50 protein-coding genes, 1 tRNA gene and 1 pseudogene (2 of these 52 only partly in view) are annotated in these 56,995 nt (G+C 70.4%); 33 read left to right on the forward strand and 19 right to left on the reverse strand.

Annotated elements, in window-relative coordinates; all coding sequences use genetic code 11:
- On the forward strand, positions 1 to 1,208 hold the 3' portion of the coding sequence (locus tag DWB68_RS05425; protein WP_119424130.1) for an MFS transporter. It extends 97 nt beyond the left edge of the window; 1,208 of the gene's 1,305 nt are visible here — the last part of the coding sequence; its start codon lies off the left edge, out of view; it ends in the stop codon at positions 1,206 to 1,208.
- Here the strand turns inward: DWB68_RS05425 and DWB68_RS05430 are convergent.
- The 3 genes from DWB68_RS05430 to DWB68_RS05440 form a co-directional block, all read right to left on the reverse strand.
- Positions 1,177 to 2,508, reverse strand: a complete 1,332-nt coding sequence (locus DWB68_RS05430) for an acyltransferase family protein (RefSeq protein ID WP_158588216.1) — start codon at positions 2,506 to 2,508, stop codon at positions 1,177 to 1,179. The two genes, DWB68_RS05425 and DWB68_RS05430, sit on opposite strands and share 32 nt — an antisense overlap.
- A gap of 115 nt (positions 2,509 to 2,623) precedes the next feature.
- Positions 2,624 to 2,700, reverse strand: a tRNA-Pro gene (locus tag DWB68_RS05435).
- Between the two features lie 60 nt (positions 2,701 to 2,760).
- Positions 2,761 to 3,780: a LacI family DNA-binding transcriptional regulator gene (locus DWB68_RS05440; RefSeq protein WP_199700387.1), complete on the reverse strand. Its 1,020-nt coding sequence runs from the start codon at positions 3,778 to 3,780 to the stop codon at positions 2,761 to 2,763.
- Between the two features lie 220 nt (positions 3,781 to 4,000).
- On the opposite strand from DWB68_RS05440, the gene DWB68_RS05445 reads away from it, so the two are divergent.
- The 9 genes and pseudogenes from DWB68_RS05445 to DWB68_RS05470 all read left to right on the forward strand — a co-directional run bounded on the left by DWB68_RS05445 (position 4,001) and on the right by DWB68_RS05470 (position 11,552).
- Positions 4,001 to 5,353, forward strand: a complete 1,353-nt coding sequence (locus tag DWB68_RS05445; protein WP_119424133.1) for an ABC transporter substrate-binding protein — start codon at positions 4,001 to 4,003, stop codon at positions 5,351 to 5,353.
- Positions 5,354 to 5,430: 77 nt separating this feature from the next.
- Positions 5,431 to 6,348, forward strand: coding sequence for a carbohydrate ABC transporter permease (locus tag DWB68_RS05450; RefSeq protein WP_119424134.1), 918 nt, complete (start codon positions 5,431 to 5,433; stop codon positions 6,346 to 6,348).
- On the forward strand, positions 6,345 to 7,271 hold the full coding sequence (locus DWB68_RS16385; RefSeq protein ID WP_233548632.1) for a carbohydrate ABC transporter permease: 927 nt from the start codon (positions 6,345 to 6,347) through the stop codon (positions 7,269 to 7,271). Before DWB68_RS05450 ends, DWB68_RS16385 begins: the two co-directional genes overlap by 4 nt.
- Positions 7,268 to 8,389, forward strand: coding sequence for a glycoside hydrolase family 35 protein (locus DWB68_RS05455; protein ID WP_199700388.1), 1,122 nt, complete (start codon positions 7,268 to 7,270; stop codon positions 8,387 to 8,389). The genes DWB68_RS16385 and DWB68_RS05455 overlap by 4 nt, the downstream gene beginning before the upstream one ends.
- Positions 8,379 to 8,594, forward strand: a complete 216-nt coding sequence (locus tag DWB68_RS16390; RefSeq protein ID WP_199700389.1) for a hypothetical protein — start codon at positions 8,379 to 8,381, stop codon at positions 8,592 to 8,594. The genes DWB68_RS05455 and DWB68_RS16390 overlap by 11 nt, the downstream gene beginning before the upstream one ends.
- 8 nt (positions 8,595 to 8,602) lie before the next feature.
- Positions 8,603 to 8,734 (forward strand): annotated as a pseudogene (locus tag DWB68_RS17275) (GHMP family kinase ATP-binding protein); the annotation flags it as partial.
- A 12-nt stretch (positions 8,735 to 8,746) separates the two neighbouring features.
- Complete coding sequence (locus DWB68_RS05460) at positions 8,747 to 9,409, forward strand: galactokinase (RefSeq protein ID WP_199700390.1); 663 nt, start codon at positions 8,747 to 8,749, stop codon at positions 9,407 to 9,409.
- A gap of 108 nt (positions 9,410 to 9,517) precedes the next feature.
- Positions 9,518 to 10,195: a GntR family transcriptional regulator gene (locus DWB68_RS05465; RefSeq protein ID WP_119424136.1), complete on the forward strand. Its 678-nt coding sequence runs from the start codon at positions 9,518 to 9,520 to the stop codon at positions 10,193 to 10,195.
- A 127-nt stretch (positions 10,196 to 10,322) separates the two neighbouring features.
- Positions 10,323 to 11,552 (forward strand): MFS transporter, encoded by a 1,230-nt coding sequence (locus DWB68_RS05470; RefSeq protein ID WP_119424137.1) that lies wholly within the window; start codon positions 10,323 to 10,325, stop codon positions 11,550 to 11,552.
- Here DWB68_RS05470 and DWB68_RS05475 read toward each other — a convergent pair.
- Positions 11,549 to 12,526, reverse strand: coding sequence for an intradiol ring-cleavage dioxygenase (locus DWB68_RS05475; RefSeq protein WP_119424138.1), 978 nt, complete (start codon positions 12,524 to 12,526; stop codon positions 11,549 to 11,551). The genes DWB68_RS05470 and DWB68_RS05475 overlap by 4 nt on opposite strands.
- Positions 12,527 to 12,713: 187 nt before the next feature.
- Between DWB68_RS05475 and DWB68_RS05480 the strand changes: the two genes are divergently transcribed.
- Entirely contained in the window at positions 12,714 to 13,442 is a 729-nt protein-coding gene (locus tag DWB68_RS05480; RefSeq protein WP_119424139.1) for a hypothetical protein, read from the forward strand.
- A 105-nt stretch (positions 13,443 to 13,547) separates the two neighbouring features.
- Here DWB68_RS05480 and argG read toward each other — a convergent pair whose 3' ends face one another.
- Both argG and DWB68_RS16155 read right to left on the reverse strand, forming a co-directional pair.
- Positions 13,548 to 14,969 (reverse strand): argininosuccinate synthase, encoded by a 1,422-nt coding sequence (argG, locus tag DWB68_RS05485; protein WP_119424140.1) that lies wholly within the window; start codon positions 14,967 to 14,969, stop codon positions 13,548 to 13,550.
- A gap of 94 nt (positions 14,970 to 15,063) precedes the next feature.
- Positions 15,064 to 16,128, reverse strand: coding sequence for a hypothetical protein (locus DWB68_RS16155; protein ID WP_158588217.1), 1,065 nt, complete (start codon positions 16,126 to 16,128; stop codon positions 15,064 to 15,066).
- 203 nt (positions 16,129 to 16,331) lie between these two features.
- Between DWB68_RS16155 and DWB68_RS05495 the strand changes: the two genes are divergently transcribed.
- Positions 16,332 to 17,108, forward strand: coding sequence for a hypothetical protein (locus DWB68_RS05495; RefSeq protein ID WP_119424141.1), 777 nt, complete (start codon positions 16,332 to 16,334; stop codon positions 17,106 to 17,108).
- A gap of 14 nt (positions 17,109 to 17,122) precedes the next feature.
- Here the strand turns inward: DWB68_RS05495 and DWB68_RS05500 are convergent, their stop codons facing one another.
- Positions 17,123 to 17,992, reverse strand: a complete 870-nt coding sequence (locus DWB68_RS05500) for a DUF1206 domain-containing protein (protein ID WP_119424142.1) — start codon at positions 17,990 to 17,992, stop codon at positions 17,123 to 17,125.
- Between the two features lie 94 nt (positions 17,993 to 18,086).
- Between DWB68_RS05500 and DWB68_RS05505 the strand changes: the two genes are divergently transcribed.
- Positions 18,087 to 18,686, forward strand: a complete 600-nt coding sequence (locus DWB68_RS05505) for a hypothetical protein (protein ID WP_147391595.1) — start codon at positions 18,087 to 18,089, stop codon at positions 18,684 to 18,686.
- An 85-nt stretch (positions 18,687 to 18,771) separates the two neighbouring features.
- Here the strand turns inward: DWB68_RS05505 and der are convergent, their stop codons facing one another.
- The 8 genes from der to DWB68_RS05545 all read right to left on the reverse strand — a co-directional run bounded on the left by der (position 18,772) and on the right by DWB68_RS05545 (position 27,436).
- Positions 18,772 to 20,301, reverse strand: a complete 1,530-nt coding sequence (gene der / locus DWB68_RS05510) for a ribosome biogenesis GTPase Der (RefSeq protein ID WP_119424144.1) — start codon at positions 20,299 to 20,301, stop codon at positions 18,772 to 18,774.
- A 79-nt stretch (positions 20,302 to 20,380) separates the two neighbouring features.
- Complete coding sequence (cmk, locus tag DWB68_RS05515) at positions 20,381 to 21,073, reverse strand: (d)CMP kinase (protein WP_119424145.1); 693 nt, start codon at positions 21,071 to 21,073, stop codon at positions 20,381 to 20,383.
- Positions 21,074 to 22,195: a prephenate dehydrogenase gene (locus DWB68_RS05520; RefSeq protein ID WP_119424146.1), complete on the reverse strand. Its 1,122-nt coding sequence runs from the start codon at positions 22,193 to 22,195 to the stop codon at positions 21,074 to 21,076.
- On the reverse strand, positions 22,192 to 23,364 hold the full coding sequence (locus tag DWB68_RS05525; RefSeq protein ID WP_119424147.1) for a pseudouridine synthase: 1,173 nt from the start codon (positions 23,362 to 23,364) through the stop codon (positions 22,192 to 22,194). Before DWB68_RS05525 ends, DWB68_RS05520 begins: the two co-directional genes overlap by 4 nt.
- Positions 23,365 to 23,429: 65 nt before the next feature.
- A complete protein-coding gene (gene scpB / locus DWB68_RS05530) occupies positions 23,430 to 24,008 on the reverse strand; it encodes an SMC-Scp complex subunit ScpB (RefSeq protein ID WP_119424148.1) in 579 nt (192 codons plus the stop codon).
- Entirely contained in the window at positions 24,005 to 25,078 is a 1,074-nt protein-coding gene (locus DWB68_RS05535; protein ID WP_119424149.1) for a segregation and condensation protein A, read from the reverse strand. Before DWB68_RS05535 ends, scpB begins: the two co-directional genes overlap by 4 nt.
- A 7-nt stretch (positions 25,079 to 25,085) precedes the next feature.
- Entirely contained in the window at positions 25,086 to 25,931 is an 846-nt protein-coding gene (locus DWB68_RS05540) for a ParA family protein (RefSeq protein ID WP_119424183.1), read from the reverse strand.
- A gap of 206 nt (positions 25,932 to 26,137) precedes the next feature.
- Positions 26,138 to 27,436: a cation:dicarboxylate symporter family transporter gene (locus DWB68_RS05545; protein ID WP_119424150.1), complete on the reverse strand. Its 1,299-nt coding sequence runs from the start codon at positions 27,434 to 27,436 to the stop codon at positions 26,138 to 26,140.
- A gap of 280 nt (positions 27,437 to 27,716) precedes the next feature.
- On the opposite strand from DWB68_RS05545, the gene DWB68_RS05550 reads away from it, so the two are divergent.
- Positions 27,717 to 29,483, forward strand: coding sequence for a sensor histidine kinase (locus DWB68_RS05550; protein ID WP_158588218.1), 1,767 nt, complete (start codon positions 27,717 to 27,719; stop codon positions 29,481 to 29,483).
- The gene (locus DWB68_RS05555; protein WP_119424152.1) at positions 29,480 to 30,211 is read left to right on the forward strand and encodes a response regulator; all 732 of its coding nucleotides are present in this window, start codon (positions 29,480 to 29,482) and stop codon (positions 30,209 to 30,211) included. Before DWB68_RS05550 ends, DWB68_RS05555 begins: the two co-directional genes overlap by 4 nt.
- Before the next feature lie 4 nt (positions 30,212 to 30,215).
- Here the strand turns inward: DWB68_RS05555 and DWB68_RS05560 are convergent, their stop codons facing one another.
- Positions 30,216 to 32,126, reverse strand: coding sequence for an AMP-binding protein (locus tag DWB68_RS05560; RefSeq protein ID WP_119424153.1), 1,911 nt, complete (start codon positions 32,124 to 32,126; stop codon positions 30,216 to 30,218).
- Positions 32,127 to 32,353: 227 nt separating this feature from the next.
- On the opposite strand from DWB68_RS05560, the gene DWB68_RS05565 reads away from it, so the two are divergent.
- The 15 genes from DWB68_RS05565 (at position 32,354) to DWB68_RS05635 (ending at position 51,537) form a co-directional block, all read left to right on the forward strand.
- Positions 32,354 to 33,043: a GntR family transcriptional regulator gene (locus tag DWB68_RS05565; RefSeq protein ID WP_119424154.1), complete on the forward strand. Its 690-nt coding sequence runs from the start codon at positions 32,354 to 32,356 to the stop codon at positions 33,041 to 33,043.
- 10 nt (positions 33,044 to 33,053) lie between these two features.
- Positions 33,054 to 34,562 (forward strand): MmgE/PrpD family protein, encoded by a 1,509-nt coding sequence (locus DWB68_RS05570; protein ID WP_119424155.1) that lies wholly within the window; start codon positions 33,054 to 33,056, stop codon positions 34,560 to 34,562.
- Positions 34,562 to 35,494: a methylisocitrate lyase gene (gene prpB, locus DWB68_RS05575; RefSeq protein WP_119424156.1), complete on the forward strand. Its 933-nt coding sequence runs from the start codon at positions 34,562 to 34,564 to the stop codon at positions 35,492 to 35,494. Before DWB68_RS05570 ends, prpB begins: the two co-directional genes overlap by 1 nt.
- Positions 35,495 to 35,504: 10 nt before the next feature.
- The gene (locus DWB68_RS05580) at positions 35,505 to 36,638 is read left to right on the forward strand and encodes a bifunctional 2-methylcitrate synthase/citrate synthase (RefSeq protein WP_119424157.1); all 1,134 of its coding nucleotides are present in this window, start codon (positions 35,505 to 35,507) and stop codon (positions 36,636 to 36,638) included.
- A gap of 368 nt (positions 36,639 to 37,006) precedes the next feature.
- Entirely contained in the window at positions 37,007 to 37,912 is a 906-nt protein-coding gene (locus DWB68_RS05585; protein WP_233548633.1) for an ornithine cyclodeaminase family protein, read from the forward strand.
- A gap of 281 nt (positions 37,913 to 38,193) precedes the next feature.
- On the forward strand, positions 38,194 to 39,198 hold the full coding sequence (locus DWB68_RS05590; RefSeq protein ID WP_199700391.1) for a sugar ABC transporter substrate-binding protein: 1,005 nt from the start codon (positions 38,194 to 38,196) through the stop codon (positions 39,196 to 39,198).
- Positions 39,199 to 39,353: 155 nt separating this feature from the next.
- Complete coding sequence (locus DWB68_RS05595; RefSeq protein WP_119424158.1) at positions 39,354 to 40,832, forward strand: sugar ABC transporter ATP-binding protein; 1,479 nt, start codon at positions 39,354 to 39,356, stop codon at positions 40,830 to 40,832.
- 9 nt (positions 40,833 to 40,841) lie between these two features.
- Positions 40,842 to 41,888: an ABC transporter permease gene (locus DWB68_RS05600; RefSeq protein ID WP_233548634.1), complete on the forward strand. Its 1,047-nt coding sequence runs from the start codon at positions 40,842 to 40,844 to the stop codon at positions 41,886 to 41,888.
- A gap of 116 nt (positions 41,889 to 42,004) precedes the next feature.
- Complete coding sequence (locus tag DWB68_RS05605) at positions 42,005 to 43,330, forward strand: hydantoinase/oxoprolinase family protein (protein WP_119424159.1); 1,326 nt, start codon at positions 42,005 to 42,007, stop codon at positions 43,328 to 43,330.
- Complete coding sequence (locus tag DWB68_RS05610) at positions 43,327 to 44,406, forward strand: DUF917 domain-containing protein (protein WP_119424160.1); 1,080 nt, start codon at positions 43,327 to 43,329, stop codon at positions 44,404 to 44,406. Before DWB68_RS05605 ends, DWB68_RS05610 begins: the two co-directional genes overlap by 4 nt.
- Entirely contained in the window at positions 44,403 to 45,884 is a 1,482-nt protein-coding gene (locus tag DWB68_RS05615) for a helix-turn-helix domain-containing protein (protein ID WP_119424161.1), read from the forward strand. Before DWB68_RS05610 ends, DWB68_RS05615 begins: the two co-directional genes overlap by 4 nt.
- Before the next feature lie 162 nt (positions 45,885 to 46,046).
- The gene (locus DWB68_RS05620) at positions 46,047 to 46,358 is read left to right on the forward strand and encodes a hypothetical protein (RefSeq protein ID WP_119424162.1); all 312 of its coding nucleotides are present in this window, start codon (positions 46,047 to 46,049) and stop codon (positions 46,356 to 46,358) included.
- A 49-nt stretch (positions 46,359 to 46,407) separates the two neighbouring features.
- Complete coding sequence (locus tag DWB68_RS05625; RefSeq protein WP_119424163.1) at positions 46,408 to 48,462, forward strand: hydantoinase/oxoprolinase family protein; 2,055 nt, start codon at positions 46,408 to 46,410, stop codon at positions 48,460 to 48,462.
- 1 nt (position 48,463) lies between these two features.
- Entirely contained in the window at positions 48,464 to 50,176 is a 1,713-nt protein-coding gene (locus tag DWB68_RS05630) for a hydantoinase B/oxoprolinase family protein (RefSeq protein ID WP_119424164.1), read from the forward strand.
- A gap of 131 nt (positions 50,177 to 50,307) precedes the next feature.
- Positions 50,308 to 51,537, forward strand: a complete 1,230-nt coding sequence (locus DWB68_RS05635) for a metal-dependent hydrolase family protein (RefSeq protein WP_119424165.1) — start codon at positions 50,308 to 50,310, stop codon at positions 51,535 to 51,537.
- On the opposite strand, the gene DWB68_RS05640 is transcribed toward DWB68_RS05635, so the two are convergent.
- Positions 51,534 to 52,976, reverse strand: a complete 1,443-nt coding sequence (locus tag DWB68_RS05640; RefSeq protein ID WP_158588219.1) for a M17 family metallopeptidase — start codon at positions 52,974 to 52,976, stop codon at positions 51,534 to 51,536. The genes DWB68_RS05635 and DWB68_RS05640 overlap by 4 nt on opposite strands.
- A gap of 180 nt (positions 52,977 to 53,156) precedes the next feature.
- Here DWB68_RS05640 and DWB68_RS15950 point away from each other — a divergent pair, with 180 nt between their 5' ends.
- A complete protein-coding gene (locus tag DWB68_RS15950) occupies positions 53,157 to 53,717 on the forward strand; it encodes a peptidylprolyl isomerase (protein ID WP_147391598.1) in 561 nt (186 codons plus the stop codon).
- On the opposite strand, the gene DWB68_RS05645 is transcribed toward DWB68_RS15950, so the two are convergent.
- Positions 53,714 to 54,643, reverse strand: a complete 930-nt coding sequence (locus DWB68_RS05645) for a hypothetical protein (RefSeq protein ID WP_158588220.1) — start codon at positions 54,641 to 54,643, stop codon at positions 53,714 to 53,716. The two genes, DWB68_RS15950 and DWB68_RS05645, sit on opposite strands and share 4 nt — an antisense overlap.
- A 126-nt stretch (positions 54,644 to 54,769) precedes the next feature.
- A complete protein-coding gene (locus DWB68_RS05650) occupies positions 54,770 to 55,477 on the reverse strand; it encodes a FadR/GntR family transcriptional regulator (RefSeq protein WP_119424168.1) in 708 nt (235 codons plus the stop codon).
- A 205-nt stretch (positions 55,478 to 55,682) separates the two neighbouring features.
- On the opposite strand from DWB68_RS05650, the gene DWB68_RS05655 reads away from it, so the two are divergent.
- On the forward strand, positions 55,683 to 56,309 hold the full coding sequence (locus tag DWB68_RS05655) for a gluconokinase (protein ID WP_325048543.1): 627 nt from the start codon (positions 55,683 to 55,685) through the stop codon (positions 56,307 to 56,309).
- Positions 56,306 to 56,995: the beginning of a GntP family permease gene (locus DWB68_RS05660; RefSeq protein ID WP_119424169.1), read on the forward strand. The gene runs 714 nt beyond the window's last position; only the first 690 of its 1,404 coding nucleotides appear in the window; the start codon lies at positions 56,306 to 56,308; its stop codon lies off the right edge, out of view. The genes DWB68_RS05655 and DWB68_RS05660 overlap by 4 nt, the downstream gene beginning before the upstream one ends.

Raw genomic sequence — 56,995 nt, forward strand, 5'->3', positions numbered from 1 at the left:
GCTGGGGCCCGCTCATCGCCGCCGCGGCTTCCTCGGTCTTTTCCATCGGCGCGCTCGTCGCCGCGCCCCTGGCCGGCCGCCTCGCAGACCGTTTCCACCCCGTCCTCGTGGTGGTCATCCCCCAGCTCTTCGCCGCGCTCTCGGTGGGCTCGCTCGTCTTCGTGGACGACCCCTGGCTCTTCCTGCTCGGCATGCTCGGCTTCGGGCTCGGTCTCTCCGCCGCGGCGCCCGCCAAGCAGGTCCTGGCCCTGCGCTGGTCCAGCGGCGAGGAGCGACGCAAGGTCTTCGCTTACAAGTTCACTGGCGAGGCGCTCGGCATGGCGATCGGATCCTTCGTGGCCGGCCTGCTGGTCGACCTCGAGCGCAAGGACGGCCTCAACCTCGGCTTCCTGACGGCCGCCGCTGGCTTCATCGTCTCCTCCGCGCTCATCGCGCTCGCGGCGAGGGGCGACCGAGCCGGCGTGGGCGCCGGCGGCGACGCCGCGTCGTCGGGCACCGATGGCGACACCGCGCAGGGCCACGGGGATCGCCGCGGGGGCGCCCTGCGCCTCATCTTCGCCGAGCCCGCCATGCGGTGGATCGCGGTCGTGACGATCGCGCTTGCCCTCGGTTTCTATGCCCAGTTCGAGTCCGGCCTCCCCGCCTACGCCCTCACGATCCTGGACGCGGAGGCCTCCACCATCGGCATCGCAGCGGCCGTGAACTGCATCGTGATCGTTGCGTTGCAGGTCATCATGCTCAAGCTCACGGCCAAGCGACCGGCTCCCGTGCTGCTCATGGGGGTGGGCACCATCTGGGTCGCCGCGTGGCTCGTCCTCGCATCCGCCGAGTTTGCCCCCGGCATCGCTTCCGCCCTCTTTGTGGTCAGCTTCGGCGTCTTTGCCGTGGGCGAGACGATCTACGCGCCGGTGCTCAACCCGCTGACCGCCTCGCTCGCGCCGCGCGGCATGGAGGGGCAGACCCTCGGAACCATCGCCGCCCTGCAGACCGCCTTCTCGGCGGCCGGGCCGCTCGTGGCCGGCGTCCTGCTCGGCGCCGGCCTGCCCGAGGCCTTCCTCGGGCTGCACCTCGGCTTCTCGCTGCTCGCCGTGTTTGCGGCCTGGCGCATCCACCGCCTGCTGCGTTCGCGCAAGCTGAGCACCCGCACCGAGGTGCTGCCCGTCGTCCCCGCGCCGGCTAACCCGCCGGAATACGAGCGGGCGGCTTAGCCACCGCGACGCTCGTCCTGGTGCCGCTCAGGAGCAGGCTCGCCACGGTGCACAGCACGGCGGAGCTCGCGAGCGGGACGTCCAGCCCGTAGACCGCGATGCCCACGCTGGGCAGGATGAAGAGCACGACGGCGCAGGGCAGCGCCCAGCGCGCCGTCAGCCTGGCGGGGCCGTGGACATCGGACAGTTCGAGGCGTGCCGTCGCGAGCGAGATGAGCCAGACGCAGGCCAGGACCAGGATCAGCATGAGCGTCCGGGTGGCCCACCAGATGCCGCTACCGGGGTTCGGCATGGGCAGCGGGAGCAGAAGTTGCAGGCCCGTGAGCGCCACGATCACCGGAACATGCCACAGGTAGATAGACATGAGCCGCGAGCCCACCAGGAACACCGTGGCCTGGGCCCAGCGCTTGCTCATGAGCCGCGTGAGGGGCCGGTGCAGCAGGGTCAGGAGCGCCGCCTGCGCCAGGCCGAGGGCCGCGAGCGGCAGGGTGGGAGGCCACTGATTGCTCAGCATGCTCGCCGAGTAGTCCCCGAAGTAGACCATGGCACCCACGCCGGCGTAGCCGAGCACAAGCAGGCCCACGAGCTGCGCCCTCGAGAGGGCCGCAAACCACCCATCCTTCATGGCAAAGCCCAGCTGCTGGCAGAAAAGCCAGACAAAGGCGATGTTCGGCAGCCCGAAGAGCTCGTCGCCGATGCCGTAGCCGTCCGGGTGGACACGCCCCAGGCCGAGCCACCAGATCCCGACGACGAGGCGGATCACGTCCGTCACCAGGGCCGCCGCGAGCAGGCCCCAGAGCGTGAGCCACGGCGCGCGCTCGTGCAGGCGGATCATCCACGGCGCGAGGGCCTGGACGAGCATGAAGGCCCCCAGGAACCAGAGCACCGAGCCGACCGGAATGGCCACGGCCTTGAGCAGGGCCGGATCGACCCCCAGCAGCGTGGCCGTTCCGAGGCCGAGCGCCAGGAAGGTGTACAGCGGCAGCGCTGGGCGCGCGAGCCGACGCAGCCGGGCGCGCACGAAGTCGCCGGCTCCGCCGCCCTTCGCCCGGGTCGAGGCCCAGCCGACACGCGCCGCGAAGCCACCGATGACAAAGAACAGCGGCATGATCTCGGCCACCCACGTGGCCGGACTGATCCAGGCGGTCCCCTCGGCGGGGGCCACAAAGAACGGGGAGCCATCCGCGTTGCGGCCCACACCCACGAGGGCGAGGTGCACGAAGACGACCACCGCAACACAGAAGACCCGGGCGAGATCCAGGGTCAGGTCGCGATGAGCGGGGATCTGTCGTGTGTCCATGGCCACATCGTATTCATCCATCAATTGGATGATTAGAGATCCGCGAGAAATCTTTCTCGGACGGCCCCCTGGGGACGCCAAAAAGGGCCGGATCCGTGATGGATCCGGCCCTTGGTGGTCGGGCTAGCGGGATTTGAACCCACGACCTCTTGACCCCCAGTCAAGCGCGCTACCAACCTGCGCCATAGCCCGGTGAACGTCTTTGGTTTCCCTTGAACGTCCTCCGATAGCTTACCCCATAAAAAGCAATGCTCATGACCACGGGTGGGTACTCGACCTCACCAAGAGCTCTGGAACGATCGATTCCCCGACCGATTCATCCTCCGCCCCCTCCAGCCGCGCGAGCAGATGCCGGACGGCCCGAGCGCCGAGCGCCTCGTACGACTGCGCCACCGTCGTCAGCGGCGGCGTTGCATAGGCGGCGAGGGCGATGTCGCCTACCCCCACCACCGAGACATCCTCCGGGACGCGGCGCCCCCTGGAGTTCAGGGCAGACATCACCCCGAAGGCCATCTCATCGCTCGCGACAAACACGGCGCTCACCTCGGGCATGCGGGCCAAGAGCTCCCCCGCCCTCTCCCCCGAGCGCGGGGACCAATCCCCCTGCAGCACGGGCGGCGCCTCGATGCCGCGCTCGGCGAGCACCTCGAGCCATCCGGCCTCGCGGGCGTCTGCATCCACCCAGCCGCGCTGGCCCGAGACGTGCCACACGCTCGGGTGCCCGAGGTCGAGGAGGTGCTCAGTGGCCAGGCGGCCAATCTTGTGCTGATCCACGGCCACCACCTGCGCCCCATGCTCCAGCGAGCCGTCGAGCGAGACCGTGGGGATGCGGACGGCAAAGGAACCCAGGTCGCCCGTCGAGGACCGGGTCGGGATCGCGAGGATGACGCCATCCACCCCCTGCTCCTCGAGGCGGGCGAAGGCGGAAGCGACGTCTTGCGGATGGGAGGAGGTGGTCGCCGAAATCGTCACTGAATAGCCGGCCTCACGGGCCGCCAATTCCACGCCGTGCCCGATCGCCGCGCTCGAGTAGTTCACCGAGGGAACCTCGATCAGGCCGAGCATCTGTGTTCGGCCCGAGGACAGGGCCCGCGCAGCGCCATTCACGCGGTAGCCGAGGGCCTGCACGGCGGCCTCCACCTTTTTCCTGGTGGCCGGTTGGACGTTCTCGAGACCCCTGAGCACGCGCGACACCGTCTGCGCCGACACGCCCGCCCGCTGCGCCACCTGCGCCATGTTCGGCCCGCGTACGGCCTCACTCACCCTCGGCATCGCCATCCTCCTTCAGCACGGTCGGGGTCCCGGCCCCGGCCCGGCCCCGGCCCCGGCCCCGGCCCCGGCCCCGGCAAGTCTGGCAGATGAACGTCTTCCAAATCCACCTGTTGTTATGGCTAACATTCTGTGTGAGCATGGTCACTATCACTCGGGGGAACGGTGAGCTCGGCGCAAGAGCGTCTCAAGGAAGCCCCGGTAAATCAACAAAGAAGTCACCATGCAGCGCAAGAAAGCCACCGCGGTCTTTGCCGCCGGCGCCGCCATCCTTTCCCTCACGCTTGCCGCGTGTGGCGGGGGTTCTGGCAGCGCTAACACCTCGACCTCGGGCAGCGCGAGCGGCGCGAGCAGCTCCGCCACCGGGGGATACCCGGCCGCCGCGAAGGAGATCACGTTCTGGGGGTGGGCCCCGGGATACGACAAGGCCGTCGAGGCCTTCAACTCCTCGCAGAGCGCCATCAAGGTCAAGTACGAGGAGATCTCCCCCGGCGCCAAGGGCGGCTACGAGAAGATGCTCAACTCGGTCAAGGCCAACCAGGGCACCTGCCTGGCCCAGGTCGGCTACGAGACGCTGACCTCCTTCGCCGCTCAGGGCGCCCTCGAGGACGTCTCCAGCTACGCAAAGTCCTCCGAGTCCGAGTTCGCCCCGGGCGCTTGGAACTCCGTGAAGATCGGCGAGGCCGTCTACGGCGCGCCGGTGGATCAGGGCCCCATGGCGCTCTTCTACAACAAGAAGGTTTTCGAGAAGTACGGCATCGCCGTTCCCACCACCTGGGCCGAGTACCAGGCGGCGGGCAAGACGCTCAAGGAGAAGTCTTCCGGCAAGGTGTCGCTGACCTCGAGCTACCTCAACTACGACTTCGCCGGCTTCACCTGGCAGGCCTCGGCCCCGTGGTTCGGCGTGGAGGGCGACTCCTGGAAGGTCTCCATTTCCTCCGACGCCACCAACAAGGTCTCGGCCTACTGGGACGGCCTCGTCAAGGACGGCGTCATCTCCAAGGCCCCCATGTGGGATCAGTCCTGGTACACGGGCCTCTCCGATGGCACCATCGCGACCCACGTGGGCGCCGTCTGGATCGCCGGCATCCTGAAGGGCGACGCCAAGGGCGGTTCCGGCGACTGGGCCGTTGCTCCCATGCCGCAGTGGAACGCCGGCGACACCGCTGTGGGCAACGTGGGCGGTTCCGCCAGCGCCGTGCTGAAGGGCTGCTCCGATCCGGAGGCCGCCTGGACCTTTGCTCACTGGATGAGCACCGACAAGGACGCGTTCGCCGGCCTGGTCGACTCCGCTGCCCTGTACCCCGCCGCCACGGCGCTGCTGGATCTGCCCGCGCTGGCTAAGGAGGACCCGTACTTCGGAGGCCAGAAGATCTTCGATGTGTTCAAGGACGCGTCCGGCAAGGTCGTGACCGGCTGGACCTGGGGCCCGAACATGCCCGAGACCGTGAAGACGCTCGATGACCAGCTGGGCAAGACCTGGAGCGGAACGCAGACCTTCGAGGAGGCCACCAAGGCCACCCAGGAGAAGACCGTCTCCGACCTCAAGGCGCAGGGCCTCAGCGTCGCTGAGTGACCCACCGAGGGAGGGGCGGCCCCGGCCGCCCCTCCCTCCCCTGTTCGCAGCCCGCACCCCTGGATCCAAGGACACCCATGACCACGCCAACGCTTCGCACCTCGGGAGGCGCCCGCCGTCGGGCCACCCGCTCGGCCTGGCTCTTCCTCCTGCCGTTCGCGCTCCTGTTCCTGCTGATGTACCTGGTCCCCCTCGGCTTTGCCGTGGTCCAGAGCCTCTTCAAGCTGCAGCGCTCAGGCCTGGGTCTGAGCGCTCCGACCCTGACCTTCGATCCGGCCTTCAACTACGGCCGCCTGTTCGGCGACGCCGACTTCATCGCCTCACTCGGCCGGGTGGTCGTCTTCGGCGTGGTGCAGGTGCCGATCATGCTGGGCCTCGCGCTCTTCCTGGCGCTGCTCATCGACTCGCGCTCGGCCAAGCTCAAGGGCTTCTACCGCCTCGCGGCCTTCCTCCCCTATGCCGTTCCCGGCGTGATCTCCGCCGTCATGTGGTCCTTCCTCTACTCCCCCGTCACGAGCCCGCTCAACAATGCCCTCCAGGACGCCTTCGGCTTCACGCTCCCCTTCTTCAGCGAGTCGTGGGTCCTGTGGTCCGTGGCCAACATCGTCACGTGGGGATGGACCGGCTACAACATGCTGATCATCTATTCCTCCCTGCAGACCGTGCCCACCGAGGTGATCGAGGCGGATCGCCTTGACGGTGCCTCGTCGTGGCGCATCGCGTGGAGCATCAAGATCCCCATGGTCCGTCCGGCGCTGATCCTCACCACGATCCTCTCCATCATCGGCTCGGCCCAGCTCTACAACGAGCCCGCCGTGCTGCAGCCCCTCTCCGGCGGCACCATCACCAAGACCTTCACGCCGCTCATGTCAGCGCAGGCGCAGGCCGCCGCGCAGAACTACCCGTACGCCGCGGCGCAGGCAGTGGTCATCGCGGTGCTCGTGGGCGTCCTGAGCATCACCTTCTTCAAGATCACGAATCGAGGCGACAAGTGAGCACGACAGCCACCGAGCCCACACCGGCCCCCGTGCCAGCTGACTCGCCGCGCTCCCAGGCCTCGGCGCGCCGTCGCCTTGATCCCAACCGTCCCTCCACGCTCAGCCGCTGGGGCGTCATCGCGATCCTCACGCTCTCGGCCGTCTACTTCCTGCTGCCCCTGTGGTGGATGGTCATGGCCTCCATCAAGCCGGGCGGACGCCAGTTCGAGGAGCCGGGCCTGTGGTTCAACGGCTTCGACTTCTTCGGCAACGTCAAGGCGCTGCTGGAGATCAACGACGGCATCTTCCCGCGCTGGATGCTCAACTCCATCGCCTACGCGGGCATCTCCGCCGTGATCGGGACGCTGCTCTCCGCCATGGCCGGCAACGCGCTGGCCAAGTACCGCTTCCGTGGGCGCGGCCTCGTGTTCGGCATCATCCTGGCCGCCGTGCTCATCCCCAAGGTGATGTTCACGCTGCCCCTGTTCCTCATGTTCAACTCGGTTGGCCTGCTGAACAACCCGCTCGCGGTCATCCTGCCCAGCGTGGTGTCCCCGTTCGGCGTGTACCTGGCCCGCATCTTTGCCGCGCAGTCGGTGCCAGACGAGGTCATCGAGGCCGCCCGCATCGACGGCGCGAGCGAGGGCAAGATCTTCTTCCGCCTCAGCGTGCCCATGATGGCACCCGCCCTCGTGACGATCTTCCTCTTCCAATGTGTGGAGGTGTGGAACAACTACCTCCTGCCGCTCATGGTCCTCAACGACACCTCGATGCAGCCCGTGACCGTGGGCCTCGTGGGCTGGGCCGGCTCCAACGGCCAGCAGGCGCCCGCCGGCCTGATCATCGTCGGCGCGTTCCTCTCCGTCATCCCGCTCGTCGTCGCCTTCCTCTCCCTGCAGCGCTTCTGGCCCGCCGGCCTGACCGCTGGAGCCATCAAGTGACCCGCCTGTCCCTGGTCCAGGGCGGCCTGCTGCGCGACGGCGCGCCCCACCGGATCGTCTCCGGCTCCATCCACTACTTCCGCGTGCACCCGAAGCAGTGGGGGGATCGGCTCGACCGCCTCGCCGCCATGGGCGCCAACACCCTCGACACCTACGTGACGTGGAACTTCCATGAGACCTGGCCCGGCCGGGCCGATTTCGACGGTTGGCGCGACCTCCCGCGCTTCATCGAGCTCGCCGGCGAGCGCGGCCTCGACGTCATCGTGCGCCCCGGGCCCTACATCTGCGCCGAATGGGACAACGGCGGCCTTCCCGCCTGGCTCACGGGCCGGCCAGGCATCGCCCTGCGCACCTCCGACCCCGCGTACACCGAGGCGGTGGACGCCTGGTTCTCCGTCCTCATGCCCCGACTCACGCCCCTCCAATCGGATCGGGGCGGGCCCATCGTCGCCTGGCAGATCGAGAACGAGTACGGTTCCTACGCCGACGACGCCGAGTTTATGGAGTTCAACCGCGAGGCGCTCGTGCGCCATGGGGCCACCGAGCTGCTCTACACGGCCGACGGACCCACGGAGCTCATGCAGGACGGCGGCTCGCTCACCGGGTCGCTGTCGGCCGCCACCTTCGGCTCCCGCCCGCAGGCCTCCTTCGCGCTACTCGAGGCTCGTCGGCCAGGCACCGCGCTCATGTGCGCCGAGTACTGGAACGGCTGGTTCGATCACTGGGGCGAGAAGCACCACGTGCGCACGCCCGAGTCCGTGGCGGCGGACGTCGACGCGATGCTCACCGCCAACGGTTCCGTCAGCATCTACATGGCCCACGGCGGCACCAACTTCGGGCTGTGGGCCGGCGCGAACCACGACGGCGTCTTGCAGCCCACCATCACGAGCTACGACTCCGACGCCCCCCATCGCAGAGGACGGCACGCTCACGCCCAAGTGGCACGCACTGCGGGGAGGTCATCACGGCCCGGCTCGGCACGACGCCGCCGGCACCCCCCCGGCCGCGCCGCGCTTCGTCTCGCCGAGCCAGGCGTTTGTTTGGGTTGGCACCGCCGAACTGGCCCTGCCCGCCCACGGGGCCTCCGGCCCGTCGTCGAGCCTTCCCGTGCCGCCTAGCTTCGAGGACCTCGGTCTGGGCTCCGGCCTGGTGCGCTACACCGCTCATCCGCTCCTCCCCCGCGGCGGCGCCCCGCTCGTCCTCGAGGGGCTGCGTGACCTGGCCACCGTGCGGGTGGATGGGGTGGCGGTGGCAGCCTTCGACACCGAAGCGGCGGCCTCCGGCGTGGAGCTCGCCGGAGAGGGGCTCTTCACGGGGGCCTGAGCCTGGCCATCGCCTCCGACGTTCCCCCGGGCGCGGGGCTCTCCTCCTCCGCCGCCCTGGAGAGCGCCACGGCGCTGGCCCTCAACGATCTGGCCGACCTTCGCCTGAACCGGCACCAGCTGGCGGCCGCCGGGCGCCGCGCCGAGAACGAGATGGTGGGGGCACTCACCGGCATCCTCGATCAGCTCGCCTCGTTGTTGTCCCCGTCCGACGCCGCACTCCTGCTCGATTGTCGCGGCGGCGAGGCCACCCCGGTGGCGCTGGGCTTCGCGGCGGCGGGGCTTGCCGTGCTGGTGGCCGTCTCGGGCGTGCACCACAACCTCGCCGACGGCGGCTACGCCCAGCGGCGCGCCCAGTGCGAGATTGCTGCCCAGGTGCTGGGGGTGCCGGCGCTGCGCGACGCGAGCGCCGCACTGCTCGAGGCCCGCAGGGAACGCTTGGGCCCGCTGGTGCACCGCCGGGCCCGGCATGTCATCACCGAGAATGCGCGGGTGCTGGACACCGTGCGGCTCGTGCGGGAGGGCGAGGCGCGGGAGATCGGCGGCCTCATCACCGCCTCGCACGCCTCGCTGCGCGATGACTTCGAGGTGTCGGTCCCCGAGCTGGACGCGATCGTCGAGGCCGCCGTGGGGGCCGGGGCGCTGGGCGCGCGCAGGGTGGGCGGCGGCTTCGGCGGTTCGGCGTTGGCACTCGTGCCGCGCGAGCTGCTGCCGCAGGTGCGGGACGCCATCTCGGGGACCTTCGCGGCCCGCGGGGTGCCCGCCCCACCCGTCGTCGAGGTGGTCCCCTCCGCCCCCGGGCACCGCGAGGCCTAGACCCCGGGGCCGTCTACTCGCTCACACTTCCCGACCCGGGGCGCACGCGCGTGCGCCCCGGGCGTAACATGGACACATCTTGTATCTATATTGTTCGGAAGGTTGGGCATGACGCAGCACGACGACGCCTCCGCCGCCTTGGGTGCCCCGGCACCGTCCGCCGCTGACGCGGCCTACGCCGCCACCAAGGCGGCCCTCCTCGACGGGGACTTCCCCGTCGGGAGCATGCTCTCCGAGGGCGACGTCGCCACCCGGCTCGGCATCAGCCGCACGCCGGTGCGCGAGGCCTTCCTGCGGCTTCAGGTGGAGGGCTGGCTGCGGCTCTACCCCAAGCGCGGCGCCCTCGTGGTGCCGCCCGAGCCGGGCGAGGCGCGTGATGTCCTCGACGCCCGCGTGCTCGTGGAAACCTCCGGCGTCCGGGCCGCCACCTCCACCCAGGCCGAGGCCGACGCCCTGGCCCGCGCCATGCAGGCGCGGCTCGACGAACAGCACTCGGCTCACGCGACGGACGATCTCCAAGCCTTCGCCGAACACGATCTGGCCTTCCACCGCGCGATCGTCGAGGCAGGCGGCAATCTGCTGCTCCTGGGCTTCCAGGACTCCCTCGCCGACCACGAGCGGCGCATGTCCACGCGCTCGCTGTGGCGCCGCAAGGACTCCTCGCAGCTCGTCCTCGCCCAGCACGCGGGCCTCATCGACGCCGTGACCCGCCGTGACCCCGCGCTCTTCGAGCAGCGCCTGCGCGAGCACCTCACCACGGTCCACCGGCGCCTCCTCGAGCCCTAGGTTCCCGAGCGCGGCCCCGCCCGGGCTGCCCTGACGGCCCCACGCCCCACCGCCGCCCACCCCTCCACGTCTCCACCCGCCGTCGCGCCCTCGCGACGCCGCCCACCGTTGAAAGCCGTACCGAAGCATGTCTTCCTCCCCATCCCTGCTCACCCGCCCGTGGTTCCGCGTGGCCGCCGGCCTCTTTGCCGTCGCGTGGGGAGGCAATCAGTTCACGCCGCTGCTCGTGATGTACCGCCAGCTGGACCACATGGACCCCACCACGGTGTACATGCTCCTCGGCGTCTACGTGCTCGGCATCATCCCCGGCCTGCTCCTCGGCGGCCCGGCCTCCGATCGCTTCGGCCGCCGCGCCCTCATGCTTCCGGCGCCGTTCATCGCTGGGCTCGGCTCGCTCCTGCTGGCCATCGGCCCGCACTCCGTGGGGCTGCTGGCCGCCGGTCGCCTGCTGACGGGCCTGGCGCTCGGCCTGGCCATGGCCGTGGGTAGTTCGTGGATCAAGGAGCTCTCGGGCGCGCCCTTCGACGCCAAGGCCACGCCGCTGGCCGGCGCGCGCCGCGGCTCCGTCTCCCTGACCGTGGGCTTCGCGCTCGGTGCAGCGGTCGCCGCTGGACTGGCGCAGTGGGGCCCCGCCGCGACCGCCACGCCATACATCGTCAACATCGCGCTGTGCGTGCTCTGCGGCCTGTGGCAGCTGCCCTCGCCCGAAACCGCGGGCCCGGGCCACGGCCACGCAGTCCCCACGGGCCTCCTCGACGCGCTCACGGTGCCGGCGGCCGGCGAACGCCGCTTCCTGCTCGTGGTCGTCCCCATGGCCGCCTGGATCTTCGGCACCAACGCCGTCGCCTACGCCATCCTCCCGAACCTGCTCATGGGCAAGGTCGAGGGCGCCCCCATCGGCTTCTCGGGTCTCATGACCCTCGTGGCCCTGGGCTGCGGCTTCGTCACCCAGCAGTTTGCCGGTCGCGTCCAGAAGGAGGGCAGCTCGCGCGGCCTCGTCGTGGCCATGGCTGTTGCGGCGGTGGGCATGGGGCTCGCCGCACTGACCGCCGTCACGACCTCCGTGGCGATGGGCCTCGTGGCCGCCGCCGTGCTCGGCGTCTCCTACGGCTTCCTCATCCTGGGCGGCCTGCGCGAGGTGCAGGCGATCGCCCGCCCCGAGGACCTCGCCGGGCTCACCGGCGTCTTCTACTCGATCGGTTACCTGGGCTTCTTCATCCCCATGGCGCTCTCGATGCTCTCGGCCTGGATCCCCTACCCGGTCTTGCTCGTGTCCGGCCTCGGGGTCGCGCTCATCGCGCTCGCGATCATCGCCGCGGGCGGGCGCCTCGACCCGCGCGCCCGCCTCAAGGCCTAGTTCGACGGCGGCGGGTTGCCCGGCCCGCCGCCCTGGCCTCCCCCGCCGCCGGCCGGCGCAGCACCTCCGCTCGGCTCCGTGCGGGTGTCCACCGGCACGGTGAGCTTGACGGTGTAGCCGTCCGCCACGGAGCCGCTCGTGGCGCCGAGCTGGGTGGCCCCGGAGTCGTCGCCGAAGACGTTGTCGGAGTCGAGGCTCACCTGGGCCAGGGTGCGCACGGAACTCTCGTAGCCGCTCGTCGCGTACACCGCGTCGCACGCGTTCTTGGGCAGCGCCACCTGGCTCGTCGCGATGGCCTTGGTGTGGTCGGTGATGGAGTCGCGGTCGGGGTAGACCTCGAAGTGGATGTGCGGCCAGCGCCCCGAATAGCAGGCCGGGAAGATGCTCGTGAAGCGCACCACCCCGTCCTGATCGGCGATCTGGACCCCGCGCAGGTAGTTCTGATCCGCCACGGCCTCCGAGTACATCGAGTAGTTCCCGTCCCGGTCGCAATGCCACACGTAGACGGCCACGTCCTTGAACGCCCCGCCGCCGTTCGCCAGGTCGAGGATCGTCAGTTCGAGCGTCATGGGCACGCCCTCGGCCGTTCCGGAGGACTCGCCGAAGCTCGAGCGCAGATCGCTGCGCACGATCCCGGATTGCTCCAACACGTCCGGGCCGTTGGAGCCGTCGCCCGGGTAGGGCCCCGCCGTCTCGTCGGGGATCTCCGCGAGGCCGCTGGCGCTCCCGCTCGAGGCGGAGGCGCCGCCCGACGACGCCTGGCTTGAGCCAGCGCCAGAACCAGCCGAGGGCGCCGCACAGGCGGCCAGGCCGAAGCCCAGCAGCCCGAGGCCTGCGGCCCCGAGCACCTTGCGCCGGTCCAGCAGCGTCACGACATCGAAGCCGAGGCCCTGATCCTGCAGCTCGTCCTCGGGGCACGGCAGCTCGCGGCCGCGGTAGCTGGGCGGGGTGAGCTGCTGTTCGTGCTTGCTCATCGTCTTCTCCTGATCCGAAAAGGCCTGGTGCACCAAGGGAGCGGGTCGTCGCCGCCCCGGCGGCGCCGAGTGATGAGCCGACACTATGAAGCACGCATGGGTCGTTGCTGTGAGTGTGCGTTGGCCGAGGCAAGAGCCGGTGGCGCAAGCGGAGCCCGCGGTGCTGTGCGCGGCTAGGCTGGCGGGCATGACCTGGCCCACCGTCGAGGACGGCACCCTGCGCCCCTTCCCCAGCGCCGACGAGAGCTTCGTCGACCCGCGCTTCGCCGAGCGCGTCCTCGCGCCGCTCGTGGTCGTGGATCTGGCGGCGATCGACCCGGAGTGGGACGGGTGGCTGCCGATCGTGGCCCCCTACGAGCCCGCCGAGGGCTACGTGGGCGAGCGCACCACTGGCGTGCACAGCTACTTCGCCCGCACCAATTGGCTGGGCTTCGAGCTCACGCCGGACGGCCGCTTGGACTTCAAGGGCGACTGGTCCTTCTTTGAGCACTACGCCCACCCGAGCCGCTCGCTCGCGGCCCACTACGAGGATCAGCTCGCGGGCTTCACCCAGACCCGCGCCCTCGCCCGCGAGCACGGGGCGCTCATCCACCTGCAGGACCTCGAGTACTACCCGTTGGAGCAGCTCCTCACGCGCCCTCAGGACTGGCTCGTGGACGTCGCCGACCCGCAGCCCTACGGCGCCAACTGGCAGCACCCACGGCTCTTCGACCTGGGCGGGGTCGAGCACGGCGAGGAGTACGGGCTCAGCGGCGTGGGCGGCACGGACGTGCACCCGCTCATGCCGAACGGGGACCGCTTCCACTTCGTGGCCTCCGTGGTGGGCGCCCATTACCTCCCCCGCGGCGCCGATGAGCTGCTCGTCTTCTTCGAGCCCACGAGCCGCACGGTGCTCGTCACCTTCGACTACGACTGAGCACCCGCCTCCCGGGAACAACGCGACGGCGGGCCGTCACCTCAAAGGTGACGACCCGCCGTCGTGCATTCGAGCGCTCAGCCCGGCGCTGCCGGGCCGGGCGACTCAGTCGGTGCCGAGGTCGAACGCGGCGATGTTGCTCGCCTCGTCCACGGCGCCGGGGACCTTCTCGCCGCCGGCGACGATGGACTGCGCCCCGCCGGCCTCGAGCTTGCCCACGAGGGCGGCGGTCTCGCCGGCCACGATGCCCTGGGCGGCGTACTGCTCCAGGCGGGAGCGGGAGTCGGCGATGTCCAGGTTGCGCATGGTCAGCTGGCCGATGCGCTCGTCCGGGCCGAACGCGGCGTCACCGACGCGCTCCATGGAGAGCTTCTCCGGGTGGTAGGAGAGGTTCTTGCCCTCGGTGTTCATGATCGAGTAGTCGTCGCCGCGGCGCAGGCGCAGGGTGACGGAGCCCGTGACGGCCGAGGCGACCCAGCGCACGATGGCCTCGCGCTGCATGAGCGACTGCGGGTCGAGCCAGCGGCCCTCGTACATGAGGCGACCGAGCTTGCGGCCCTCGTTGTGGTACGTGGCGATGGTGTCCTCGTTGTGGATCGCGTTCACGAGGCGCTCGTAGGCGGCGTGCAGGAGCGCCATGCCCGGGGCCTCGTAGATGCCGCGCGACTTCGCCTCGATGATGCGGTTCTCGATCTGATCCGAGATGCCCAGGCCGTGGCGGCCGCCGATCTTGTTGGCCTCGCGGACCAGGGCGACCTGATCCGTGTACTCCACACCGTTGATCGCGACCGGGAAGCCGGCCTCGAAAGTGATGGTGACGTCCTCGGTCTTGATCTCGACCGACTCGTCCCACGGGGCCACGCCCATGATCGGCTCCACGATGGTGACGCCGTTGTTCAGGAACTCCAGGTCCTTGGCCTCGTGTGTGGCGCCCCAGATGTTGGCGTCGGTCGAGTAGGCCTTCTCGGTGGAGTCGCGGTAGGGGAAGCCGTGGGCGACGAGCCACTCCGACATCTCCTTGCGGCCGCCGAGCTCGGTCACGAACTGCGAATCGAGCCAGGGCTTGTAGATGCGCAGGTTCGGGTTGGCCATGAGGCCGTAGCGGTAGAACCGCTCGATGTCGTTGCCCTTGTAGGTGGAGCCGTCGCCCCAGATGTCCACGCCGTCTTCCTTCATGGCGCGCACGAGGCCCGTGCCGGTGACGGCGCGGCCGATCGGCGTGGTGTTGAAGTAGGTCTTTCCGCCCGAGCGGATGTGGAAGGCGCCGGTCTGCAGGGCGGCGATGCCCTCCTGCACCAGCAGCTGCTGCACGTCGACGAGGCGCGCGATCTCCGCGCCGTACTCGATGGCGCGATCCGGCACCGCATCGATGTCCGGCTCATCGGGCTGGCCGATGTTCGCGGTGTAGGTGCAAGGGATGGCGCCCTTATCGCGCATCCAGGCGACGGCGACGGAGGTGTCGAGGCCGCCGGAGAAGGCGATGCCGACACGCTCGCCGATGGGCAGAGAGGAAAGGACCTTGGACATGATTCCTAGGGTATCGCGGGCCGGGCCCGCTCACCGAGTCGGTGAAGCGCGTGTGGCGCGTGAGATGCACGACGGCGCGGGGTCGGGTGCCGCGTCAGTGCCCGCGCGCTCCCCGGCGCCGAGCGAAGGCAAGGACCAGCCCGGCGACCACCGCTCCGGCGGCTCCCAACGCTAGCCACGGCGTCCACGGTCCGATGCCCGTCTTGGCCAACCCCTCCGAGCCGTTGCCCGCGTCCGCTCCGGTGCCGACCGCCGGCTTCGTGACGACGACGGTCGGCCCGGCCACGGCGGGCCCCTGCGCCACGAGCGTCGTGGTGGCCGTGGTGGCCGTGGTGCCAACGCGCTCGGTCACGGTGGCGGTGGCGGAGGCCGTGACGGTGCTGGTGCGGTACTCGGTGGCCGTGGCCGTGGCCGTCACCGTCGCTTGCGGCACACACACCGTCAGCTCGAAGCGCGAGGTGCCGGGGCCGGCGACGGAGGCCGCCGCCGCTTGGTTCGCATTCGGGGTGAGCGCCGTCCATTCCAGGTTGTCGCTGCGTAGCCACTCGGTCGACGAGTCCGCTCCCTCCTCGTCGATCTGGAATCCGGCGACGTACTCTGGCGTCACCTCGATCGTATGCACGCCGCCGCTCAGGTTCTGCACCTCGCCACTCCAGTAGCTGAAGTAGTCAACGCCGTACTCCGGCATGTCCTGCCACTTCCCCGAGGGATGACGCACGCCTGCCTGCGATGGGGTGAACGTTCCGGCCGCCACGCCGTCGACCGTCACCCACATCCCGGTGACGTACGCCAACTGCCCGGACACGTGGACGGTATGAGGGGTTGGCTCGGGCACCGTGATCGGGATCTTGGTGGTGCCCAGCGGGATGCCCATCCCTCGACCCGTCCACGAGAGCGTGTTGTTCGTGAAGCTGAAGGTCGTGCTCGCGAGGTTCGTCCCCACCGTCGCCGAGGACCCGTCATTGCCGAGGGGCCCATTAAAGGTGGGATTGTCGACCGTCGCCTTGCCGTTGCAGATGTTGCTTTCGGCGCTGACGGCATCGCTCACGCGCCACGAGGTGGGCACGTCCTCGGCCGCCAGCGCGGGCGTTGCACCTCCGGTGCCGAGGAGCAGGGACAGCGCAGCTGCTGACACCATGCGACGGGCGGGGGCGGGCACGCGTGAAAGCTTCACCTTTCCTCCGGGGGGTCAGGACAGATCCACCACAAGATAGCTGGTGACCGGGCCCGATGAACACGGTTTCGGCACAGCGATTGCCCCGCAGGCACGCCACCCGCCATCGCAGGCCGCGTCGCAGGCCGGATACGACGACGCCTTACGTCGACTGTGCAGATACCGTGACAGATATGAGAATCGGCTCGGTGTTTTCTTCCCACGTCACGGCGACGCAGGAGTACATCTTTACCGAGGGGCACGGCCGGGCCCCGGGCGAGCTCAGCATCCGCGGGGACCTCGAGGCGCGCTCCCACCAGATCCTGCGCGAGCTCGAGGGCGAGCGTCGCACGCCCTGGGACGACGTCCTGGCCGTGCACATCCACCCGCTGCGCTGGCACTGGTGGGTGCCCTTCGCCGCGCTGGCCGGCGGGTTCGTGATGCTCCTGGGGATGGCCGTCATCGGCGTGGCCGGGGTCGTGGCGACCGCGGCGTTCGCGGCCTTCGAGGTGCTCAGCTCGCTCTGGGACCTGTTGTCGGGGGCCGAGTGGCGGGAGGCAAACCGCGAGGATCGGCGCAAGGCGGGCCGCGAGACGGAACGCGACCTACGGATCCGCGCCCGGCGCGAGGCGAGGCAGGCTCGACGCAGCGCCAAGAAGGAGGCGGCAGCGGCCGCGAAGCGCGCCAAGGCCGAGCGGAAGGCGACCGGGTCCTCGCCGAGCGGCGGCGGCGCAGCCGCGGGCGGCTTCGGCGGCTGGGCCCCGTCCGGGCCGGCCCCGAAGGAATCCGTGGACCTCGATCCGCTCGCGCCCTGGGGCAACGTGGCCGTGCGCGTCGTGACGGTGGACGGCCCGGTCGACACGCTCGTGCGCCAGCGCCTCTTCGTGCGCACCACGCGCCGTGGGGCGCAACGGCTGCGCGAGCGCTACGCCGCGCTCATCGCCGATCCAGCCCTGCGTGCCACGCTCCCCGAGAGGGACCGTTGAGGCCAGGCGCGGCGTTACTTCATGGTGTCGTAGCGCGAACGAAGGACGAGGAACACCCCGTACAACGCCAGGCCGAGGCCGACGGCGACGAGCAGAGGCACCCCCATGGGAAGCTCCCTCATGCTCTTGAGCGCCCCGTCCACGCCCGTGGAGTCCTGGGAGTCGCCACGGGCCGCGGCGACGGCTGCGAGCACCCCGACCGCGGCGAGCGTGATCCCCTTGCCGAAGTAGCCGGCGACACCGCAGACCGTGAGCGCCGAGGCCACGGCCGGCGAGCTCGGCCTGCGCAGTTCGTCCTTCCACTTGCGGCGCACGCCGTTCACACAAAACACCAGGCCGACCACGCCGAGGAGGGCACCAGCAAGCCAGAGCAGCACCTGGCCTCCGGGTGCGCTCGCGAGCGTCGTGGAGGCCTGGGACGCTGCCCGCCCCGAATCCGAAGCGTCGCCGCGAACGAATCCGACGAAGGCCGCTGCGACGGCGGCGTACGCCGCGGCCTGGCCGAGAGCCTTGAGGAAGTCCTTCCACCGCCGCCGACCTTCCTGCTCCCGGGGGTCGGCGCTGCCGCCCGCCTTCAACGAGGCCGTACCAAAGAACGCGTTGAACAGGTTCCAGAGCGCCAGCAGTGCGGTACCGAGCAAACACAACCACAGCAACACCAACCCGAAGGGCTGTTGGGCCAGCACCTTGATGGCGCCGGACTGTTCGGTGTCGCCCTTGCCGCCAACCGCTACCCAGACGGCGGTACACCCCAAAATGATGTGCACGAGCCCATTGGCTACAAAACCTGCGCGTGCAACGCGCTCGAACCACGGGTGATCCGCGATCCGCCCGGCCGTCGCCCCTGCGTCCCTGGCCACGCGCTTGACCTGTTCCTTGACCATGCCGTCCCCCTCCGCTGAACGCCGATGCTACGCCGCCGCCCGGCCCGCCAGCGCCACCTGATCGGCCCGGCATGTCCCCGGAGGCGTTAGGCTCATGCGTGCGCCACGAAAGGGGACCGACGTGCTCATCGGGCGGAGGAATGGGCCTCGTTTCGAGGCCAGCCGCGAGGGGGTCAGGCTCATCGGCTTCAGCCGCTGGCCGGAGCCGCTCCCCCGCACGGCCTCCGACGGCCGCCCGCTCAAGCGCAGCTACGCCGAGCGCGTCGACGAGATCGGCGTGCGCGCCAGCCGCGGCGGGCGCGTGACGTCCGTCAGCTGGGATGAGATCCTGCGCCTGAGCGTCGGGTGGCAGGCCACACCGGACGCCGGCGCCTACGCCGACGTCGGCACGCCCCGGACCGCGTTCCTCGTCTCCCTCGCGCATGTGTACTGCCTGCCGCACCCGCCTGACAAGCCGCAGGTGAGCGTGGACGGGGGCTGGGATCAGCGACCCCTGCACGGGGTCGCCCTGTTCGAGCTCACCACGGACGCCGGGACGTGGTACCTCGACGCGCCGCTCGACCGCCGTGGCTTCGACGCCGCGACGGCCGCTGCGACCCAGGCGCTCCTCGACGGCTACCGGGCGGACGCCGCCCTCCGCGCGGGCCTCCCGGAGACCTGGCCCACGGGCACCTTCCGGCCGGGCCTGGACTGAACCCGCCCCCACGCCGTCGGGCATTCACGGACGCCAAACGGCCCCGCCTCCCACTAGGGGAGGCGGGGCCGTTGATCTGTACCGATCAGCGCTTGCGTCCGCGCTTCTCGCGCACGCGCATCTGGATGTCGATGGGCGTGCCGCGGAAATCGAACGTCTCGCGCAGGCGGCGCTGGATGAAGCGGCGGTAGCCGGGATCCAGGAAGCCGGTCGTGAAGAGCACAAACTTGGGCGGGCGGGCCGAGACCTGCGTGCCGAAGAGGATGCGGGGCTGCTTGCCGCCGCGCAGCGGGTGCGGGTGGGCCGCGACAAGCTCGCCCAGGAAGGCGTTGAGCTTGCCCGTGGAGATGCGGCGATCCCACGATTCCAGGGCGATATCCAGCGCCTTGGTCAGCTTGTCCTTGTGCCAGCCGGTCTTGGCCGAGATGTTCACGCTCGGCGCCCACTCGACGTGCTTGAGATCCTGCTCGATCTCGCGCTCCAGGTAGCGGCGGCGGTCCTCGTCCAGCAGGTCCCACTTGTTGTAGGCGAGCACGAGCGAGCGGCCCGCGTCGATCACCTGCTGCAGGATGCGCTGATCCTGCTCGGAGAGCACCTCGTCCACGGCGAGCAGCACAACGGCGACCTCGGCCTTGTCCAGGGCCGTGGCCGTGCGCAGGGACGCGTAGTAGTCGGCGCCCTGGGCCATGTGCTGGCGGCGGCGCAGGCCGGCGGTATCGACGAAGCGCCACGTGCGCCCGCCGAGCTCCACGAGCTCATCCACGGGATCGCGCGTGGTGCCGGCGAGCTCGTTGACGACAACGCGCTCCTCGCCGGCCAGCTTGTTCAGCAGGGAGGACTTGCCGACGTTCGGGCGGCCGAGCAGGGCCACGCGACGCGGGCCACCCTCGGGCAGCGGATCACCGTAGGCGGATTCCTCCGGGAGCACCTCGAGCACGGCGTCGAGCATGTCGCCCGTGCCGCGTCCGTGCAGGGAGGAGACGGGCCACGGCTGGCCAAAGCCGAGCGACCACAGCATGGCGGCGTCGGCCTCGAGGGCCGGGCCGTCCACCTTGTTTGCGACCAGGACGACCGGCTTCTTCTTGCGGCGCAGCATCTTCACGACGGCCTCGTCGGTCGCCGTGGCGCCCACCGTGGCGTCCACGACGAGGATGACGGCGTCGGCCACGTCCACGGCGCGCTCGGCCTGATCGGCGACCATCTTGTCGATGCCCTTGGCGTCGACCTCCCAGCCGCCGGTGTCGACGAGCGTGAAGTCGGTGCCCGACCACTCGGCGTCGTAGGAGACGCGGTCGCGGGTGACGCCCGGGAGGTCCTCCACGACGGCCTCGCGGCGGCCGATGATGCGGTTCACGAGCGTGGACTTGCCCACGTTCGGGCGGCCGACGATCGCGACGACGGGCGGAATGATGGCCTCTTCGGCCTCCCATTCCTCCCACGCCTCGCCGCTGAGCAGCGCGGCGTCCTCGGCCTCGAGCTCGTAGTTCTCGAGTCCGGCGCGCAGGCTCGCGGCGCGGGCGTCGGCCTCGTCGTCGGACATGGCGGCAAGGCGCTCGGCGACGTCGTCCTCGCCGTAGTCGCGGAAATCGTCGCCCTCAGTCTCGAGCGGGGTCATGGTCTCCTCCGAGGAGTCTTGGTGTTGCTGCGGCCACTAGGTCAGCGGGCGCAAGAGGACAGTCTATCTCCGAGCCGCCTCAGGCGGTCTCGGCGCCGGACTGCTCGGCGACGGTGGCCAGGACGGCCTGCACGGTCTGTTCGAAGTCCAGGTCCGAGGAATCCACGAGGACGACGCCGGGCGCCGCCTCCGTGAAGTTCACGACCGTGGAGTCGCGCTTGTCGCGCTCCGAGACCTGCTTGGCCAGCTGTTCGGCGCTCTGGGAGTTGTTCAGCTCCAGGCCGCGGCGGGCCAGTCGCACCTCCTCGCGGGCGGTGAGCAGGATGCGGGCGTCCGCGTCGGGGGCCACCACCGTGGTGGTGTCGCGCCCCTCGGCGACGATGCGCCCGGCGGCCTCGATGGCCGCGCGCTGGCGCGCCACGAGGTTCTCTCGGACGGCCAGGTTGGTGGCCACGGCCGAGACGGCGCCGGAGACCCGCGGCTCGCGGATCTCCGCGGTGACGTCGCGGCCACCCACCAGCACGCGCTGCGCGTCCGGGCTCGTGGTGAGCTCGATGTCGGCGGCGCGCACGGCGGCGGCGATGGCGTCCTGGTCCTCGAGGTCCAGGCCGGACTCGAGGGCGGCAAACGTCACCGCACGGTACATGGCGCCCGTGTCCAGGTAGGCGGCGCCGAGGCGGCGGGCCACCTCCTTGGAGACGGAGGACTTGCCGGAGCCCGCGGGGCCGTCGATGGCAACGACGAGCTGCTCTGCCTTGGTCTGCTCGGTCACTTACTGCACCACTTTCCAGTTCAGGGCGCTGAGGGTGCCCTCGAGTTCGTCGCGGCGGCCGGGGATCACCTGGATCTCCACGAGGCCCACCTGATAGCCGGCGGAGTGTTCCATCCGCAGGTCCTCGATGTTGATGCCTGCCTCGCCGATGTCGGAGAGCAGGCGGGCGATCTGGCCGGGCTTGTCGTCCACGATCACGCCGACGGTCGCGAAGGACTGCGGCGGCGCACCGTGCTTGCCGGGGATCCGAGCCTGACCCTGGTTGCCCTCGCTCAGGAGCTGGGCCAGATCAAGCGCCGCGCCGGCGGCCTCGGGGGCCTCCAGCGTGCCGATGAGCCGGTCAAGGTCCTCGCGCAGCCCGTGCAGGATCGGCACGATCGCCGGCGCGTTGTGCGAGAGGATCTGGATCCACAGGGCGGGATCGCTCGCGGCGATGCGCGTCGTGTCGCGCAGGCCGTTGCCGGCCAGCGCGAGCGCGGCGCCGGGGGCGTCGAGCAGGCGGGAGGCCAGCAGCGAGGAGGCCACCTGGGGGAAGTGCGAGATGAGGGCCACGGAGCGGTCGTGCTCCTCGGCGTCCATCTGCGTCACCGAGGCACCCAGGTCGGCGCCGGCGGCCTTGGCCACGCGCACCGCGGCGGCCGAGCTGCCGGCGTGAGGCACCACGATCCACGGCGCCGAGTAGAAGAGCTCGCCGCGCGCCGCCACGGGGCCTGAGCGCTCGCGCCCGGCCATGGGGTGGGCCCCCACGTAGCGGGAGAGCTCCGTCTCGCCGAGGGCTTCGTCAGCGAGCAGCGCGCGCAGGATCGAGGCCTTAACGGAGGCGATATCGATCACCGTCGCCTGCGGGAACTCCCGCAGGGCGCCGGACACGACGGCGGCCGCCACATCCGGCGGGGTCGCCACGATGACAAGCTCGGGAGCGAAGGCAGCACCGGGCGGCACGGCCACGCCGGCCCCCAGGTCCACCGCCACGCGCTGCGCCGTGGGGGACGCGTCGCGCAGCCCCACGGACAGGCCCAGGGCGCGCAGGCCCAGGGCGGCGGAGGCCCCGAGGAGCCCCGTGCCGATGACCAGGACGGGCCCGGAAAGGTACGTGAGCTGCTCGGGCGAACCCGAGGTCACAGACCCACCTCGGCCAGCAGGTGGCCGACCTCCTGCTTGCCCAGGCGGCGCAGGCTGCCCTGGCGCTGATCGCCCAGGCGGATGGGGCCGATCTGCACGCGCACGAGGCGCTGGACCGGGAAGCCCACGGCGTCGAACATGCGGCGCACGATGCGGTTCTTGCCGGAGTGCAGCACGACCTCCACGAGCACGTGGCCCGGGGTGGAGTCGATGAGGCGGAAGGAGTCCACGCGGGAGCGGCCGTCCTCCAGGTCCACGCCGTCGCGCAGCTGCTGGCCGACGCCCTGCGGCAGCGGCCCGCGCACCTGCACGAGGTAGGTCTTGGGGACCTCGAAGGACGGGTGGGTCAGGCGGTGCGCCAGCTCGCCGTCGTTCGTCAGGAGCAGCAGGCCCTCGGTCTCGTAGTCGAGGCGGCCCACGTGGAAGAGGCGCTCCGACTGGCCCTCGCGCAGGAAGTCCGAGATGTCGCGGCGGCCGTCGGGGTCCTTCATGGAGGAGACCACACCGGCCGGCTTGTTGAACACGAAGTAGGTCATGTCCTCGTTGAGCTGCAGGCGCACGCCATCCACGTGCACCGTGTCGACGTCGGGCTTGACGCGCACGCCGAGCTCGCGGACGATCTCGCCGTTGACCTCGACGCGGCCGGTCTCGATCATCTCCTCGCACACGCGGCGGCTGGCCACGCCCGCGTGGGCCATGACCTTCTGCAGACGCTCGCCGTCCTCGTTCTGGACGCGCGGCGTGGCGGTGACGCGCTTGGAGGGGCCGCGGCGGCGGCGCTTGACCGGGCCGAGGTCGAGGCCGAAGCGCTCGTCGGCGAAGGCCTTGGGGCCCTGCTTGGCGGCGAGGGCGGCGGCCTTCTTGGCCTTCTCCACGCGGGCCTTGTTCTCCTTCATGGAGCGGCCGTACGTGCCCTTGCCGCCCTGGACGCCCCACTCTTCCTGGGCCTTGTCCTTCTTGCCTGCGCCGCCCTTGGCCGCGCCCGGCTTGCCGCCGGAGCGGCCGGAGCCGCCCTGGTAGCCGCCCTTGCCAGCGCCGGAGCCGCCACGGGCGTCGCGCCCACCCGTGCGGCCGGAACCGCCCTGGCCGCCGGAGCGGCCGCCTGCCGAGTTACCGTGAGGGGCTCCACCGCGCTGGCCGCGGGATCCGCCGTCGTTCTGTCGAGTCATGTTCTTCTAGTCCTTCAATCCATGAGGAAACGTCTCTACGCATGCCCCGCGCTCTGTTGTGCACATCAGGAGAACTCTTCCAGGTCCTCAATGCCTGGCAGCAGGGGCGACAGCGGAGGCAGTTCCTCGAGGCTGTCCACGCCTAATCTTTCCAGAAAAGCGGGGGTGGTCCCAAAGAGTGAGGCGCCCGTCTCTTTATCGGTGCCCGTTTCGGAGATCAAACCGCGCGCCACGAGGGTCCGCACGACGCCGTCCACGTTGACGCCGCGGATGGCCCCGACCCTGGCGCGGGAGACCGGTTGGCGGTACGCGATGACGGCGAGGGTCTCCAGCGCGGCCTGTGAGAGCCTCGCGGTTTGGCCCTCCAAGACCAGGCGGGACACGGGCTCGGCATGGGCCGCCCGCGCGGCGATGCGCCAACCCCCGCCCACGTGGCGTAGCTCGAAGCCGCGCACGCGCGTGCCGCGCAGGCCGTCGTAGTCCTCGCGCAGCTCCTGCAGCAGCTCGTGCGTGCGCACCTCGCTCGCCTCGATGGCGCCGGCGAGCTCCTCGAGCGAGGCCGGGGCCTCGATCACCATGAGGACCGCCTCGAGCGCCGCGAGCTGCTCGGCGCCGTCCCGCTCGGCGCCGTGCTGCTCGCTCATGCGCTCGCCTCCGCGGCATGGTCTTGGGTGCCCGACGCCGCCCGCTCGCCCGCGCGGAGCGGCTCACCGCCGGTGCCGGTGTGGCTTGAGGGAGCGGGCAGGCCCGGCTCGGCGGGGGCGCCGGCAAAGCCGGCGGCGGCCCGCGCCTGCGCGTCGCCGTCGTACTCCTCGAAGCCGCCCGAGGCGGGCCAGACGCCGTCCTCGGCCCAGCGCACGAGGAGCCGCGAGAGCGGCGCGAGCTGCTCCACGTCGATGGCGCGGTCGCGGTAGAGCTCCAGGAGGGCAAGGAAACGCGCGATCACCACGAGGCTCGCCTCGGCGTCCGCCGTGAGCTCCTCGAAGTCCAGCGCGCCGGCCTCGCGCAGCTTGGCTGCAACGATGTCAGCCTGCTCGCGCACCGAAACCGGCTGGGCGTGGATGTGGTCGATCGCCACGTGCTCGGGCTCGGGCTCCTTGGGCGCCAGAGCCTTGGCCGCGAGCTGTGCCAGCTGCTCCGGCGTGGTCGTGAAGACGAGCTCGGGCAGGTGGGCGGCGATGTCCGGGTCGTTGGCGGCGACCTGGCGCGGCACCGTGGCGGAGCCGGCGCGCAACAGATCCGCCAGGAGCGCGGCCGCCTGCTTGAAGGCGCGGTACTGCAGGAGCCTGGCGAAGAGCAGGTCCCTCGCCTCGAGCCGGGCCAGGTCCTCCTCGTCCTCGACCTCGCCGCGCGGCAGGAGCCGGGCGGCCTTGAGATCCAAGAGGGTGGAGGCGACCACGAGGAACTCGGTCATCTCGTCCAGGGCGCGCGTGCCGTGCTCGGCCGAGAGCGCGCGCAGGTAGGCGATGAACTCATCCGTCACGGTGGCGAGGGCCACCTCGGTGATGTCGAGGCTGCGGCGGTTGATGAGCGAGAGCAGCACCTCGAAGGGCCCTGAGAAGTTCTCGAGGACGACCTCGAAGCCGCCCAGGGCCGCGGTCTCCCCCGCGTCCGGGCCGAGCGCGCCGGGTGCGGCGGAGCCTCCCCCGGGCACGGCAACGCCGCCCTCTCCGGCGGAGGGGGCGGCGGGGACTGTGGCGGCGGGGGCGCTCATGGGGTGCCTACGGCGCTCCCCCGCGCGCGATCAGCTCCTGGGCCAGGCGGCGGTAGGCCGCCGCGCCCGCGTGCTGCGGCGCAAACGACGTGATGGGTTCGGCCGCGACGGTGGCGTCGGGGAACTTCACGGTGCGGCGAATGACGGTCTCGAAGAGCTTGTCGCCAAAGGCCTCGTCGAGGCGACCGAGCACCTCGCGGGCGTGCAGCGTGCGCTGGTCGTACATGGTGGCGACCACGCCGTCGATCTGCAGGGCGGGGTTGATGCGCTCCTGCACCTTGTCGATGGTCTCCGTCAGCAGGGCGACGGCGCGCAGCGCGAAGAACTCGGCGGTCAGCGGGATGATGACGCCGTGTGCGGCGGCCAGCGCGTTGACCGTGAGCAGGCCGAGCGAGGGCTGGCAGTCGATGAGGATGACGTCGTAGCGGTCGGAGACCTTGCGCAGCTGCGAGGCGAGGACCTGCTCGCGGGCCACCTCGTTGACGAGCTGGACCTCCGCGGCGGAGAGGTCGATGTTGGCGGGCAGGAGGTCCACATTGGGCGCCGAGGTGGGGAGGATGGCCTCCTCGATGTCGGCGTGGCGGTCCATGAGCACGTTGTAGACGGTCAGGTCCAGCTCGTGCGGGCTCACACCGAGGCCGGCGGAGGCGGCGCCCTGCGGGTCGAAGTCAACCACCAGCACGGTGCGGCCGTACTCGGCGAGCGCGGCGGCGAGGTTGATGGTGGAGGTCGTCTTGCCGACGCCGCCCTTCTGGTTGACCATCGCGATGATGCGGGCCGGGCCGTGCTCGCTGAGGGCGGGCGGCTCGGGCAGCGTGCTCAGGGGTCGGCCCAGCGCGTTGATCTCCCTCATCCCCCCGGGGGCGGGGACTCGGCCGAAGGCGTTGGGGTCGCTCACAAGGGCTCCTTCTTGATGGGTACGCTTCCGCCACGCGCGCGATGCGGCGGACGGCTCCAGGTTAGTGCTCCGCGCGCGTGGCGTCGCGGAGGCCAGACAGCGGCGAGCCTTGAGGTTCGAGTAGAACTCGAACCTCAAGGCTCGCGCGGGACTGCGGTGGATCAGTGCTCGGCGACGGTGGTCTCGTCGAAGAGCGAGCGCTTCTCCAGGGTGTCCTTGGCCTGCTTCACGTCCAGCTCGCCCGTCCACTTGCCCACGAGGAGCGTGGCGACGGCGTTGCCGGTGAAGTTGGTCAGGGCGCGGGCCTCGGACATGAACTTGTCGATGCCGACCACCACGCCCATGCCACCGAGCATCTCGGGCCGGTGGGCGTCCAGGCCGGCAGCCAGCGTCGAGAGGCCGGCGCCGGAGACACCCGCTGCACCCTTGGCGGCGATGATCATGACCACCAGGAGGGCGATCTGCTCGCCGATGTTCAGCGGCATGCCCATCGCGTTGGCGACGAACAGGGCCGCCATCGTCAGGTAGATGGCCGTGCCGTCCAGGTTGAAGGAGTAGCCGGTGGGGACCACGACGCCCACGACGGGCTTGGAGACGCCGGCGTGCTCCATCTTGGACATGAGGCGCGGCAGCGCGGACTCGGAGGACGAGGTCGAGAAGATGAGCAGGTACTCGCGGCCGAGGTAGCGCATCAGCTTGAAGATGTTCAGGCCCGTCACGGTGCGCAGCACGGTGCCGAGGATGACCACGATGAAGATGATGCAGGTCAGGTAGAAGGCGCCCATGAGCGTCAGCATGGAGCCGATGGCGCCCCAGCCGGTCTTGCCGACCACGGCGGCGATGGCACCGAAGGCGCCGATCGGGGCGACCCACATGATCCAGGTCATGATCTTCAGGACCACGGACTGGATGCGTCCCATGGCGTCGAGGATCGGCTTGCCGCGCTCGCCGATGCTCTGCAGGGCGAAGCCGACGAGCAGGGCCACAAACAGGGTGGGCAGCACGGGAAGGGAGCCCGGGATGATGTCGAAGATCATGTCCCACGCGCCGTGGCCGGAGGCCTTGTTCGGGTCGTAGGGGCTCAGCTTGAGGTGATCGCCGGGGTGGATCAGGTTGCCGACCACGAGGCCGATGACCAGGGCGAACGTCGACATGATGAGGAAGTAGACGAGCGCGAGCCCGCCGACCTTGCCGACCGTGGCGGCCTTGGCGATGGAGCCGACGCCCGTGACGATGGTGCAGAAGATGACAGGGGCGATGATCATCTTGATCAGCGCGATGAACAGGTCGCCCAGCGGCTGGAACGCCGTGGCGGCATCCTTGCCCATGACCAGGCCGACCACGATGCCAAGCACCACGGCGGCGATGACCGCGATGTAGAGCCAGTGGGTGCGGTCCTTGCGTCGCTTGCCTGCGGGCGGCTGCGATGCCTCAAGGGGTGTTGCTTCGGAGAGGGCCATGGTCCTGACCTTTCGCGGGTGGTGGGTGCGGGAGCGCAGCCGGCGCTCCCCACCCCCTGTGGTCGGCGTCACTGCACACTCGATGGTCGGACCACAGCCCCCGTCGCCTCGACTTGCGTTCATAGAGTTTTTGCATGCTCGCCATGCAAAAGGCACACCCCGGCCGCGGGCGCGGGATACTGAGGGGCGCGGGGTCGGGTCCCGCGCGCGGGCTCAACGCACGACGGCGCCCGCTCACCCGGGCAAGACGGGCTCGCCTGGGCACGGAAAGGGAGGGAACGTGCGCAGCTGGAGTTTGGCCAGGCGCGTCCTGGTGGTGCAGTGGATCGCGCTCGCGGCGCTCACGATCGCCGCCGGCGTCTCCACCTACCTGCAGACACGCTCCGTGATCTTCGAGCGCACCACCGCTGCCACCACGCAGCTGGCCCGCCTCGGCGCCGACGACCCGAGGGTCGCCGCCGCCTATGCCTCGGCCGATCCCACGGCTGGCCTGCAGCCGCTCACCGACCGCATCATCGCCGACTCCGGCATGGACTTCGCCACCTTCATCTCCCGCGACGGGCTGCGGCTGAGCTACCACCGACCCGGTTACGTCGGCACCCCCTACAGCGGCACGCTCGCCCCGGTCTGGAACGGCGAAACGGTCACCGAGGTCAGCACCACGGCAACGGCCGGCGAGTCGACGCGCTCGGTGGTGCCCATCTACGCCACGGGGCCGGACGGTGAGCGCACCATTGTGGGCGCCCTGACGGTCGGCAAGCAGGTCAAGGCGCTCGAGGTCATGGCCGCCTCGGACCTTCCGAACGTCCTGATCACCTCGCTCGCCTTTGCCGTCGTGCTGGGGCTCGGCAGCTGGTGGGGATCGCGCTACCTCCAGCGGGCCACCGCGGGCCTGGGCCCCGAGGCGCTCTCCCGGCACTTTGCCGTGGCCGACGCGGCCCTGCTCTCCGTCGACGAGGGCATCCTCCTGGCGGATTCGGGCGGGCGCATCGTGTTCCACAACCGCGCGGCCGACGCGCTGCTTGGCCTGCGTGGAGGCCCGGCCGCCCCGGGCGGCCCCGTCGAGGCGGAGAAGCTCGGGCTCCCTCCGAGCATCAACGAGCTCGTGGCCTCCGGCCGCCGCGTGGAGGACGAACCGCATCGGGTGGGAACGCGCATGGTCATCGTTTCGCAGCGGCCGCTGCAACGCCGCGGCGCCGGACGGGGCGGCGAGCGCGGCCCCGTTGCCTCCCCCGTCGCCGGCATGGCGGCGGGCACGGTGCTGACGATCCACGACCATTCGGCGGTGCAGGCGCTCGCGGGCGAGCTTGCCTCGACCCGGTCCTTCAGCGACGCCCTGCGGGCGCAGAATCACGATCACGCCAACCGGCTCCACACCCTCCTCGGCTTGCTCGAGGTGGACCGGCCGGACGAGGCGCGCGCGCTGCTCATCGAGTCACTCGCGAGCTCCCGCGGCCGCGGAGGCGTCGAGGGGGCGGACGGCGACGCCGTCCTCGCCGCGTTGACGCAAGGGAAGATCGCGCAGGCTGCGGAGCGGGGGGTTGAGCTGAGCGTCGCGGTGGACCTGTCCCGCCGGACGGGCCTTCCCGCCCCCGACCTCGTGGGGATCTTCGGCAATCTGCTCGACAACGCGATCGATGCCGCGGCGGAGGCGGAACCCGACGGGCGCTGGGTGAGCCTCCAGGCCGCGCTCGAGGACCCGGAGGGCCACGCACCGTGGCTCGTCGCCTCCGTCGCCAACGGAGGGGCGGCCCCCAGCCACGAGGCCCGCCAGCACATGTTCGAGGCAGGTTTCTCGACCAAACCCACCCGGGCGCTGGGTCGGGGCCAGGGGCTCGCCATCGTCGCTGCGGCCGTCGCCCGACTCGGCGGGCGGGTAGAAGTGGTCACCGATTCTGGCACGGTCTTCACCGTCGAACTGCCGCTGCCCGCGGACGAGGACTTCGAGCCCGTGGTCCGCGCCACGACCCCTCACACCGCGGATCTCCGGGACGACGCCGTCACCGCGCGCAGCGAGCGATCCGTCGCGAAGGAGGCCCGGCCATGAGCGAGCTGCGTGTCCTCATCCTGGAGGACGAGCCCCGCACCGCTTCGGTGTACGAGGAATACCTCATGCGCATCCCGGGCACCCGCACGGTGCAGACGCTCGGCAGCACGGAGGAGGCCCGGCGTTTTCTCGCGGCACGCGTCCACCAGGCGGGGACGGGCACGGCCGAGCCCGGGCTCGGCTTCGACATGGTGCTGGTGGACATGAACCTGCCGGACGGCCACGGCCTCGAGGTGTTGCGGCGCCTGCGGGCCACCGGCTGGCGCGGCGGGGCCATCGCGCTGACCGCCGCGGCGGAGCGCGAGGTGCTGCGCGGAGCCGTCGCCCTCGGGATCACCCAGTACCTCCTGAAGCCCTTCAGCTTCGAGGAGTTCGCGACCGCCATCGCCGGCTACCGCGAGCTGCACGCGCGGCTCGGCAGCAGCGGCCGCGTGAGCGGGCAGGAGGCAGTGGACGCCATCTTCTCCGCCCCGGCAGCGGGTGAGCTCGAGCTACCCAAGGGCCTGACCCTGCCCACGCTCGGCCTCGTCAGGGAGGCCCTGGCCTCCCAAGCCGCCGCCAGCAGCGCGAGCGAGCTGGGCGCCGTCGTCGGGCTCTCAAGGGTGACCGCCCGGCGCTACCTTGAGCACCTCGTCACGACCGGCCAGGCGAGCCGGGCCACGCGCCACGGCACGCCGGGCCGCCCGGAGGTGGAGTACTCCCCCACGGGAGGCCCGGCGGCCGGATAGCGCGTCAGTCGCGCGCCGGGCGCAGCACCCCAATCAAGGTGTCGAGGACGGAGGCGTCCTCGATGGTGCCGGGGACCTGGTAGTCCTCACCGTCGGCGATCTGGCGCATCGTCTTGCGCAGGATCTTGCCCGAGCGCGTCTTGGGCAGGGCGGCCACGACGCGAACGTCCTTGAAGTCGGCCACGGGGCCGATGTCCTTGCGGACCAGGGCGATGAGCTGGGGAGCGAGCTCCTCCTCGCTCAGTTCCACCCCGGACTTGAGCACCACGTAGCCGCTGGGGCGCTGCCCCTTGAGCGGGTCGTTGACGCCGATGACGGCGCACTCGGCGACCGCCGGGTGCGAGGCGAGCACCTGCTCCATGGCGCCCGTGGAGAGGCGGTGACCCGAGACGTTGATGACGTCGTCGGTGCGCCCCATGACAAAGACGTAGCCGTCCTCGTCCAGATAGCCGGAGTCGCCCGAGGCGTAGTAGCCGGGGAAGGCGCTCAGGTAGGAGGAGACGAAGCGCTCGTCGTTGCCCCAGAGCGTCGTGAGGGCGCCGGGCGGCAGCGGGAGCTCCAGGGCGATGTTGCCCTCGGCGTTCGGTTCGCTCACCTGCTCGCCGAAGGCATCGAGGATGCGCACGCGGTAGCCGGGCACGGGCAGGGTGGGCGAGCCGAGCTTGATGGGCTGCGGGTCCAGGCCGAACGGGTTGGCAGCGATGGGCCAGCCCGTCTCGGTCTGCCACCAGTTGTCGATCACCGGCTTGCCCGTCACCTCGGCGGTCCAGGCCGCCGTATCGGGGTCGAGGCGCTCGCCGGCGGCAAAGATCGCCTTGAGCTCGGAGAGGTCGTACTGGCCCACGAGCTCGGCCTGCGGATCGGCCTTGCGGATGGCGCGCAGCGCCGTGGGGGCCGTGAACAGGGCGCGCGCGCCGTGCTCGGCGGCCACGCGCCAGAAGGCTCCGGCGTCCGGGGTGCCCACGGGCTTGCCCTCGTAGAGGACCGTCGTGGCGCCCACGAGCAGCGGCGCGTAGACGATGTACGAGTGGCCGACCACCCAGCCCACGTCGGAGGCGGTGAACATCGTCTGCCCCGGGCCCACGCCGTAGATGTTGCGCATGGACCAGGCGAGGGCCGTGCCGTAGCCGCCCGTGTCCCTCACGACACCCTTGGGCGCGCCGGTGGTACCCGAGGTGTAGAGGATGTAGAGCGGGTGGGTGGAGGGCACGACGGCGGGAGGGGCCGCGGGCGCGGCGCTCACCAGGGCGGCGGCATCGTGCCAGCGGGTGCCGGGCACCGACTCGTCCACATCGGAGAGGCCAGTGGCGAAGCCCTCGCGCGGCGTCACCAGGACGTGAGGCACGGTGTGCTCGGACAGCCGCAGGGCCTCGGCGAGCGTCGGCAGGTACTCGACGCGACGGTTGGGCTCCACGCCGCCCGTGGCGGTGAGGATCGCCGCCGGTGCCGCGTCGTCGATGCGGCTGGCCAGCTCGCGCGGGGCAAAGCCGCCAAAGACCACGGAGTGGATGGCGCCGAGGCGGGCGCACGCGAGCATGCCGATGACGGCCTCGGGGATCATGGGCATGTAGAGGAGGACGCGGTCCCCCACGCCCACGCCGAGCCCGGCGAGCGCCCCGGCGGTCTTGGCCACCTGCTCCAGCAGCTCGCTGTAGCTGTAGCTGCGCTTCAGCCCCAGCACGGCCGAGTCGTAGATCAGCGCTGCCTGCCCGCCGCGGCCGGCGGCGACGTGTCGGTCGAGGGCGCTCACGCTCAGGTTGAGCGTGCCGTCGCCGAACCAGGAGTACAGGGGTGCGCGGCTGTCATCGACGCCCTGCGTGGGCTGCTTGTCCCAGGCGAGGGCCGAGGCCGCCTCCAGCCAGAAGCCGCTCGGATCCTCTTCCGCCCGCCGATAGCTCTGCGCGTAGCTGCTCATGGGTTCCCTCTCGCTGCGAGCGCCCGGGCGCCCGTTGGTACCGGTGGGGACGCGGCGTGGAGGCGCCGCTGCCCCGTCGCGCTGAGCCGCCAGGCGACCACAGGGTCGTGGCGTGGCTCACACGCGCTTGCCGATATGTATACACGGATTCGATGAACTTGGGGAGACTTGCGGGCGAATTTCCCAAACGTGGCGCCAATCACCCCGTCTGTGTATACACTGACGGCATGAAGGCCAGTGATCGCGCTTACAAGGCGCTGCGCGGAGACATCGTCGAATGGCGGCTCTCCCCCGGCGCCCCGCTGCCCGAGGTGGAGCTCGGGGAACGCCTGGGACTCTCGCGCACCCCGGTGCGCGAGGCCATCGCCCGGCTCGTCGCCGACGGCCTCGCGACCCAGAGCGCTGGACGCCTCGTGGTCTCCCCCGTCTCCCCCGATGCCGTCGACCGCCTCTTCGATGCCCGCCAGGTGCTCGAAGTCGCCACGGCCCGGCTCGCCGCGGCCTCGCCCCAGCGCGCCGTCGCCGGCTTCACTGCGCTCGCCGAGGCCTTCGAGGAGGCGGCTTCCGCCGGATCCCCGTCCGTGGTGCGCTTCTACGATCTGGCCGGCGAGCTGGACGAGCGGCTCGACGAGGCAGCCGCCAACCCCTACCTTGCGCAGGCCCTGCGCGGCCTGCGCCTGCACCTGGCGCGCGTGCGCCGGGTCTCCCGGGATCACCCGGAGCGGCTCGTCGCCTCGGCCGGCGAGCACGCGAGCATCGCCCGCGCCGTCGCGCTCGGTGACACCGAGCTGGCGGCCGCCGCGACCGTGATGCACTTGCATCACTCCCTAGCCCACATCAAGTCCCATGCCCCCGGAGCCACCGACGTCTCGGACGCCTCCGGCCAGCACACCTTCGCGGCCACCGCCGCGCGATGAGAGGAACACCATGATCAACCACACCGTGCGCGTCTACCGCAGCGAGGAAAACCTCCCCCGCGAGGAACAGCTGGCGTACAAGATCGCGACCGTTGCCGCCGATCCCGTGGCGCTGGACCAGGACGTCGTCGACATGGTCATCAACCGCATCATCGACAACGCCTCGGTGGCCATCGCCTCCCTCAACCGCGGCCCCATCGTCTCGGCCCGCGGCCAGGCGCAGGCGCACCCCGTCACCACGGGTGGCCGAGGCGCCAAGATCTTCGGCACGGACGAGCCGGTCGCCGTCGAGTGGGCGGCCTGGGCCAACGGCGTGGCCGTGCGCGAGCTCGACTACCACGACACGTTCCTGGCCGCCGAGTACTCCCACCCGGGCGACAACATCCCGCCGATCCTCGCGGTGGCCCAGCACGTGGGTTCCACGGGCGAGGACCTCGTGCGCGGCATCGCGACGGGCTACGAGATCCAGGTGAACCTGGTCAAGGGCATCTCCCTGCACGCCCACAAGATCGACCACGTCGCCCACCTCGGCCCCTCCGCCGCGGCCGGCATCGGCACGCTCCTGCACGCCGACGTCGAGACGATCTTCCAGGCCGTCGGCCAGGGCCTGCACACCACGACCGCCACGCGCCAGTCGCGCAAGGGCGAGATCTCCACGTGGAAGGCCCACGCACCGGCCTTTGCGGGCAAGATGGCCGTCGAGGCCGTGGACCGCGCGCTGCGCGGGCAGACCTCCCCCGTCCCGATCTACGAGGGCGAGGACGGCGTCATCGCCTGGATGCTGGACGGCAAGGACGCCAACTACACGGTGCCCCTGCCCGCCGCCGGCGAGTCCAAGCGCGCCATTCTCGACACCTACACCAAGGAGCACTCGGCCGAGTACCAGGCTCAGGCCTGGATCGACCTGGCCCGCAAGCTCAACGCCGAGCACCCCGAGCTCACGGATCCCGCCAACGTCAAGGCGATCGTGCTGCACACGAGCCACCACACCCACTACGTGATCGGCTCGGGCGCCAACGACCCGCAGAAGTACGATCCGACGGCCTCCCGCGAGACGCTGGATCACTCAATTCCGTACATCTTTGCCGTGGCCCTGCAGGACGGCGCGTGGGACCACGTGGTCTCCTACTCGCCCGAGCGCGCCGGCCGCGAGGACACCGTGGCGCTGTGGCACAAGATCACCACCGTCGAGGACGCCGAGTGGACGCGCCGCTACCACTCGCTCGACCTCAACGAGAAGGCCTTCGGCGGCCGCGTCGAGATCGAGCTGGCCGACGGCTCCACGATCGTTGACGAGATCGCCGTCGCCGACGCACACCCGCTGGGCGCCCGCCCCTTCGGCCGCGCCGAGTACATCAACAAGTTCCGCCAGCTCGCCTCCTCCAAGGTCTCCGCGGCGGAGATCGACCGCTTCATCGCTGCCGCCGAGAACGTCATGAACCTGGGCGCCGGCGAGCTGGACCAGCTCAACATCAAGGCCGCCGTGGAGCTCGAGGCCTCCCCGAAGGGTCTCTTCTGATGCTGTACTCCCACACCACGCCGGCGCAGAAGCGCGAGGCCTTTCGGGCGGCCCTCAAGCCGGGTGCCGCGCTGCAGTTCCCGGGGACCTTCACGCCGCTCTCCGCCAAGCTCATCCAGGAGCAGGGCTTCGACGGCGCGTACATCTCCGGCGGCGTCCTCGCCAACGAGCTGGGCCTGCCCGACGTCGGGCTGACCACCCTCACCGAGGTGGCCCAGCGCGGCGCGCAGATCGCCCGCGTGACGGACCTGCCGTGCCTCATCGACGCCGATACCGGCTTCGGCGAGCCCATGAACGTGGCCCGCACGGTCCAGGAGTTCGAGGACGCCGGCCTCGCCGGCACCCACATCGAGGACCAGTTCAACCCCAAGCGCTGCGGCCACCTCGACGGCAAGAACATGGTGGACCTGGACACGGCCATCAAGCGCATCGCCGCCGCTGCCGACGCCCGCCGCGACCCGAACTTCCTGCTCATGGCGCGCACCGACCTGCGCGGCGTCGACACGCTCGGCGCCACGATTGAGCGCATCAAGGCGCTCGTGGATGCTGGTGCCGACGCGATCTTCCCCGAGGCGCTGAAGGACCTGAGCGAATTCGAGAAGGTCGCCGAGTCGATCGACGTGCCGATCCTGGCCAACATGACCGAGTTCGGGAAGTCGGAGCTGTTCACGCGTGAGCAGCTCGCGAACGCCGGCGTGGCCATGATCATCTACCCCGTCACGAGCCTGCGCAGCGCGATGGGCGCCATTGAGCGCACTTTGGCAACGATCAAGGCCGAGGGCACCCAGGAGGCGGCCGTCCCTGACATGCTGACGAGGACCCGGCTGTACGAGCTCGTCGATTACGAGGGCTACAACCGCTTCGACAACGGGATCTTCAACTTCCGGGTGCCGACGACCGACATCGACACCAACAACGCGAACCTGTCCTGAGAGAGGAACCATGACCGAGATCAAGAAGGGCCTGGCCGGCGTCGTCGTCGACTACACCGCCGTGTCAAAGGTCAATCCGGAGAGCAATTCCCTGCTGTACCGCGGCTATCCCGTGCAGGAGCTCGCCGCTCACAAGAGCTTCGAGGAGGTGGCGCTGCTGCTCTGGAACGGGGAGCTGCCCACGCCCCAGGAACTCGCGGCGTTCACCGAGTCGGAGCGCACCGAGCGCGATCTTGACCCCCGCGTCAAGGCCGCCATCGACCTGCTGCCGCTGAACTGCCACCCCATGGACGTGGGGCGCACCGCCGTCTCCGTGCTGGGCGCCAACGACGAGCAGGCCGAGGATTCCTCGCCCGCCGCCGAGCTGGCCAAGGCCAAGCGTCTCTTCGCCGCCTTCCCCGCCGTGGTCGCCTACGATCAGCGCCGCCGCCGCGGCCTGGACGTCGTGGACCCGCGCGAGGACCTCGACTACGCGGAGAACTTCCTCTGGATGACCTTCGGCGAGGAGGCGGCCCCCGAGGTCGTCGACGCCTTCCGCGTCTCGATGGTGCTGTACGCGGAGCACTCCTTCAACGCGTCGACCTTCACGGCGCGCGTCGTGACCTCGACGCTCTCCGATCTGCACTCGGCCGTCACGGCCGCGATCGGCGCGCTCAAGGGCCCGCTGCACGGCGGCGCCAACGAGGCAGTCATGCACACCTTCAACGAGATCGGCATCCGCACGGACGAGTCCCGCGAGGACGCCGCCGCTCGCGCGAAGGCGTGGATGGAGGACGCCTTGGCCCAGAAGAAGAAGGTCATGGGCTTCGGCCACCGCGTCTACAAGCATGGTGATTCCCGCGTGCCCACCATGAAGGCTGCGCTCGATCGCATGATCGAGCACTACGACCGCCCCGAGATGCTCGGTCTGTACGACGGCCTCGAGCAGGCCATGGACGAGGCGAAGGCCATCAAGCCGAACCTCGACTACCCGGCCGGGCCCACGTACCACCTCATGGGCTTCGACACGGAGATGTTCACGCCGATCTTCATCGCGGCTCGCATCACCGGTTGGACGGCGCACATCATGGAACAGCGCGCCGCCAACGCCCTCATCCGCCCGTTGTCCGAGTACAACGGCGTTGAGGAGCGCCACCTGGGCTAAGCGCCCAGACCATCGACCCGGGAGGCGGTCGGTGTGTTGAACGAGCTACGGAGCTGCTCGTTGCGCGCGCCGGCCGCCTTTCGCCGCCGCGGTGGCTGCTGCGCGCCCCAGGGCAGAGCGGCGATCCTCGGGACGCCGGCGAGGGCGGATCGCCCACGGGACGCACGGGTCCCCGCGCTACCGTGCCGCGAAACCACAGCGCGCGGCCCCGGGCCTCCCTACGCCCGCCTCCGCCACGAAGGACCCGCCCCATGTCGCTCCCCAGCCCTTCCCCCGCCGACGCGATCCCCGCCGGTCAGGCCACCGGCGCCTCGCTCCCGTACTTCGACGCCGCGGCGGTCCGCGCCGCCCTGCCATGAGAGCGGGCGGTGGACGGGCTCGAGTCCGCCCTGCGAGGCGGCCTCGACCCCGAGGTGGACGCCGAGCGGCTCTTCTCCCCCACCCCGCACGGCGAGTTCCTGCTCATGCCGGCGGTCGCCGAGGCAACCATGGGCATCAAGGTGCTCACCGTCAGTCCCGGCAACCCCGAGCGCGGACTCGAGAAGATTCAGGGCAGCTACCTCCTCTTCGACGCCGAGACGTCGGCCCCGCTCGCCGTGCTGGACGGACTCGAACTGACGGCCGTCCGCACGCCCGCCGTCACGCTCACGGCGTTGCGTTCCCTCGCCGCGGCGGCACCGGAAGGGGACGCCCTGCCCGCCGCCCCCGAGGTCCTCGTGTTTGGCGCCGGTATCCAAGCGCTGAATCACCTGCTTGCCCTCGCCTGGTGCTGGCCGGGCGCCCGCTTTGGCGTCGTGGGTCGACGCGCCGAGCGCGTTGCCGCACTGATCGCCGGCGCGGCGCAGGCGGGCGTCGGGGTCTCGGACCGCGGGACCGACGTGGAGCGCGCCGTGCGCGGCGCGCACGTCATCGTCACGCTCACCACGGCCACCACACCGCTGTTCGACGGCGGGTGGGTGCGTCCCGGCGCGATCGTCGCCGCCGTGGGCCAGCACGGCCTGCACGCCCGCGAGGTCGACCACGCGCTGGTGCTGCGCTCCGACGTCCTGGTCGAGGGTCGCGGGTCCGCTCTGCGCGAGGCAGGGGATCTCATCCCCGCCCGCTCGGCCGAGGAATGGGTACGGCTGGCCCCGCCAAACCTCGCCGACGCGGCCCTCGATCGGCTGCGACGGCGCCCGGGCGCGCCAGCCCTGTACTGCGGGGTGGGCATGTCATGGGAGGACCTCGTACTCGCCTCGCTGGTGCACGGGAGCGCAGGGACCGCGGCGGCGTGACCCGCCGTCGAGCTCTCACATGACGCTTGCATGACGCCGACCGCACGATCGGCTTCTGCCTCCATCGCCCGCACCGGGGCGGGTCCCTCGCGCGAGGATGGCCCGCCCCGCCGCCATCCACGTCGGCGCCGCGCGGCGTGGTGTGCAAAGTGCCTACGGTGCGCGTTTTCCCCAGGGCATTCCGGCCAAATCCAGCACGGGGCGTGTCGTAGCTTCAAGCCACGGCAGTGACAGACATCACGTGCCCGACTTGCAGCCACTCCCCCTCTGGAAGGCATCCCATGAAGAAGACGTTCCCCATGCTGATGGCCCTCGGAACCGCCGGGGCCCTCGCGCTCAGCGGTTGCGCCGGCGGTAGCGCCGCCCCTGCCGACGGCTCCTCGGCCCCGGTCAAGATCGGGTTCTTCGGCTTTGCCGCCTCGAACTCCTTTGCCCAGGGCACGTTCAGCGGCGTCAAGAAGGCCGCCGAAGCCAACGGCGCCACCGCCACCTTCGTCGATGGCAACTTCGACGGCCAGGCCCAGGCTCAGCAGATCACCGACGCCGTCACCTCGAAGCAGTTCGACGTGATGATCGTGCAGGCGAACGACAACCTGGTGGTCAAGCAGCCGCTCGAGAACGCCATCAAGGCCGGCATCACCGTCGTCATCGAGTTCGTCCCGGTCGGTGACAACTTTGACACCACCGAGCCGCAGATCGAGGGCGCCATCAGCATCGTCGACCCGCCCGTCGGCAACGGCAAGGGCCTGGCCACGATGGGCCTTGACGCGTGCAAGCAGGTCTCGGGCGAGTGCGAGGTGGCCTACATGGAAGGCAACCCCGCCCTGCCGCTAGATAACGCAAGGACCAAGGCCGTTCTCGATACCCTCGCGACCGGCAGCAACGTCAAGGTCCTGCCCAAGGTCACGGGCGGTTACACGCAGGACGATGGCCGCAAGGCCTACCAGAGCATCGTTCAGGCGAACCCCGGCGTCGACGTCATCATCGGCTCGACTCAGGCCATCGCCGGGGCCTGGGAGGCCGGCGGCAAGGACACCGAGATCAAGTTCGTCGGCAACGGCGCCTCCATCCAGGCCGTCGACCACGTGCGCAACGGTGACTGGTTCGGCATCTGGTCGATCGACGTTCTCAAGGACGGCGAGACAGCTGCCGAGTACGGGATCAAGAAGCATCGCGGCGAGGACGTCGCGCTGGCCACCGCGGAGAGCTCTCTTGGCGTGAACAACGGGCTCGGCACGAAGGAGGCCCTGGACAAGGCCAACTTCGTCTCCGGCTACAACGAGTGAGCCTCCTCGACTCACGATCGCGCCGTTCGTGAGTCCGCCGCGGTCCGGGGCGACCCGGACCGCGGCTCCCACCACGTCTTGAGAAAGGCCTCGCCATGTCGCGCGCACCCGCCGCAGCCCACTCGCCCTCCCAGCACACCTCCACGGATCGCCAAATGGCACCCACGATCACCCTCGAGGGGGTGGGTAAGAGCTACTCGGGCACGTCCGTCTTGCGTGGGGTCAGCCTCAGCATCGTCCCCGGGGAGATCCACGCATTGCTCGGAGAGAACGGGGCTGGCAAGTCGACGCTGCTCAAAATTCTCGGTGGCGTCATCTCCGCAGATGAGGGCACTGTTCGCTTTGGCGGACGCGAGGTGCGGGTGGGAAGCCCCCGCGAGGCCATCGATCTTGGGGTGTCCCTCATTGCCCAGGAACTGGCACTTGTCCCCCAGCGCACGGTGCTCGAGAACATTTTCCTTGGTCGGTGGGACAACGTCGCGGGGTTTTCCCGCGACGGCGCCGACCGCTCTGCGGCGGCATGGATCATCGACGAACTCGGATTCGATCTCTGCCTCGATGACCTGGTCTCGACGCTCTCCCTCGGCCAGGCCCAACAGCTCGAAATCGTGAAGGCGCTTGCACGGGGTTCAAAGGTGCTGTGTCTGGATGAACCGACAGCGGCACTCGGCGAGCAAGACACGCAGAACTTGCTCAAGGTTCTGCGCAGGCTGGCAAGCCAAGGGACCACCGTCATCATCGTTTCCCACTTCCTCGACGAGGCGCTCGGCCTCGCCGACCGCATGACCGTCCTCCGCGACGGCGAGCACATCACCACGGACACGACGCAGGGCTACACACCTCGCGATGTTGTTGCCCTCATGGTGGGCAGGGAGGTGGGTTCCCTCTCGGCATCCCCCGACCCCGTGCCGACGGACGCGGCCGTGGTGCTCGACGTCGAACACCTGAGCAACACGCGGATCACGTCCATCACGCTGCAAGTGCGGGCCGGGGAGATCGTCGGCCTCGCCGGCCTGATGGGCAGCGGACGCAGCGAAACCCTCATGGCCATTGCCGGAGCGGATCGGTCAAGCGCCGGGCGCATCAGCGTTTCAGGCACTCCGTTGAAGCGCTCGTCGTTGCGCGCTGCCATGCGCGCAGGCGTTGCGCTGATCCCCGAATCCAGAAAGGAACAAGGGTTGGTCCTGGGGCGCGGGGTCGGGGACAACGTTGCCCTGCCTTCGCTGCGTCGGCGCCAGGTGTTCGGCTGGATCCAGCGCGGTCGCGAGCGCGAGACGGTGAGTACCGCCATCACCAGCGTCGACATCCGGGGCCGCGTTGAGCATGTCTCAGTGGGCGAGCTCTCCGGCGGCAATCAGCAAAAGGTGCTGTTCGCCAAGTGGCTCGTTGAGGCTCCCCGGGTGCTCCTGATCGACGAGCCAACCCGCGGTGTCGACATCGCTGCCAAGGCAAACATCCATCACCTCATCATCGAGCTCGCGCGCCGTGGCACCGCCGTGATCGTCGCCAGCTCCGACCTCGAAGAGGTCCTGTCCCTGTCCCACCGTCTGCTGGTGCTGCGTCAGGGCGCCGTCGCAGCCGAGTTCGGTCGCGGCGCCCCCGCGAACGACGTCATGACCGCAGCCTTCCTGTAGGAGAGAATCGTGCACACCCCCACCGCACCCCAGTCAGCGGCGCCGGCACCAGCCGACGGCCCCGACCGCCCACGCCCCGCCGTCGAGTCGCATCGAGCGGCACGTCGTCCCCGCCTGCCCTTTGATCTCAAGGACTTCGGAGTGCTCGGCGGATTGCTCGCCATCATCGTTTTCCTGAGCGTCTCCACCTCGACGTTCCTCACGCAGCAAAACCTCGTCAACGTGCTCGACCAGACGGTCGTCATCGGCCTCCTGGCGGTGGGAGCGACGATCTGCATCATCAGCGGTGTCTTCGACCTCTCGGCGAGCGCAAACCTCGCCATCTCCGCGATTGCCGGCGTGTACTTCACTCAGCACTTCGGTGTGGCGCTCGGCTTCGTCCTCGCGCTCATCACCGGCGCCGCGTTGGGAGCGATCACGGGATCCATCATCGTGTTCACGCGCGTGCATTCGTTCATCGGGTCGCTCGCGACGAGCATCATCTTCCGCGGCATCGCCGTCGTGCTGACCGGCGGCGCCATCGTTGCTCCTTTGGCCTCTCAGTCCGAGGCCTTCCGGGTCTGGACCTCTCCCGTCGTGGGAGGGATCACCGCGGGCACGGTCCTCTTCGTCGTCGCGATCGTCGTCTTCGGCCTGCTCCTGGCCCGCACCACCTACGGCCGCAGGGTCTACGCGGTCGGCGGAAATATTGAGGCCGCGCGGCTCGGCGGCGTGCGCACGGGCTTGATGCACATTTCGGCCTTCGCCATCAGCGGGCTGTGCGCGGCGGCCGCGGGCATGGTGCTCGCCTCCCGCGCCGGCTCCGCCCAACCTGCCATGGCCACGGGGTACGAGCTCACGGCCATCGCTGCAGTGGTCATCGGCGGCACCAGCATCATGGGTGGCACGGGAGCCGTGTGGCGCACGGCGGTCGGCGTGGTCTTGCTCACCATCATCGCCAACGGTTTCAATCTCTTGGGATGGAACACCACGTATCAGCAGGTGGTCACCGGCGGCCTCATTCTCGTGGCCGTCGCGGCCGACAGCCTGATCTTCCAGCGCCTCAAGCGAAAGTAAGACACCCGGTTGCGTCGCCGTCGCCGCCGCCTCTTGCCGCCCCGAGTGGGGCGTGGGCAAGGGGCGACGGCGCTGCGGCGCCTTTCGGGGCCATCGAGCCTTAAGGAAGGGACGGCATGAGAATCGGCGTGCACTTGGGGAACGAGCGCGTTGCGCTCGTCTCGATCGATGACGGCGGTCAGGTCTGTACGGAACTCGTGGAGGGTTCGCCAAGCGACAATGGCCAGCAACTGGATCTGCTGGCCGACGGCCTCAAGCGACTTGTGCGAACGTGGAAGGCCGGGCAGAGCGGAGCTCAGGTTCGACGCATCACCTTCGACGTTGGGACTTTGCTCGACGCGGGGATGGCTGGTGCGCGGCAACGGCCCCCTGCGGAGGCCGGTGCGACTCCGGTTCTCGTCAGGATCGCCCCTCGTCCGCCGGCCGACCGCGCTCACGAATTGCGCAATTCCGCTCCGGGCCTGCAGCGGGCGCAGATTCATCACCTGTTCGGAGGGCATTCGGCCGTCGGTGAAGAACTCGCCCCGCTCGATCTCGGCGGCGCCACCGAACTGGCGCGGCGCATCTCCCCCGGGCAGCGGATCGTTGTCACCGCCGTGGGCAGTCTGACCAATCCTCAGCACGAACTCGCTGTGGGCAAGGCGCTCTTAGACGGGGGCCAGCCGACGGAGGTGAGCTATTCGCACGCCTACTTCAGCACCTCCTTTGCCGCACGCGAACGGACGGCCATGCTCAATAGTTCCCTCACGGAGACGACCGCCCGCTTTGCCACGGAGCTTGCGGCCCTCTGCCGCGAACTCTTCCCACTCGCGCGCCCGCTCGTCAGCACGAACGACGGCGGCAGCACCTCGTTGAGCAGGCTGTCCGTTTCACCTGTGCACTCCCTCGCTTCCTCGCCCGCCGCCAAGATCGTCGGGGCCTCAGCACACCTTGGCCATCGCGAAGGCAAGCTCCTCATCGACGACCCGCACCAGCCCTTGCTTGGGCAACTCCTCGATGGCCTGCCGGTGGTTGGCTCGCGCTACAGCCCCACCGAGGTTGGCCTCATCGCCAGCCGCGGTGCGCTGAGTTGGAGCGTTCCCGACGCCACTCTTGCGCAGTGGTCCGGCCCCCGTGTGCACGTGACCTCGCCTGAGGCCGTGTGCGCGCTGGGGGCCGCTTGCGCACCCGTCACCGAATGGGTCAACACGATGTCGACGATTAAGACCCACGAGGAATTCACCGCCGCACTTCGGATGGCTGAGAATCGGGCACACGCGCGGCTCGTGTCCTTGGGATACGCCCCCTCCTCCGTCCGCACCGCGGAGTCTCGTGCCGAGGCCGCCACCTTTGGGCATCCCAACATTGTGGCCATCCGTGTGCGCGCCGTCGTGGACGGCCTTCCCACGCACCTGGCCACCTCCCCCGACCCCCCGACACTTGCCTCCCAGCAGGGCGCATGAGACTCTCCGAAGCCGATCTCGATCACCTGCTCGAGGGCGCCCTCTTCACCTCGTGTTCCGTCTCTCATGAATGGTGTGAGGAACTGCGGGACACGGCGCTTGAATACATGCGCGCCGGGGCCCCTGGGCCCGAACTGCTCGACATCTCGGCGTTCGAGGACACGGACCTCATCGCCACCATCGGCTTCGTGAACAAGGGGCAACCCGTCACCGAGCTGCGACCGGTCGGCGACGAATTCGTGACGTGCCTTGAACTGCTTGCCGAGGCGGTGGGCCGCCCGGTTCGCGGCATCATGCCTCTCGCCGGCGGCAACGCCAATGTGTTACTTGCCATGGCCATTTCCGTCCAGACCGGGCTGCCGGTGGTGGACGCCGACCCGATGGGCCGCATTTTTCCTCTGGTGAATCAGACCGTCTTCACCCTCGCCGGATTGCCGGTCGGCCCAGTCGCTGCTGCGGGTGCACTCGGGGAAAGCGCGGTGCTGCAGATTTCGAGGCCGGAACGGGCCGATCACGTTCTGCGTTCCCTTGCCGACGAGTTCGGGGGCTGGGTGGCCACGGCCAGCTACCCCATGGACGCCGCGACCGCGGCCACGTCCGCGCTGCTCGGAAGCCTCTCGCAGCTCATCAGCATCGGTTCCCTCTTGCGCTCGCCCCTGCCGAGCGCTCAAAAGCATGCGGCGCTGCGCCGCCTCGCTGGGGTCAAGCAGGTGGTCCGCGCCGAGGTGGCCCAGGCGGGCTGGCACGCCCACCCCAGCCTGCCCGGGCAGGTCAAGTTCCCCTCCCAGGTCATCCTCAACGATCTCGCCCAGGGGCGGGTCGTCCAATTGCAGGTAGAAAACGAGATCCTCATGCTCATGATCGACGGCTCCGTCAGAGCGTCCATGCCCGACATCATCACTCTCATGGACCCGGAGTCCGGCGCCGTGCTCTCGCTCGAGCACCTGTGGCCCGGAAACGTCGTGGACGTCGTCGTCTTGCCCGCGGCGCCCGCCTGGTACACCCCGGAGGGGCTCGCCCTGGCCGGCCCCGAGGCCTTTGGCCTTGGCACGCATCGACGGGAGGGGCGTCGATGAACCGCCGTAGCCACGAACAGGTTGACCTGGCGGCGCTCCTGGAGGCTCCCGCCGTGGCTGGGCTCCGCGCCGAATACCTGGCCCAGGCGGCCACCCGGGTCGAATCCGTGGCGCTCGTCTCGAGCATCGACGACGTCACGACGGTGCGCGCCGACACGCTGGTGGTTGTCGCCGACGACCCCGGGCTTGGTCCGTGGATGATCTCCGCGGCCCTGCGCTACGCCTGGGAGCGCCGGGCGAGCGGGCTCGTCGTGGCGCAGGACAGGATCTCGGACGTCGAAAAGGCCCTGGCCGAACGGCTGGACGTTTCGCTCCTCGGCAGCAGCGCGGAGGCGAGCAAGGTGGCCATCGAACTGGCGATGCGGCTCGGCGTCGCGAAGGCCGGTCAGCTCAGCAGCGTCCACCAGTTCGGGCGGCGCATCGCCTCAGCTCGGTCGGTCGACGAGGCGCTGCGGATCGTGGCCGGGGAGCTCGACGGGGCGTCGGCCCGCCTCGAGTCGGCCGAGGGGCTCCCCCTCGCCCCGCGGCAGGGCAAGCACGATCACCAGGCTCCCGAGGAGCGCACGCTCGTGTCGGTGCCCTTGCACCCCCGCAATGCGGACGGGCAGCGCGTCAGCGTCGAGGTGTGGCCGCACGAAGCGCCGTACGCCGAGCGCGTGCTCGAAGCGACGGCACCGGTGCTCAGCGCTCTCGTCCTCGAGGCGCAGCTACGGGCCATGCGCGACTCGCTGCCTGCCCTGAGCCTGCCCGCTCTGACGGGTGGACGGCGGCCGTGGGAGCTCACGGCTCCGACGCCGGGCGAGGCGAAGGCGGCGCAGGGCGCCCCGGGGCAGGATCCGGTCGCCGACGCCCACCTCGCCGTGTGCATCCTGGCCAAGCACCGCAAGCGCGTCGGGGCCGCGGTGCACCAGCGGTGGCTCAAGTGCGCACCGGCCACGCCCCTGGCCAGGACGAGCGACGGCTGGATCGCGTTCGTCCCCTCGGCGACCCCGGCGGAGCACGGGCGGTTCGCCCGCGCCCTGCGCCTGGCCTTCGCCGAGGAACCCTTGCCCGATGTCAGCATCGGGTATTCCCGGCACCGAGACACCCCGGGCGAGGCCGCCTCGGAACTGAGCGAGGCCTGGCTGGCCGCCCGCGTTGCCGATGCCCAGCCGCTGTGCTTCGACAGCGTCACGGCCGGCGTGCTGCATCGCGTCTTGCCGGCCGACCTCGCGCGGGAGCTGGTCACCAAGCTCCTGCCCGAGCTCATGGCGGACCCGGGCCGCGACGAGCTCGTGGAGTCCGTGCTGGCGTTCCTCGATTCCAAGGGGTCCGTGAGCGGCGCGGCAAGACTCCTGGGCGTGCACCGCAACACCGTGCAGACCCGGGTGCGTCGAGCCGAGGAGTTGGGCGTGGATCTGTCTGCCCCGGACTCCGTGTTGCCCATGCACCTCCTCCTGCGGGGCGTGCGTCCAGAGGTCCCCGAGACCACCCTCTAGGCGAGCTGCCCTCGCCCGCGCCGCTAGCGAGGGCACTCTGCCCGGTGTGCCCCAGATCACTCTCGATACTGTCGCAAGACGCCGCCTGAAGCGGCGTCCCGACCCGGTTCGGGGGCCTCCCAGCGACGGTCTCCGCGCCCCACGGCACGATCGAGGCACCGCATGATTCGTTCCCTTCTGACGTTTTCGCCAGCCGCCGAGGACGTCCCCGCGCTCTTGGAGCTGTACCGCCGCCTGGACATCCTCAGCACCTCGCTGCGTCACACCCGCCAGATTCGCTCCGACATCGCCGTCGCGGCGGACGGCTCGGGAACCGTCCTCGTGACCGCCGACTGGCCGGACGCGGCCGCCTACACCGAGTGGCTTGAGCACCCGGTGCGCGGGCGTTTCGCCCCCGAGCTCCAGGAACTGCTGGGGCGCCGGGTCGGTGAGGGTGCGCTCTACCAGGTCGATCACGGCGCCTCGCGCGGGTAGCCACGCCTCCCGTTCTCCCCACACCTCCACCCCATTGGAAGGACTCCCCATGAGCAACAACGTCCGCGTCGCCATCGACGTCGGCGGCACCTTCACCGACGTCGTCAAGCTGGTCCCCGAGACCGGCGAGCTGCGCTTCGAGAAGGTCCCGACCACCCCCAGCGCCCCCACCGAAGGAGTGCTTGCCGCCTTCGGTAAGGCCGAGGCCGAGCCGGCCCAGGTCTCGATGTTCAACCACGGCAGCACCCTGGGTCTCAACGCCCTGCTCACGCGGTCCGGTGCCAAGATCGCCACGATCGCCACGCGCGGCTTCCGCGATGTCTACCTGCTCGGTCGCACCAACCGCGTGCCGATGTACGACCTGACGTACCACAAACCCAAGGCCCTCATGGAGCGCTACGACACCTTCGAGGTGACCGAGCGATCGCTCTTCGACGGCAGCGTCGCCACACCGCTGGACGAGGACGAGGCCCGCGAGCTGGCACGCGAGATCGGCCGCCGCGGCTATGCCGCCGTCGCGATCTGCTTCCTCCACGCCTACGTGGCGCCCGCCCACGAGGCCCGCATGCGCGACATCCTGCTCGAGGAGGTGCCGGGCATCGAGGTCTCGGTCTCCCACGAGCTCTCGCGCGAGTACCGCGAATACGAGCGCACGAGCACCGCCGTGCTCGACGCCTACATCAAGCCCATCATGCGCAGCTACCTGCTTGGCCTCGGCAAGGAGCTCGAGGCCCGCGACTTCGAAGGCCAGTTCCTCATGTCCCGCTCGGGCGGCGGCGCCATGACCGCCAGCATGGCCCGCGAACAGCCGGTGAACCTGATCCTCTCGGGTCCGGCGGGCGGCGTCGTCGGCGCCGCCGGCTTCTCCAAGCTCGTGAACCGCCCGAACCTGATCACGATCGACATGGGCGGCACATCCCTCGACGCCTCGCTGGTCCTGGACCACGCCCCGGTGCTCTACCGCGGCGCCGAGTTCGAGGGCCTGCCGATCAACACCCCCTCGCTCTACATCCACACCATTGGTGCCGGCGGCGGCTCGCTCGGTTACCTGGATGCTGCCGGCGGCCTGCAGGTGGGCCCGGAGAGCGCCGGCGCGCAGCCCGGCCCCGCCGCCTACGGCCGCGGCGGCACCCGCCCCACGTTCACCGACGCGGCGCTGGCCATCGGCTACCTCGGTGCTGACACCCCGCTCGGCGGCTCGCTCACGCTGGACGCCCCGGCCGCCGAGGCCGCCCTGGCCCCGATCGCCGACGAGCTCGGGCTGAGCACGACCGAACTCGCCCGCGGCATGGTCAACATTTCAAACGCCAAGATCACCGGCGCCGTCCGCGCGATCACGATCGAGCTCGGCCACGACCCGCAGGACTTCGCGATGCTGTCCTTCGGCGGCGGCGGTGGCCTCGTGGCCGTGGATGTGGCCCGCGAGCTCGGGGTGCCCGAGGTCATCGTGCCTCCGGGGCAGGGCGCCTTCTCCGCCCTCGGCATGCTCATGGCCGACGTGCAGCACGACCTCTCGCGGACCCTCGTGCGCCCGCTCGCCGAGCTGGACCTCGAGGTCGCCGAGCAGCTCTACGCCGACATGGAGCGCGAGGCCTCTGCTCTGTTGAGCGCCGAGGGCTTCTCCGCGGATGCCCAGCTGTTCCAGCGCGGCGTGGAAGTTCGCTTCCTGGGCCAGGAGCACTCGGTGTCCGTGGGATACCGCGCGGAGCTCGACGACCCGCGCGAGGCCATCCGCGCGGACTTCGACGAGGCGCACGAGCGCCAGTACGGCCACGTGCTCGATGATCCCCACGAGGTGACGACGCTGCGCCTCGCCGCGGTCGGTGTGGTGGACAAGCCCGACCTGCCGCGCCTGGCGCACCGCGCCGCCGGCGAGAGCTACACGAGCGGCACCCGCGTCGTGACGTTACCGGGCGACGTCAAGGCCGAGTACGCCCTCGTGGCGCGCGAGGACCTCCTGGTCGGCGATGTGGTCGAGGGGCCCGCCGTCATCACCGAGCACACCGCCACCACCGTGATGCATGCCGGCGACCGACTCGTGGTCGGCGAGTACGGAGAGCTCACGATCACCATCCACTCCGCCACCGAGAGCAAGGACGCCTGACATGGTCGACGCCATCACCACCGAGATCATCCGCCACGGGCTGTTGGCCGCGGCCGAGGAGATCGCCCGCAATCTGTGCCGCACCGCCTACAACACGGTCGTGTACGAGGTCCACGACTACGGCATCGGCATCCACGACGCGAGCGGCGACGTCGTCGCCGACACCCCCGGCGTGGCGGTGTTCACGCGCGGCAACGACATGGGTATTAAGTACGCCATCGACTTCCTCGGCAAGGACACGATGGAGCCTGGCGACGTGTTCATCATGAACTACCCGTACTGGGCCAGCGCCCACGCGCTTGACCCTCTGGTGTTTGCCCCGATCCACTTCAACGACGAGCTCATCGGCTTCACGAGCTGCCGTGTGCACGTGACGGACCTGAACCAGAAGGATCCGGGCTACGTTCTCGACTCGACGGACATGTCGCAGGAGGGCCTCATGATGCCCGCCTCCAAGCTGTACCGCCGCGGCGTTCGCAATGAGGACGTCTACAACATCATCAAGTTCAACAGCCGCCGCCCGCGGCACACGATCGGCGACATCCAGTCGCAGGTCTCCGCCGTTTACACCGGCGTTAAGCGCACGCAGGAACTCGCGGCCAAGTACGGCCCGGACACCCTGACCGAGGCAATGGACGCGATCAACGCGCACGGAGAGCGCCTTTCGCGCATGGCCCTGAAGAAGCTGCCGAAGGGCAGCTGGACGGCCGTCGACTATGTCGACGAGGACGGTGTGGACGTGGGCGAGCTGGTGCGCCTGCAGGTGACCGTGACGATCACCGACGACGAGATGGTCATTGACTGGACCGGCAGCGCCAAGGGCGTCCGCGGCCCAGTCAACGTCCCGGTGGGCCTGACCACCGCTGCGTGCTCGCTCATCTTCAAGTCGGTCACGACTCCGGATTCGCCGGTGGTCGCTGGAAACTTCGCGCCCATGCGCGTGGTCACCGAGGAGGGATCCGTGGTGCACGCGATTCCTCCCATGCCCACGTTCACGCTGTGGACGGGCATCCTCGCCGGCGAGGTCGTCCTGAAGGCCCTCGCCCAGGCGATGCCCGACCGCATCCCTGCGTGCTCCGGCGGCGACGTCTGCGCGTTCATCGGCCTGGGCACCGACCCGCACACCGGCGAGCAGTGGCAGGACGGCAGCAACGAGGCGGTGGGCTTCGGCGGCTCCGCGACCATGGACGGCGAGGACGGCATCATGCACCTGTCCGAGCCCGGCTGCCGCAACACCCCCATCGAGGTGTTTGAGATGCGTACGCCGCTGTTCCTTGAGCACTACGGCTACCGCCAGGACAGCAGCGGCGCCGGCAAGTACCGCGGCGGCGTTGGCATCTCGCGCGCCTACCGCTACACGGCGCCCGGCATCGGCATCATGCTCTCCTACAAGACCCGCACCAAGCCGTGGGGTATCGAGGGCGGGCACGAGGCCACCCCGAACGCGGTCATCCTCAACCCGGGCACTGACGCCAAGCGCTGGGAGGGCCCCAGCTACAACCACATGGCGGCCGGCGAGGTGCTCGTCAACGCGACGGGTGGCGGCGGCGGCTACGGCGATCCGATGGAACGCGATCCGCAGGCCGTGGTTCGCGACGTGCGCAATGGCTACCTCTCGGTGGCCGCCGCGGCCCGCGACTACCGCCTCGTGGTGACCGAGGGCTTCGCCATCGACGAGGAGGCGACCGCCGCGCTGCGCGCGCCGGTGGCCTGAGTCCTCACCCCCAGCGCGGGGCCGTGCCGTTTCACCGGCGCGGCCCCGCGCCGTTTTCAGCCCGAGGCGACCCCACGCCGTCGGGCACCCCGTCCAGTGGGTTCCGACCCCTCAGTGAAAGCGAGCAGTCTATGAGCACGAACGCACCCCACGAGCAGGTGATCATCACCGACGCCATGATCTGGGACGGGATCGACGCGGGATTTGTCCAGCGCCCGCTGATCCTTCTCGACGGCCTCATCGCCGGGGCCACCGTCCCCGGACGTCCCACGCGCCGCGTCGACGGCGCCGGATCGTGGGTCATCCCCGGGCTCATCGACGCCCACTTCCACGCCTACGCGATCAGCATGGACGGCCTCGAAAACGAACGAGGCCCGCTCTCCTTCGCCGCGCTCAGCGCGAGCGTGCGACTCAAAGCTGCGCTGCGGCGCGGCTTCACCACCGTCCGCGACGTGGCGGGCGGCGACATCGGGCTGCGGCACGCCGTCGACGCCGGCCTCTTCTCGTCCCCGCGCTACCTGTTCACGGGCCCGGCCCTCAGCCAGACGGGAGGCCACGGCGATCCGCGCTCGGCCGAGGTGGACGTGTGCTTCTCTCACGGGCACATGTGCGAGGTTGTGGACGGCGTGGAGCCGCTGCGTGTGGCGGTGCGCGAGCGCCTGCGCACCGGGGCTCACGCCATCAAGGTCATGACCTCCGGCGGGGTCTTCTCGCTCACCGATCCGCTGCCGATCCCGCAGTACTCGGCCGAGGAGCTGCGCGCGGTCACGGACGAGGCGACGCGCCGCGGCAGCTACGTCACCGCGCATTCCTACTCTGCCGAGGCGGTGCGCCACTCGATCGAAAACGGCGTGCGGTGCATCGAACACGGAAACCTGATCGACGGCGCGACGGCCGGGGAGATGGCGCGCACTGGCACGGCACTAGTCCCCACCTTGGCGGCGTACGACGCCATGGGCCGCCGGGGCGCAGCGCTGGGTCTGAACGCCGTCTCGCTCGCCAAGAATGACGAGGTGCTCTCCCAGGGAAGCGAGGCCGCAGCCATGGCGGATCACGCGGGAGTGCTGGTCGGCTTCGGCACCGACCTCATGGGCGATCTCGAGGACGAGCAGCTCACCGGCGTGCGGCTGCAGGTGGCGGCCCTCGGTCCGGATCGGGCTCTGCACTCCATGACCGCTGCCAACGCGCGCATCCTGCGCGATCCGCGCTTGGGGAGGCTCACGGAGGGCGCCCATGCCGATCTCGTGATGCTGCGTGAGAACCCCCTTGAACACCCGGCGGCGCTCTGGGAGCAGGCCGCCCGCCGCGCGGTGCTGCGCGGCGGGCGGGACGTCGAGGAGCTCGTCGCGTCGATGAGCTAGCCGAGGCCGGCCGGCGCCTCTGCTGCGTGCTCCCAGCCAAGCAGCAACTCGGCGATGGTCCGCACGCCATACCCGGTGGCGTCCGGGCCATCCGCCCCCGTGCGCACGGCGGGCCCGGCGAAGTCAACGTGAGCAAACGGAATGTGCTCCGGCACGAATTCGCCGAGGAAGAGGGCAGCCGTGATGGCCCGGCCGGTCGCGGCGAGCGGGTGGTTACGCAGCTGCGCTCCGGGCGCCCCAGACCGCAGCTGGGACGCGTAGCGGCGGGCGAAGGGCATGGGCCAGAGCGCCTCCCCGGCGCGCGCGCCGGCCTGCTCGAGGCGGCGGGAGAGCTCCGCCTCGCGGGCGAACAGCCCAGCGATCTCGGGGCCGAGGGCAACCTCGCTCTGATAGGTGAGCGTGGCCCAGGAGACCACCGCGCGCGGTGAGGCCTCCGCGAGCCGCGAGAGGGCGTCTGCGAGGATGACCCGGCCCTCGAAGTCGGTGTCCGCGATCTCGATGGTGGTGCCGTTCCTGGCCGTCACGACGTCGCCGGGGCGGATGGCCTCGGGGCCCGGCAGGTTTTCGACGAGCGGCAGCGCCGCGTACACCGGCACAGGCGATCCCAGTTCGGCGAGCGCGACCAGGGCGCCGGCCACCGCGGCGGCTCCCGCGCAGTCGGTGTGCATGGAATACATGCCAGCGGCCGGCTTGATGCTCAGCCCGCCGCTGTCGAAGGTCACGCCCTTGCCGGCGAGGGCCACGGCGCCCGCTGGCGGCTGGGCCGGCGCCGGATCAGCGTTCGCGGCGATCCAGAGTTCCACCAGGATCGGGGGGTGCTGGGTGGAGCCCTGCCCGATGGCGCCGAGCGCCCTGTAGCCCTCGGCCGCGACGGCCGCCCCCTCGGTGACGCGCACGCCCATGCCGTGGCTCGCCGCGAGCTGCCGCAGCCGATCTGCGAAGCGCTGCGGCGTGAGCTGGTTGGAACGGGCGTCAGTGAGTTCCGCCGCCCGCGCCACGGCGGCGTCGAGCACCAGCTCGCGGCGCAGGGCCTCGTCCCAACGCGCAGGCTCGTCGACGGCCACCTCGAGGCGGGGCACCCCTGCGGCCGTATCGTCCTCGCCGCTGCCGCGTAGCCCCTCCAGGAGCCCGCCCAGCAGCGACGGAAGGGCACCCTCATCGCCGAGCGCACCGCGCAGATCGAGGGTCACGGGGGTGCCCCACGAGCGCGAGAGCGCAGCGAGTGCCCCCGCCGCCTCGCTCCCCCAGGCCCGCAGTGCCTCGCTGCCGCCGGGGTCACCGACACGCGAGCCGGCCACGGGAGGGCGAGAGGCCCTCAGGGAACCGTCCGGCCAGGGGACCACGCGCACGGGTCCCCCCTGGGCGGCGTCTGCCTCGGGCGGGAGCACGACGGCGGGGAAGACGGTGGGGCGCTCGACGAGCGTCAGTCGGGGGATCACGGCTCTCCTCAAGAGGGGCAGCGGAACGTCGGTGTGCCGACACCCTAGGAGGGCCGACAACGCGCGGCTTGTGCAGATTGCACAAGCCGCCTCCCCACCCCTCACGCACCCTGGAACGCGTCGGCATCCCTGCGCCCTTCCGCACCGCGGCACGTGAGCGCCAGACCCCTTGGAGACCAGATGACCCACGTGAGATTCACGACCCAGCTCGGCACCTTCGACGTGCAGCTCGAGGGCGAGCGGGCCCCGATCACCGTCCGGAACTTCGTGCGCTACGTCGAGGACGGGGCCTACGACGGCGCTGCGTTCAGCCGGGTGGTGAGCCCCAAGACCTCCGGGAACGGCCTGCTCCCCGGCCTCGAGGAGCTGGACTCCGCGATCCTGCCCAACGGCGATGTCCCCATCAGCGTGGTGCAGGGCGATGCCCGCACCGGGGCCAGGATCGGCGCCCCCATCGCCTTGGAAACCACGGCGGAGACCGGCCTCAGCCACCTCGACGGGACGCTCTCGATGGGTCGGCTCGAACCCGACAGCGCCACGACGGAGTTCTTCCTGTGCCTGGGCGATCAGCCCGCGCTCGACTTTGGGGGCCAGCGCAATCCGGACGGCCAGGGCTTCGCGGCCTTCGGGCGGGTGAGCGCCGGCATGGACGTGGTCCGTGCGATCCACGCCTCGCCGGCCGCTGGGCAGTCCCTCGACCCTGTGATCGGGATCCTGTCGGTGCGCGTCCTCGCCGCTTAGGCGACCGACTGGCGGGGGTCGTCATCGGCGGGCGACCTCCGCGGGGGCGCCGCTGCCAGGGCGAGGGCACCCAGAAGGGCGGCGACGAGCCAGAAGAACGTGTGCACCGCGTCGGCATAGGCCTGGAACCCGTTGGCGTCCACGTCGGCCCAGCCGCCCGGCCGGATGATGGGCCGCTCCACAAGCGTGTCGAGGTACGACGAAAAGATCTGGCCTCCGTCCGCCGAGGAGGGAGCCCCTGAGCCCAGGAGCAAGATGGCGCCCGCAATCATCACGGCGGGGACCACGATCGCGGACCTCCACCCGCTGGCCAAACGCGGGAAGCACAGCAGCAGAAGCGCCCCGAGGCCGGCAAGCCCGCAGGCCAGCCCCACGAGCCACGGTTGGGCCCACGGCGCGAGCTGCGGTTCCTCCGAACCGTAGAACCCGCCGTCCGGCAGGTGCTGGACGAACGCGACGTCCCAGCGGCCTTCACCCCACGTCAGCTCGAGGAGCATCGGCATCGCCGAACCGCTGTCAACGGTGTCGTTGCCGACGCGGGTGGACCACTCAAGGGTGCCGCCGACGGTGACGAACCCGGCTCCGTTGAGTTCGCGCCATCCCTCCGGCTCGAGTGTGAGGGTGCTTCGGGTGATGTCCCCGGAGCCATCGACAAAGGGCTCGATGGCCGCTCGAGCCTGCTTGACGACACCGGCCCCGAGCGTGTCGTCCGGCGTCTTCCCCGCCATGAGATCGGCCATGGCCTGCCGGAGGCGCTCAACGACATCCCGTGCAGTGCTGTCGCCCAGGGTGTGCCCGCCCACCGTCATGGGCGCCCGGACGTCCCCTGAGCTCGGCCCGGGGACGGGCAAGAGCAACGCCGCCAGCACCGCCGCCGCGGCCGCACAGGCCGCCAGAACACACAGCACCCAACGCGTAGCCCGCATGTGCCCCGCCTCCCGCTCGTGTGCGGCTGCCTCTCCGGGCGGCCGGGTGCCAGCGTAGAACGTGAAGGGGGCGCTTCAGAAGACGCTTGCGGCTGGGAGTTTGCCTGGCCGCCGAAACCCGGCCGCTCAGGCGTCGTCGTGCCCCAGGGCCTCGTGCACCTCGGCGGCGATCGCACGGGCGGCCCGCTCAGCCAGCGCGCCCTCCCCCGCGGCGATGGCGGCCGCGAGCGCCTCGTGCGCGTCGAGGGCCTCCGGGACGGGGTGGAAGGGCATGAGCCCCGCGTGCGTGCGCCCGGCCAGCACCTCCCCCACGGCGCCGGTGAGGGCCGCGAACATCGAGTTCCCGGATTCCCTCAGCACCAGCTCGTGGAACTCGACGTCGGCCTCGAGGAAGGCCTCGAGCTCGCCCGCCTCACCGAGCGCGCGCAGCCGCGCGCCCAGTTCAACGAGCCGCGCCCGGGCGAGCGCCCCGGCGTGCTCGGCGGCCGAGCGCGCCGCGAGCGGCTCCACCGCGATGCGCAACTGGGTGAGCTCTTCGAACTGGCGGGCGGAGGCCGGCCCCTCGAGCCGCCAGCGGATGACGTGTGGCGCGTAGACGTTCCATTCCCCGGCCGCGTTGACCACCACACCCACGCTGCGCCGCGGGGTCACCAACCCGAGGGAATCGAGCACCCGCATCACGTCGCGGGCCACGGTGCGAGAGATGTCGAAGCGTTCCTGCAGGGTGTCCAGCCGATAGCGGTGCCCCGCCTCGACGCGCTCCCACACGATCTCGCGCCCGAGCTCCTCGAGCACCCCGTCCTGCAGCACGGTTGCCGCCCTGTTCTCCGCCATTGCACGCCCTTCATCCACGCCGATGATCGCCGGTCGCGACCGCCCGGCGGCTCCCGTGGCGCCGTCCCCCTCGGATCGGGCCGCACAAAATCCACAGGAACCACCGCATGGCGCGGATCACGTCCTTAGTGCTACTTTACTAGGGATCTAAATACTACTTAGTGGCGCTCCCGCAGGGACACCCGCACCCACTAGAGGAGGCAATGTGGCCCCCAGTACCCCCTTCCACGTCGTGGTCATGGGCATCTCCGGCTCCGGAAAGTCGACCCTCGCCGAGGCGCTCTCCGAGGAACTCGGCTGGCCGTTTGCCGAGGCGGACGAGTTCCACCCGGCCGCCAACATCGCCAAGATGAGCGCCGGCACGCCGCTCACGGACGAGGACCGCTGGCCGTGGCTGCGGTCCATCGCCGGCTGGATGAGCGAGCACGCGGAGGCGGGCACCGGCTCGGTCGTCACGTGCTCCGCCCTGAAGCGTAGCTACCGCGAGCTCCTCGAAACCGCCGCGGGCCGCGTCGTCTTCCTCGAGGTGGACGCCGATCCCGCCGTGATCGAGCGCCGCATGAACGAGCGCGAGGGGCACTTCATGCCCGCCTCGCTCCTCCCGAGCCAGATCGCCACGCTCGAGCCCCTCGAGGCCGACGAGGACGGCGCCCACCTGGCCAACACCGGCTCCGTCGAGGAGCTGGAGGCGAGCGCCCTCGCTGCCCTCACGCGCCTCCTCGGCGCGGACCCCCACACGCTTCCCGGACGCAACCACGCGTCGTCGGGCACCCCCGGGCGCCACCGCGCCCAGGAGAATCCATCGAACCTCAACGAGGAGGAACGAGCATGACCGCCATCGAGGGGTGGGAGCAAACACTCCCCGCCTGGGCCCTGCTCCTGATCGCCGCCGGCGCCGTGGCGCTGCTGCTGTTCATGATCATGTACCTGAAGATCCACGCGCTGGTCTCGCTGATCGTCGTCAGCCTGATCACCGCGTTTGCCACGCTCATCCCGGCGGGCAGCGTGGTCACGGTCCTCACCAACGGCTTCGGATCCACGCTGGGCACTGTCGCGTTGCTCGTGGGCCTCGGCGCCATGCTGGGCCGGCTCGTCGAAACCTCCGGCGGCGCCCAGGTGCTTGCCGACAAGTTCATCAAGGTCTTCGGCGAGAAGCGCGCCCCGCTCGCGCTCGGCGTCGCCTCCCTGATCTTCGGCTTCCCGATCTTCTTCGACGCCGGCCTCGTGGTCATGCTGCCCGTCGTGTTTGCCGTGGCGCGTCGCCTCAACGGCTCCCTGCTGGCCTTCGGCCTGCCCTCCGTCGCCGCGTTCTCCGCAATGCACGTCTTCGTGCCCCCGCACCCGGGCCCGGTGTCCGCCGCCTCCTTCCTCGGCGCCAACGTGGGCCTCGTGTTGCTCCTCGGCCTCGTCGTGGCCATCCCCGTCTGGTACGTGGCCGGCGCCCTCTTCGGCAAGTACGCCGGGCGCAAGTGGCAGCTGCCCATCCCGACCCTGCTGGGCGAGGCCAAGCAGAAGCAG

Origin of the sequence: Galactobacter valiniphilus, from assembly GCF_003575975.1 — a bacterium.
In the GTDB taxonomy this organism is placed as follows: Bacteria; Actinomycetota; Actinomycetes; order Actinomycetales; family Micrococcaceae; genus Galactobacter; species Galactobacter valiniphilus.

Bases quoted from the DNA above. Each gene is read 5' to 3' on its own strand.
- DWB68_RS05535 (WP_119424149.1), bottom strand. From the start codon at position 25,078: ATGAGCGCCCCCGCCGCCACAGTCCCCGCCGCCCCCTCCGCCGGAGAG.
- DWB68_RS05645 (WP_158588220.1), bottom strand. From the start codon at position 54,643: ATGCGGGCTACGCGTTGGGTGCTGTGTGTTCTGGCGGCCTGTGCGGCC.
- DWB68_RS05620 (WP_119424162.1), top strand. From the start codon at position 46,047: ATGATTCGTTCCCTTCTGACGTTTTCGCCAGCCGCCGAGGACGTCCCC.
- prpB (WP_119424156.1), top strand. From the start codon at position 34,562: ATGCTGTACTCCCACACCACGCCGGCGCAGAAGCGCGAGGCCTTTCGG.
- DWB68_RS05630 (WP_119424164.1), top strand. From the start codon at position 48,464: ATGGTCGACGCCATCACCACCGAGATCATCCGCCACGGGCTGTTGGCC.
- der (WP_119424144.1), bottom strand. From the start codon at position 20,301: ATGACCCCGCTCGAGACTGAGGGCGACGATTTCCGCGACTACGGCGAG.
- DWB68_RS05440 (WP_199700387.1), bottom strand. From the start codon at position 3,780: ATGCCGAGGGTGAGTGAGGCCGTACGCGGGCCGAACATGGCGCAGGTG.
- DWB68_RS05525 (WP_119424147.1), bottom strand. From the start codon at position 23,364: ATGACTCGACAGAACGACGGCGGATCCCGCGGCCAGCGCGGTGGAGCC.
- DWB68_RS05450 (WP_119424134.1), top strand. From the start codon at position 5,431: ATGACCACGCCAACGCTTCGCACCTCGGGAGGCGCCCGCCGTCGGGCC.
- DWB68_RS05570 (WP_119424155.1), top strand. From the start codon at position 33,054: ATGATCAACCACACCGTGCGCGTCTACCGCAGCGAGGAAAACCTCCCC.
- DWB68_RS05635 (WP_119424165.1), top strand. From the start codon at position 50,308: ATGAGCACGAACGCACCCCACGAGCAGGTGATCATCACCGACGCCATG.
- DWB68_RS05580 (WP_119424157.1), top strand. From the start codon at position 35,505: ATGACCGAGATCAAGAAGGGCCTGGCCGGCGTCGTCGTCGACTACACC.
- scpB (WP_119424148.1), bottom strand. From the start codon at position 24,008: ATGAGCGAGCAGCACGGCGCCGAGCGGGACGGCGCCGAGCAGCTCGCG.
- DWB68_RS05605 (WP_119424159.1), top strand. From the start codon at position 42,005: ATGAGAATCGGCGTGCACTTGGGGAACGAGCGCGTTGCGCTCGTCTCG.
- DWB68_RS05465 (WP_119424136.1), top strand. From the start codon at position 9,518: ATGACGCAGCACGACGACGCCTCCGCCGCCTTGGGTGCCCCGGCACCG.
- DWB68_RS05470 (WP_119424137.1), top strand. From the start codon at position 10,323: ATGTCTTCCTCCCCATCCCTGCTCACCCGCCCGTGGTTCCGCGTGGCC.
- DWB68_RS05500 (WP_119424142.1), bottom strand. From the start codon at position 17,992: ATGGTCAAGGAACAGGTCAAGCGCGTGGCCAGGGACGCAGGGGCGACG.
- DWB68_RS05480 (WP_119424139.1), top strand. From the start codon at position 12,714: ATGACCTGGCCCACCGTCGAGGACGGCACCCTGCGCCCCTTCCCCAGC.
- DWB68_RS05545 (WP_119424150.1), bottom strand. From the start codon at position 27,436: ATGGCCCTCTCCGAAGCAACACCCCTTGAGGCATCGCAGCCGCCCGCA.
- DWB68_RS05590 (WP_199700391.1), top strand. From the start codon at position 38,194: ATGAAGAAGACGTTCCCCATGCTGATGGCCCTCGGAACCGCCGGGGCC.
- DWB68_RS05540 (WP_119424183.1), bottom strand. From the start codon at position 25,931: ATGAGGGAGATCAACGCGCTGGGCCGACCCCTGAGCACGCTGCCCGAG.
- DWB68_RS05560 (WP_119424153.1), bottom strand. From the start codon at position 32,126: ATGAGCAGCTACGCGCAGAGCTATCGGCGGGCGGAAGAGGATCCGAGC.
- DWB68_RS05595 (WP_119424158.1), top strand. From the start codon at position 39,354: ATGGCACCCACGATCACCCTCGAGGGGGTGGGTAAGAGCTACTCGGGC.
- DWB68_RS15950 (WP_147391598.1), top strand. From the start codon at position 53,157: ATGACCCACGTGAGATTCACGACCCAGCTCGGCACCTTCGACGTGCAG.
- DWB68_RS05615 (WP_119424161.1), top strand. From the start codon at position 44,403: ATGAACCGCCGTAGCCACGAACAGGTTGACCTGGCGGCGCTCCTGGAG.
- DWB68_RS05555 (WP_119424152.1), top strand. From the start codon at position 29,480: ATGAGCGAGCTGCGTGTCCTCATCCTGGAGGACGAGCCCCGCACCGCT.
- DWB68_RS05650 (WP_119424168.1), bottom strand. From the start codon at position 55,477: ATGGCGGAGAACAGGGCGGCAACCGTGCTGCAGGACGGGGTGCTCGAG.
- DWB68_RS05610 (WP_119424160.1), top strand. From the start codon at position 43,327: ATGAGACTCTCCGAAGCCGATCTCGATCACCTGCTCGAGGGCGCCCTC.
- DWB68_RS05565 (WP_119424154.1), top strand. From the start codon at position 32,354: ATGAAGGCCAGTGATCGCGCTTACAAGGCGCTGCGCGGAGACATCGTC.
- DWB68_RS05505 (WP_147391595.1), top strand. From the start codon at position 18,087: ATGCGTGCGCCACGAAAGGGGACCGACGTGCTCATCGGGCGGAGGAAT.
- DWB68_RS05625 (WP_119424163.1), top strand. From the start codon at position 46,408: ATGAGCAACAACGTCCGCGTCGCCATCGACGTCGGCGGCACCTTCACC.
- DWB68_RS05460 (WP_199700390.1), top strand. From the start codon at position 8,747: ATGGTGGGGGCACTCACCGGCATCCTCGATCAGCTCGCCTCGTTGTTG.
- DWB68_RS05475 (WP_119424138.1), bottom strand. From the start codon at position 12,526: ATGAGCAAGCACGAACAGCAGCTCACCCCGCCCAGCTACCGCGGCCGC.
- DWB68_RS05430 (WP_158588216.1), bottom strand. From the start codon at position 2,508: ATGGACACACGACAGATCCCCGCTCATCGCGACCTGACCCTGGATCTC.
- argG (WP_119424140.1), bottom strand. From the start codon at position 14,969: ATGTCCAAGGTCCTTTCCTCTCTGCCCATCGGCGAGCGTGTCGGCATC.
- DWB68_RS05445 (WP_119424133.1), top strand. From the start codon at position 4,001: ATGCAGCGCAAGAAAGCCACCGCGGTCTTTGCCGCCGGCGCCGCCATC.